At 56.7% G+C, this 56994-nt stretch carries 55 protein-coding genes, 1 tRNA gene, 2 rRNA genes, 1 riboswitch and 1 other annotated feature (1 of these 60 only partly in view); of the genes, 29 read left to right on the top strand and 29 right to left on the bottom strand.

The window, feature by feature from the left end; all coding sequences use genetic code 11:
- The 7 genes from AC01YT_RS02900 to AC01YT_RS02870 form a co-directional block, all read left to right on the top strand.
- Positions 1-124, top strand: partial view of a DMT family transporter gene (locus tag AC01YT_RS02900; RefSeq protein ID WP_476672718.1) — the 3' portion only. The gene continues 833 nt to the left of window position 1, outside the view; the window shows 124 of its 957 coding nt (coding positions 834-957); its start codon lies beyond the left edge, outside the window; its stop codon occupies positions 122-124.
- A 96-nt stretch (positions 125-220) separates the two neighbouring features.
- On the top strand, positions 221-793 hold the full coding sequence (locus tag AC01YT_RS02895) for an RNA polymerase sigma factor (protein ID WP_476672717.1): 573 nt from the start codon (positions 221-223) through the stop codon (positions 791-793).
- A complete protein-coding gene (locus AC01YT_RS02890) occupies positions 790-1425 on the top strand; it encodes an anti-sigma factor family protein (RefSeq protein WP_476672716.1) in 636 nt (211 codons plus the stop codon). Before AC01YT_RS02895 ends, AC01YT_RS02890 begins: the two co-directional genes overlap by 4 nt.
- A gap of 23 nt (positions 1426-1448) precedes the next feature.
- Complete coding sequence (locus tag AC01YT_RS02885) at positions 1449-2531, top strand: DUF7544 domain-containing protein (RefSeq protein WP_476672715.1); 1083 nt, start codon at positions 1449-1451, stop codon at positions 2529-2531.
- A 54-nt stretch (positions 2532-2585) separates the two neighbouring features.
- Positions 2586-3998: an efflux RND transporter periplasmic adaptor subunit gene (locus AC01YT_RS02880; protein ID WP_476672714.1), complete on the top strand. Its 1413-nt coding sequence runs from the start codon at positions 2586-2588 to the stop codon at positions 3996-3998.
- Between the two features lie 2 nt (positions 3999-4000).
- On the top strand, positions 4001-4693 hold the full coding sequence (locus AC01YT_RS02875; protein ID WP_476672713.1) for an ABC transporter ATP-binding protein: 693 nt from the start codon (positions 4001-4003) through the stop codon (positions 4691-4693).
- Positions 4690-5916 (top strand): ABC transporter permease, encoded by a 1227-nt coding sequence (locus AC01YT_RS02870; RefSeq protein ID WP_476672712.1) that lies wholly within the window; start codon positions 4690-4692, stop codon positions 5914-5916. Before AC01YT_RS02875 ends, AC01YT_RS02870 begins: the two co-directional genes overlap by 4 nt.
- A gap of 5 nt (positions 5917-5921) precedes the next feature.
- On the opposite strand, the gene AC01YT_RS02865 is transcribed toward AC01YT_RS02870, so the two are convergent.
- Positions 5922-6605, bottom strand: a complete 684-nt coding sequence (locus AC01YT_RS02865; RefSeq protein ID WP_476672711.1) for a DNA-3-methyladenine glycosylase — start codon at positions 6603-6605, stop codon at positions 5922-5924.
- Positions 6606-6682: 77 nt separating this feature from the next.
- Between AC01YT_RS02865 and guaB the strand changes: the two genes are divergently transcribed.
- From guaB to AC01YT_RS02840, 5 genes are all read left to right on the top strand, one after another.
- Positions 6683-8131 carry an IMP dehydrogenase gene (gene guaB / locus AC01YT_RS02860; RefSeq protein WP_476672710.1) on the top strand — a complete coding sequence of 483 codons (1449 nt, stop codon included), beginning with the start codon at positions 6683-6685 and terminating at the stop codon, positions 8129-8131.
- Positions 8132-8144: 13 nt separating this feature from the next.
- Positions 8145-9068 carry a Gmad2 immunoglobulin-like domain-containing protein gene (locus AC01YT_RS02855; protein ID WP_476672709.1) on the top strand — a complete coding sequence of 308 codons (924 nt, stop codon included), beginning with the start codon at positions 8145-8147 and terminating at the stop codon, positions 9066-9068.
- 48 nt (positions 9069-9116) lie between these two features.
- Positions 9117-10334 carry a thiolase family protein gene (locus tag AC01YT_RS02850; RefSeq protein ID WP_476672708.1) on the top strand — a complete coding sequence of 406 codons (1218 nt, stop codon included), beginning with the start codon at positions 9117-9119 and terminating at the stop codon, positions 10332-10334.
- A gap of 3 nt (positions 10335-10337) precedes the next feature.
- Complete coding sequence (locus tag AC01YT_RS02845) at positions 10338-11342, top strand: NAD-dependent epimerase/dehydratase family protein (RefSeq protein WP_476672707.1); 1005 nt, start codon at positions 10338-10340, stop codon at positions 11340-11342.
- 602 nt (positions 11343-11944) lie between these two features.
- Positions 11945-12484, top strand: coding sequence for a response regulator transcription factor (locus AC01YT_RS02840; RefSeq protein WP_476672706.1), 540 nt, complete (start codon positions 11945-11947; stop codon positions 12482-12484).
- Between the two features lie 230 nt (positions 12485-12714).
- On the opposite strand, the gene AC01YT_RS02835 is transcribed toward AC01YT_RS02840, so the two are convergent.
- From AC01YT_RS02835 to pheS, 4 genes are read right to left on the bottom strand one after another with little or no spacing between them, the layout of a single operon-like run.
- Positions 12715-14127, bottom strand: coding sequence for an extracellular solute-binding protein (locus tag AC01YT_RS02835; RefSeq protein ID WP_476672705.1), 1413 nt, complete (start codon positions 14125-14127; stop codon positions 12715-12717).
- A 3-nt stretch (positions 14128-14130) separates the two neighbouring features.
- The gene (locus tag AC01YT_RS02830; protein ID WP_476672704.1) at positions 14131-14754 is read right to left on the bottom strand and encodes an NUDIX hydrolase; all 624 of its coding nucleotides are present in this window, start codon (positions 14752-14754) and stop codon (positions 14131-14133) included.
- Positions 14755-14763: 9 nt separating this feature from the next.
- Complete coding sequence (gene pheT / locus AC01YT_RS02825; protein WP_476672703.1) at positions 14764-17295, bottom strand: phenylalanine--tRNA ligase subunit beta; 2532 nt, start codon at positions 17293-17295, stop codon at positions 14764-14766.
- Between the two features lie 30 nt (positions 17296-17325).
- Entirely contained in the window at positions 17326-18366 is a 1041-nt protein-coding gene (gene pheS, locus AC01YT_RS02820) for a phenylalanine--tRNA ligase subunit alpha (RefSeq protein ID WP_476672702.1), read from the bottom strand.
- 35 nt (positions 18367-18401) lie between these two features.
- Positions 18402-18684 (bottom strand) — a binding site (T-box leader).
- Positions 18685-18790: 106 nt separating this feature from the next.
- Here pheS and holB point away from each other — a divergent pair.
- From holB to AC01YT_RS02790, 6 genes are all read left to right on the top strand, one after another.
- Positions 18791-19801: a DNA polymerase III subunit delta' gene (gene holB, locus AC01YT_RS02815; protein ID WP_476672701.1), complete on the top strand. Its 1011-nt coding sequence runs from the start codon at positions 18791-18793 to the stop codon at positions 19799-19801.
- Between the two features lie 82 nt (positions 19802-19883).
- Positions 19884-20072, top strand: a complete 189-nt coding sequence (locus AC01YT_RS02810; protein ID WP_315625493.1) for a hypothetical protein — start codon at positions 19884-19886, stop codon at positions 20070-20072.
- A gap of 119 nt (positions 20073-20191) precedes the next feature.
- Positions 20192-20572 carry an ArsR/SmtB family transcription factor gene (locus AC01YT_RS02805; RefSeq protein WP_476672700.1) on the top strand — a complete coding sequence of 127 codons (381 nt, stop codon included), beginning with the start codon at positions 20192-20194 and terminating at the stop codon, positions 20570-20572.
- A 42-nt stretch (positions 20573-20614) separates the two neighbouring features.
- Positions 20615-20863 carry a thioredoxin family protein gene (locus tag AC01YT_RS02800; RefSeq protein ID WP_476672699.1) on the top strand — a complete coding sequence of 83 codons (249 nt, stop codon included), beginning with the start codon at positions 20615-20617 and terminating at the stop codon, positions 20861-20863.
- 84 nt (positions 20864-20947) lie between these two features.
- A complete protein-coding gene (locus AC01YT_RS02795) occupies positions 20948-22264 on the top strand; it encodes a permease (protein WP_476672698.1) in 1317 nt (438 codons plus the stop codon).
- 31 nt (positions 22265-22295) lie between these two features.
- Positions 22296-23033: a sulfite exporter TauE/SafE family protein gene (locus AC01YT_RS02790; RefSeq protein WP_476672697.1), complete on the top strand. Its 738-nt coding sequence runs from the start codon at positions 22296-22298 to the stop codon at positions 23031-23033.
- Here the strand turns inward: AC01YT_RS02790 and AC01YT_RS02785 are convergent.
- Complete coding sequence (locus AC01YT_RS02785; protein ID WP_476672696.1) at positions 23013-23621, bottom strand: DUF3109 family protein; 609 nt, start codon at positions 23619-23621, stop codon at positions 23013-23015. The two genes, AC01YT_RS02790 and AC01YT_RS02785, sit on opposite strands and share 21 nt — an antisense overlap.
- A 42-nt stretch (positions 23622-23663) precedes the next feature.
- Here AC01YT_RS02785 and AC01YT_RS02780 point away from each other — a divergent pair, with 42 nt between their 5' ends.
- From AC01YT_RS02780 to AC01YT_RS02745, 8 genes are all read left to right on the top strand, one after another.
- Positions 23664-24134: an RpiB/LacA/LacB family sugar-phosphate isomerase gene (locus tag AC01YT_RS02780; protein WP_476672695.1), complete on the top strand. Its 471-nt coding sequence runs from the start codon at positions 23664-23666 to the stop codon at positions 24132-24134.
- Between the two features lie 76 nt (positions 24135-24210).
- Positions 24211-25536 (top strand): glucose-1-phosphate adenylyltransferase, encoded by a 1326-nt coding sequence (locus AC01YT_RS02775; protein WP_476672694.1) that lies wholly within the window; start codon positions 24211-24213, stop codon positions 25534-25536.
- Between the two features lie 173 nt (positions 25537-25709).
- A complete protein-coding gene (locus tag AC01YT_RS02770) occupies positions 25710-28556 on the top strand; it encodes a cation-translocating P-type ATPase (RefSeq protein WP_476672693.1) in 2847 nt (948 codons plus the stop codon).
- Positions 28557-28619: 63 nt separating this feature from the next.
- On the top strand, positions 28620-29630 hold the full coding sequence (locus tag AC01YT_RS02765; RefSeq protein ID WP_476672692.1) for a sugar phosphate nucleotidyltransferase: 1011 nt from the start codon (positions 28620-28622) through the stop codon (positions 29628-29630).
- A complete protein-coding gene (locus AC01YT_RS02760; RefSeq protein ID WP_476672691.1) occupies positions 29618-29842 on the top strand; it encodes a hypothetical protein in 225 nt (74 codons plus the stop codon). The genes AC01YT_RS02765 and AC01YT_RS02760 overlap by 13 nt, the downstream gene beginning before the upstream one ends.
- Before the next feature lie 29 nt (positions 29843-29871).
- On the top strand, positions 29872-31071 hold the full coding sequence (locus AC01YT_RS02755) for a pyridoxal phosphate-dependent aminotransferase (RefSeq protein ID WP_476672690.1): 1200 nt from the start codon (positions 29872-29874) through the stop codon (positions 31069-31071).
- An 83-nt stretch (positions 31072-31154) separates the two neighbouring features.
- Entirely contained in the window at positions 31155-32564 is a 1410-nt protein-coding gene (icd, locus tag AC01YT_RS02750) for an NADP-dependent isocitrate dehydrogenase (protein ID WP_476672689.1), read from the top strand.
- 166 nt (positions 32565-32730) lie between these two features.
- On the top strand, positions 32731-32991 hold the full coding sequence (locus tag AC01YT_RS02745; protein ID WP_054520204.1) for a stage V sporulation protein S: 261 nt from the start codon (positions 32731-32733) through the stop codon (positions 32989-32991).
- Between the two features lie 30 nt (positions 32992-33021).
- Here AC01YT_RS02745 and AC01YT_RS02740 read toward each other — a convergent pair whose 3' ends face one another.
- The 7 genes from AC01YT_RS02740 to AC01YT_RS02710 all read right to left on the bottom strand — a co-directional run bounded on the left by AC01YT_RS02740 (position 33022) and on the right by AC01YT_RS02710 (position 39445).
- Positions 33022-33672, bottom strand: coding sequence for a deoxynucleoside kinase (locus tag AC01YT_RS02740; protein ID WP_476672688.1), 651 nt, complete (start codon positions 33670-33672; stop codon positions 33022-33024).
- Positions 33669-34427, bottom strand: a complete 759-nt coding sequence (locus AC01YT_RS02735) for a DsbA family protein (protein ID WP_476672687.1) — start codon at positions 34425-34427, stop codon at positions 33669-33671. The genes AC01YT_RS02740 and AC01YT_RS02735 overlap by 4 nt, the downstream gene beginning before the upstream one ends.
- Entirely contained in the window at positions 34420-35535 is a 1116-nt protein-coding gene (locus AC01YT_RS02730; protein ID WP_476672686.1) for a response regulator, read from the bottom strand. The genes AC01YT_RS02735 and AC01YT_RS02730 overlap by 8 nt, the downstream gene beginning before the upstream one ends.
- Positions 35536-35623: 88 nt before the next feature.
- Positions 35624-36556, bottom strand: coding sequence for an ABC transporter ATP-binding protein (locus AC01YT_RS02725; RefSeq protein ID WP_476672685.1), 933 nt, complete (start codon positions 36554-36556; stop codon positions 35624-35626).
- Positions 36553-37383, bottom strand: coding sequence for an ABC transporter substrate-binding protein (locus AC01YT_RS02720; protein WP_476672684.1), 831 nt, complete (start codon positions 37381-37383; stop codon positions 36553-36555). Before AC01YT_RS02720 ends, AC01YT_RS02725 begins: the two co-directional genes overlap by 4 nt.
- A 1-nt stretch (position 37384) precedes the next feature.
- A complete protein-coding gene (locus tag AC01YT_RS02715) occupies positions 37385-38389 on the bottom strand; it encodes a FecCD family ABC transporter permease (RefSeq protein WP_476672683.1) in 1005 nt (334 codons plus the stop codon).
- A 54-nt stretch (positions 38390-38443) separates the two neighbouring features.
- Positions 38444-39445: an ABC transporter substrate-binding protein gene (locus AC01YT_RS02710; protein WP_476672682.1), complete on the bottom strand. Its 1002-nt coding sequence runs from the start codon at positions 39443-39445 to the stop codon at positions 38444-38446.
- A 230-nt stretch (positions 39446-39675) separates the two neighbouring features.
- Positions 39676-39818, bottom strand: a riboswitch (cobalamin riboswitch).
- Between the two features lie 92 nt (positions 39819-39910).
- Between AC01YT_RS02710 and AC01YT_RS02705 the strand changes: the two genes are divergently transcribed.
- The 3 genes from AC01YT_RS02705 to AC01YT_RS02695 all read left to right on the top strand — a co-directional run bounded on the left by AC01YT_RS02705 (position 39911) and on the right by AC01YT_RS02695 (position 42309).
- A tRNA-Pro gene (locus AC01YT_RS02705) sits at positions 39911-39988 on the top strand.
- Positions 39989-40291: 303 nt separating this feature from the next.
- Positions 40292-41464: an NBR1-Ig-like domain-containing protein gene (locus AC01YT_RS02700; protein ID WP_476672681.1), complete on the top strand. Its 1173-nt coding sequence runs from the start codon at positions 40292-40294 to the stop codon at positions 41462-41464.
- 74 nt (positions 41465-41538) lie between these two features.
- Positions 41539-42309 carry a hypothetical protein gene (locus tag AC01YT_RS02695; protein ID WP_476672680.1) on the top strand — a complete coding sequence of 257 codons (771 nt, stop codon included), beginning with the start codon at positions 41539-41541 and terminating at the stop codon, positions 42307-42309.
- Between the two features lie 72 nt (positions 42310-42381).
- Here the strand turns inward: AC01YT_RS02695 and folP are convergent, their stop codons facing one another.
- The 16 genes from folP to AC01YT_RS02615 form a co-directional block, all read right to left on the bottom strand.
- Positions 42382-43257, bottom strand: a complete 876-nt coding sequence (folP, locus tag AC01YT_RS02690; protein WP_476672679.1) for a dihydropteroate synthase — start codon at positions 43255-43257, stop codon at positions 42382-42384.
- A 24-nt stretch (positions 43258-43281) separates the two neighbouring features.
- The gene (folK, locus tag AC01YT_RS02685) at positions 43282-43818 is read right to left on the bottom strand and encodes a 2-amino-4-hydroxy-6-hydroxymethyldihydropteridine diphosphokinase (protein ID WP_476672678.1); all 537 of its coding nucleotides are present in this window, start codon (positions 43816-43818) and stop codon (positions 43282-43284) included.
- 7 nt (positions 43819-43825) lie between these two features.
- Entirely contained in the window at positions 43826-44407 is a 582-nt protein-coding gene (locus AC01YT_RS02680) for a hypothetical protein (protein WP_476672677.1), read from the bottom strand.
- A gap of 57 nt (positions 44408-44464) precedes the next feature.
- Positions 44465-45502 carry a homoserine dehydrogenase gene (locus tag AC01YT_RS02675; protein ID WP_476672676.1) on the bottom strand — a complete coding sequence of 346 codons (1038 nt, stop codon included), beginning with the start codon at positions 45500-45502 and terminating at the stop codon, positions 44465-44467.
- 75 nt (positions 45503-45577) lie between these two features.
- On the bottom strand, positions 45578-46312 hold the full coding sequence (locus tag AC01YT_RS02670; RefSeq protein ID WP_476672675.1) for an SCO1664 family protein: 735 nt from the start codon (positions 46310-46312) through the stop codon (positions 45578-45580).
- Positions 46313-46343: 31 nt separating this feature from the next.
- A complete protein-coding gene (locus tag AC01YT_RS02665; protein WP_476672674.1) occupies positions 46344-46871 on the bottom strand; it encodes a DUF3090 domain-containing protein in 528 nt (175 codons plus the stop codon).
- 110 nt (positions 46872-46981) lie between these two features.
- Complete coding sequence (gene murI, locus AC01YT_RS02660) at positions 46982-47839, bottom strand: glutamate racemase (RefSeq protein ID WP_476672673.1); 858 nt, start codon at positions 47837-47839, stop codon at positions 46982-46984.
- A complete protein-coding gene (locus AC01YT_RS02655; RefSeq protein ID WP_476672672.1) occupies positions 47823-48533 on the bottom strand; it encodes a gamma-glutamyl-gamma-aminobutyrate hydrolase family protein in 711 nt (236 codons plus the stop codon). The genes murI and AC01YT_RS02655 overlap by 17 nt, the downstream gene beginning before the upstream one ends.
- Before the next feature lie 29 nt (positions 48534-48562).
- Positions 48563-49030, bottom strand: coding sequence for a bacterioferritin (gene bfr / locus AC01YT_RS02650; RefSeq protein WP_476672671.1), 468 nt, complete (start codon positions 49028-49030; stop codon positions 48563-48565).
- A gap of 109 nt (positions 49031-49139) precedes the next feature.
- Entirely contained in the window at positions 49140-50105 is a 966-nt protein-coding gene (locus AC01YT_RS02645) for a glycosyltransferase family 2 protein (RefSeq protein WP_476672670.1), read from the bottom strand.
- A 2-nt stretch (positions 50106-50107) separates the two neighbouring features.
- Entirely contained in the window at positions 50108-51772 is a 1665-nt protein-coding gene (locus AC01YT_RS02640; RefSeq protein WP_476672669.1) for a capsular polysaccharide export protein, LipB/KpsS family, read from the bottom strand.
- Positions 51773-51775: 3 nt separating this feature from the next.
- The gene (locus tag AC01YT_RS02635) at positions 51776-52654 is read right to left on the bottom strand and encodes an N-acetylneuraminate synthase family protein (protein ID WP_476672668.1); all 879 of its coding nucleotides are present in this window, start codon (positions 52652-52654) and stop codon (positions 51776-51778) included.
- Positions 52655-52812: 158 nt separating this feature from the next.
- On the bottom strand, positions 52813-54741 hold the full coding sequence (locus tag AC01YT_RS02630) for a formate--tetrahydrofolate ligase (RefSeq protein WP_476672667.1): 1929 nt from the start codon (positions 54739-54741) through the stop codon (positions 52813-52815).
- Positions 54742-54850: 109 nt separating this feature from the next.
- Positions 54851-56026, bottom strand: a complete 1176-nt coding sequence (locus tag AC01YT_RS02625) for a DUF362 domain-containing protein (protein ID WP_476672666.1) — start codon at positions 56024-56026, stop codon at positions 54851-54853.
- Between the two features lie 85 nt (positions 56027-56111).
- A 5S ribosomal RNA gene (rrf, locus tag AC01YT_RS02620) occupies positions 56112-56228 on the bottom strand.
- Positions 56229-56320: 92 nt separating this feature from the next.
- Positions 56321-56994: ribosomal RNA gene (locus tag AC01YT_RS02615) — 23S ribosomal RNA — on the bottom strand; the annotation flags it as partial.

The following is a 56994-nucleotide window of genomic DNA, read 5'->3' as shown; positions in this document are numbered from 1 at the left end:
ACTTAACTTAACCCAAATCCTGGGCGGAATCGTGGTGCTGAGCGGAATCTATCTGGTCAATCTGAGCACACCAGCGCCAAGAAACCTACCAGGCGAACGGCAACTGACCTCGGTATCGAGTTGAAACAAGCACGATAGAAAATAGCGCCCTGCCCCGAATAAAACCAGGGTAATATTCGTTAATACTGTGAATGAACTCTACAAGCCGAAAGGATCAGGCGTGGAGAGTGCTTTATTAGTCACATCCGAGGCAGAACTGGTGCAGCAGGCCCAGCGCGGCGATCGAAGCGCTTTTGCCGAACTGGTGCATCGCTATCAACTTGGTGTAATTGGTGTCGTGTACCGCCTGTGCGGTGACCCTTACCTGGCCGAGGATGCCGCCCAAGAAGCCTTTGTGCGCGCCTGGCTGAACCTTAACACTTACCGCCCCCTCATGCCCTGGCGCAACTGGCTCTACCGCATCGCCGTCAATGCTGCTCTGGATATGCTACGCCGCGAGCGCCCCACCCTTGCACTGGATGATGCCTCACCTCTTCACGGCGACTCACCCGACCCGCACGCCGCCTTGGAGCAGAAAGAACGCGAAGACCTGGTGCGCCGGGCGATTCTAACCCTTCCGCCAGCCACCCGCGCCGTGCTGGTGCTGCGCGAATATGGCGGGCTTTCTTACCGTGAAATTGCCGAAGCGCTCGATATTCCGCTTGGCACGGTGATGTCGCGTCTCAGCGCCGCCCGTCAACACCTACGTGAGCAATTGACGCCCTGGCTCACCCCACAGGAGGTCAACTCATGAGCGATCACGTCACCCATTTATTAGACGCCTATCTGGATGGTGAACTGCGCCCGGCCGAACGCCAACGCGTGGCGCAACACCTGGCCGTTTGCGCCGCCTGCCATAGTGATCTGCTGGCCCGCCAAACTCTCAGCTCTTGGATTCGCAGCCTGCCGGAGGATCTCCCACTCACACCCGGTGAGCGCTTCACTGCACAAGTAATGCTCCGCCTCCCACCACGCCGAACTGTGACTGCGCAACCTGCTAACGCGCTGGTCTGGAGCGCACCTCTGGTGCTGCTGATCCTATGGTCGGCACTGCAAGTCGTATGGGGAGTGATCACGTGGCTCCGGTTAGGCGCCCAAAGTGGCTTGCTTGCCAACGGAGCACCGGACATGCTCACCACGGGCACCCGTAGTCTATGGCTAACATTGCTCACATTGCTGGGAAGCGCCGCACCATCCCCCAGCCTGCAGGCGATATTGCAGTGGCTACAGCAGGCCGACCGCTGGCTCGGGGAATGGCTGGGGGTGTTGATCTGGCAGGCGCAAATCGCATTATTGTACTTGATCTGGTTGGTGCTCTGGGGATGGCAACAGTTTTGGGTCCCCACCTCAACTCCAGAAAGAACCAACGTCATGAAGTCGGCATAGCTTATATCTCAAGGAGATTAACCATGATGATTGACCCCTTAAAAATCCTCAAACGTTCCTGGCACATCCTTTGGCATTACCGTGCCCTCTGGCTCTTTGGTCTGATTCTGGCGCTGACGGCCTCCGGCGGGGGTGGGATGGGAAATGTTAATAACCTTTTCTCCTACCGTATGGAAGGGAATGAGGGTGCGCCCAGCGGCGTGTTTGAACGCTGGTTGGAAGAATTCTTCCGTCCCCTAGCACAGGTACCAGAGCACCAACTCCTGCCCACCTTGATCGGCTTGGTGATCGTCCTGATCTGCATCTTCGGAATCGTAGGGATCATGTTGGTCATTGCGCATTACGTGAGTCAGGTTGCCCTCATCCGCCTGGTGGACGATTACGAGACACAAGGTATTCGAGCCTCGTTTCGCCAAGGATGGCGTCTGGGCTGGTCGCGTAAAGCCTGGCAACTCTTTCTCATTGACCTTTTGCTCGGCCTTCCCATCGTCATCCTGGTGCTATTGATCATCCCACTCATCGGTTTGTTCATCGTCGGTGCCTCGGCGCAGACCCCGGCCATCACCGCCCCAGCCGTGATCATCGGAATTGGGTTGGCACTGCTGTGGTTCGTAGTGCTGATCCTGGTCAGTATCCTCGTCGGCATCGTCGGTGAGATTGCCCGCCGCGCCTGTGTGTTGCAGGAGATGGGCGTCATTGAAGCCTTGCGTCATGCCCTAAGTTTACTCCGTCGTCAATGGAAAAACGCTGGCCTGATGTGGCTGGTGGTGTTGGGGATCGGAATCGGCTGGGGTGTTGCAACGTTGATTCTCTTCTTCCTGCTTATTCCACTTTACCTCTTTATGATCATCCCCGCCCTGGTCATCGTCGGCCTTCCCGGCCTGGTGATCTTCGGCTTGGCCTCACTCTTCCTGGCACAGCCGCTAGCCGTCCTGACCGCACTGATCTTGGTATTGCCGCCGTTCTTCTTGATCGTCTTTTCCCCTCTGGTGCTCTTAGGCGCTTGGGAACAGGTCTTCCTCTCTAGCCTGTGGACCCTGACCTACCGCGAGATTATGGCGCTCGAAAACACCAACCTTGCAAATGATCTCACCCAAGCGGGTTAAGTGTGGTAATAATTAGAACAAACCTAGCTTAATAGAGCACAGGGGAGCACACCGATGAAACGCAAATGGATCCTTTATCTGGTTGTCGCCATTTTGGTCATTGCCGCTTTTCTGGGCTTCCGTGCCTGGCAATCGGCTCGTGCCGCGCTCAACACGAGCTTTCAGACTGAGCCCCTTCAGCGCGGTAGTTTGACTGCCACGGTCGGCGCCACAGGCACGGTTCGGGCGAATCAGACTGCCATATTGGCCTGGCAAACCAGCGGCCAGATTGGCAAGATCACAGTCACCATGGGAGATGCGGTCAAAGCCGGGCAAGTGCTGGCCGAACTTGAGAAGTCCTCGCTGGCCCAGAATATCATTTTGGCCGAGGCCGATTTGGTCACCGCCAAGCGCAACCTAGATAACCTGCTGAATTCTGATTTAGCCCGTGCCCAGGCCCAACTGGCCCTGGTGCAGGCCCAGAAGAAACTGGAGGATGCCCAAAAGCGCCGCCAGAGCAAGGATTACGCCCGCGCCAGCCAGGCGACCATTGACGAAGCCCGTGCCAATTACATCCTGGCCCAGAACGAATACGAACGACAGAAGGAGATATACGAGGGTGTGGCTGGCCTCCCCGAGGATGACCCGCGCCGCGCCCTGGCCCTTTCCAACCTGGCCAACGCCCAACGCGCACGAGATCGCGCCCTGGCTAACCTGAACTACCTGTTGGGGAAACCGGATGATCTGGAAATTGCCGAGGCGGATGCCAACGTTGCCCTGGCGGAGGCCCAGCTCAAAGATGCCCAACGCGAGTGGGAGCGGCTCAAGAACGGCCCTGATCCACTGGATGTCCAAGCCGCTCAAGCCCGCATTGCTGCCCTCGAAGCCACCCTCAAACTGGCGCGCTTGGAAGCGCCCTTCAACGGCACCGTAACCGAGGTGCGCTCCAAAGTTGGGGATCAGGTGACGCCGGGTACCATTTCTTTCCGCATTGACGACCTCAGCCGCTTGCTGGTGGATGTGCAAGTGCCCGAAGTAGATATCAATCGCGTCCAAGTCGGTCAATCGGCCCGGCTCACGTTTGACGCCATCCCGGGCAAGGAATATATGGGCAAAGTGGTAGAAGTTGGTCGAGTGGGTACACCGGTCGGCGGTGTGGTCAACTTCACCGTCACCTTAGAACTAAGCGACGCCGATGAACAGGTCAAACCCGGCATGACCGCTGCCGTCACCATCCTGGTGCAACAACTGGAAGATGTCCTGTTGGTGCCCAATCGCGCTGTGCGCTTGCGTGAAGGTCAACGGGTTGTCTATGTCCTGCGCAACGGCCTACCCGAGGCGGTCACCATTCGCCTGGGTGCCACCTCCGAGACTTATAGCCAGGTATTGGAAGGTGACCTACGCGAAGGAGACCTGGTCATCTTAAACCCGCCTGCACAAATCACCTCGCTTACCGGGGGGCGTCCGCCCTTTGCGGGAGGTCGGTAGGTATGACAGAAGCCAACGATTGGGTCATTGAAGCCCGTGACCTGACCAAGGTTTACAAGATGGGGCAAGTTGAGGTACATGCCCTGCGCGGGGTCAGCGTGCGCATCCGCCGCGGTGAGGTTGTCGCCATCATGGGGCCGTCCGGTTCGGGTAAGTCCACGTTGATGAACATCCTGGGCTGTCTCGATAAACCCACCAGCGGAACCTATATTCTGGATGGTGAGGACGTCTCCCGGCTCAAGGATGACGACCTGGCGCACATTCGCAACCGCAAAGTGGGATTTGTCTTTCAGAATTTCAACCTGCTACCACGTGCAACGGCCCTGGCTAACGTGGAGTTGCCTTTGCGTTACGCCAGCTACAATGGTGATCGCCGTGAACGCGCACGGCAGGCGCTGGAAGCCGTGGGGCTGGGTGACCGTCTGTACCATCGCCCGACCGAACTATCTGGCGGACAGCAGCAACGGGTCGCCATCGCGCGAGCGCTGGTCAACAACCCAGCCATTATCCTGGCAGATGAACCCACCGGTAACCTGGATTCCAAATCCGGCAAAGAGATTCTGGAATTGATTCTGCGCCTGAATCGCGATTTTGGCACCACGGTGATTATTGTGACTCACGATCCCACCGTAGCCCAACATACCCAACGCATTATCCGGATTCAGGATGGCCTCGTCGTGGAGGATGGCCTATGAACTTAGGACAAGCCATTTTAGAAGCCCTGGAAAGCCTTAGCGCCAACAAACTCCGCTCGGGGTTGACCATCCTGGGTATTGTGATCGGTGTGGCAGCGGTGATCGCCATGTTAGCCGTGGGTACCGGCGCGCAAGATGTGATCACCGGCTCGATCAGTGGTCTGGGGAGCAACCTGCTTTTCATCTTCCCTGGCAACTTTACCGAGCAAGTGCGTAATCCCCAACCCCTAACGCTCGCCGACGCTCAGGCCCTGGCGGACCCGTTCCAGGCGCCTTCGCTGACCGCAGTCGCACCGGTGCTCAGTGCAACCCGTGAAGTCAGTTATGGGAGCGAGCGCACCAACGTGCAAATCTCCGGTGTAACCCCGAATTACGCCGCCGTGCGCAACTACACCCTGCTGGAAGGCGAGTTTATCAGCGAAGAACACCTGCTGGGGCAAGCCTCAGTTGCTGTGATCGGCCCTGAGGTAGCCGATCGTCTTTTCGGGCGGCGCGAAGGCTTGATCGGTGAGGTCATCCGCATTGAGGGACAACCCTTCCGCATTATCGGCGTGACGGCGCCCAAGGGCGGGAGCAGTTTTGGCAGCCAAGATGATATTGTGCTCATCCCCCTCAGCACCGCCCAGGCACGCATCATTCGCCGCGACCGCAACCGCGTGGACTTGATCTTGGCGCAGGTCAGCAGCCCGGAATTGGTGCCCCAAGCCATTGAAGAGGTTTCTCAGGTTCTGCGCACCCGCCACCGGACCGAACTAGGATTAGATGACTTCACCGTCTTCTCCCAGCAGGACTTCGTTTCCACTGCCCAAACTATTACCGGCGTACTGACCATTTTCCTGGGGGGCATTGCCGCTATCTCCCTGCTGGTAGGTGGAATCGGGATCATGAACATCATGCTGGTCTCGGTAACTGAGCGCACACGGGAGATTGGCCTACGCAAGGCCATCGGCGCCCGCAAACGCGATATTTTGATCCAGTTCCTCACCGAATCATCCTTGCTCAGCCTCTTCGGTGGAATAATTGGGATCGGCTTCGGATGGTTAATTGCCTTTGTGGTTGGGCAGATTGCCGCAGCCAACAATACCCCACTCAATCCCAAAGTGGGCCTTGACGCCATCTTGCTGGCCACGCTGTTCTCAACCGCCGTGGGGTTATTTTTTGGCCTTTACCCCGCTAACCGCGCCGCCAACCTGGAGCCCGTGGAAGCCCTACGCTACGAATGAGTATCCTACCCTCTCGAGGAATGCCCGGGAAAATCACCGCCCCCAGGCTTTTTTGACCCCGCCTTAGGCCTAAGGAATGCGGGAATATCCCAGGCTGCATAAGCCTCTGCCGGCAAGTGGGCGATAAACCGCCAGGGCATTGAACGCCAGGGCTCAGGGGCATAGTCAATGCCCACTCGCGCGCCCACCTGTATCCAATCCTCCGGGACATTAAAGCCAGGTTCAATCACCAACGGGCTATTGACGGCGGTGAGATCACACCCGTTCAGACGACCATCGATCTGGAGGGCCTGACAGACTTTGGCTGGCCCATTCGTCCATTCTGCTGGTGGGCGCCCAGCACGGTTCTGCGCAATTTGCTCCAGGCCTTCGCAGGGTAGGATCGCACGGATCAACACTGCCGCGGGTTGACCCTCCGGTCCCACCACCGCGTTTAAACACCAGTGCCTACCATAGGTGAAGTACACATAAGCCCGTCCAGGCAGCCCGAACATGACGGCATTACGGGGCGTACGCCCACGGCTGGCATGACAGGCCTTATCCTCTTCGCCATCATAGGCTTCGGTTTCGACAATGTAACCGGCCAGGCGTCGCCCATCTTCCAAGCGGCGCACCAGGCGCTGGCCCAATAGCGCCCTGGCTACGCGCGTAACGGGATCTAAGTAAAATTCAGAGGATAAAGGGCGCATTTTTTTTCGGCCTCTTTGGGGTTGATATAGGTGGACGTATTATAATGAAAATGCCAGAAAATGCTTGTGAGGATCGTATGAATCTGCGGCCTGACCCCGGTTTGACCTTCGATGACGTTCTGCTGGTGCCCAAATATTCCGATATTCGCAGCCGCAAAGATGTGGACACCAGCACCTGGCTGGCACCAGGGATTCGTCTCCACATCCCTATCCTATCCGCCAATATGGACACGGTCACTGAGTCCAATATGGCCATCGCAATGGCACAAGAAGGTGGTTTGGGGGTGTTGCACCGCTTTATGAGCATTGAACGCATGGTTGAAATGGTACGGAGAGTCAAGCGCGCCGAGAGCATGGTGGTGCTTACCCCGCTGACCATCCTCCCGTCTGCCACAATCGCTGAAGCTCGCCGCATCATGGCTGAGGAAGAAATTGGCGGATTGGTCGTCGTGGATGAGGCTCAACATCTTTTAGGCCTGGTAACTACACGCGATGTTTTGCTTGCTCCCGACGCCAATGCGCCGGTCAGCACCGTCATGACCCCACGCGAGCGCCTGATCGTAGCTGGCGAAAACGAATCACTGGAGGCGGCGCGGGAAAAACTGTATACTCACCGCATTGAAAAACTTCCCCTAGTGGATGCTGAGGATCGTCTGGCGGGTTTAATCACGGTCCAAGATATCGTTAAAATTCAACAGCACCCTCATGCCACCAAGGACGCCTTGGGGCGGCTACGGGTGGGGGTGGCCATCGGGGTAAAACCGGAAGAGATTGACCGCGCCGCTGCCTGTGTGGAGGCTGGTGCAGACATCCTGGTGCTGGATATTGCGCACGGCCATTCTGAAAATGCCCTGCGCATGGTTCGTGCGCTGAAACAGAAATTTCCCGCCATTCCCCTTATTGCTGGCAATGTCGCTACCCCCGAAGGTGTGCGCGATCTGGTCAAGGCCGGTGCTGATGCGGTGAAGGTCGGAGTCGGCGCAGGCTCAATTTGCACGACCCGTATTGTGACCGGATGCGGCGTGCCACAACTGACCGCCGTCGCGGAGTGCGCTGCTGAAGGACAGCGCCTGCATGTTCCGATCATTGCTGACGGCGGCATGCGCACCTCCGGGGATGTGACCAAGGCCCTGGCCGCTGGTGCCAGTGCGGTGATGTTGGGTAATATGCTTGCTGGCACCGAAGAGAGTCCAGGCCCTGAAGTCGTACGCCAGGGACGCCGCTACAAGGTGGTGCGCGGTATGGCTTCACTCACCGCCAATGTGGAACGCCGCCGCCTAGAACATCACGACGATGACCTGAATGAAGAGGAATGGAGCGAGGTTGTCCCAGAAGGTGTAGAAGCGCTGGTGCCTTATCGCGGTAAGGTCAAGGACATCCTGCATCAGATTGTAGGCGGATTGCGCTCCGGGATGAGTTATGTCGGTGCGCATAACCTGCCTGAATTATGGGAACGTGCCGAATTCATCCGCATTACCCCCGCCGGGAAAGCCGAATCCGGCGCGCATGATGTGGAGTTGATCTAAAAAAGGAACCGCTATGACCTTCTTGCGCCGTCTGCTGCTCATATGTTGGGTTATTGGTATGACCGCCTGCCTGCCACAGGTCATCCCACCCACGCCCACGCCGCCACCTTCCACCCCCACTCCAACCTCTACCCCTCCTTATGCCCCTCTGAGCGCCATCGATGTGCTAAACGCCGAATATCTATTGCTCGATTTCGGTGGCAACCTGCGCACCATCCGCCTAAGCGATGGCGCTTATCAATCCGGTAATGATCCAACGCAGCCTGATTTTTGGTCGGTGCGCCTGGGTGAGATGATGGCATTTGGCGACCTGAATGGCGACGGCCTGGGAGATGCTGTGGCTACCATCGCCGAGAACTACGGTGGAACCGGCGTCTTTGTCAACCTGGTTGCGCTTCTGAATGAAAATGGCTTGCCGCGTCATGTGGCTTCGTACTTTATTGATGACCGCCCCATTCTCAATTCGTTAATCGTTCAGGAAGAGGTTGTCCATCTGGCAGCCACGATTCACGGCCCGAATGACCCCGGTTGCTGTCCGACCCAACCGGTGACCCGTGACCTTCGCCTGGTGAACAACAACCTGATGCTGATTCGTGCCACCTCGCAAACGCCGGGCGGTCAAGAACGGCAGATTGATTTGGAGGAACCCACCGATAACTCGACCCTGAGCACAAAGACCTTACACTTGCGTGGTCGAGTAAGCATTGCGCCGTTTGAAAACACCCTGCGCTATCGCCTCACCACCGCTCAGGGTACCACCCTGTTGGTCGGGCCGCTCATGGTCGAAGCGCCTGATCCAGGTGCACCGGGCACATTCGAGACCACGCTGGATCTGCAAAATCTGCCCGGCGGTTTATACTATTTAGAGATTGCCGACCTGAGCGCTGCCGACGGCAGCATTCTGGCCCTGACCATGGTGCGTCTCAACCTTCCGTAAAAAATCATCCCATTTTAATTAAATCAACGCCCTGTGGAGGATGACTTTATGCCTGTTCCTGTCATTGTGGATGCGATTCGCACCCCCATCGGCAACCTAGGGGGCGCCCTGGCTCCCGTGCGTCCAGATGATCTGGCCGCGCTAGTTATTCGCACCCTGGTTGACCGCAACCACCTCGATCCCACCATGATTGAAGAGGTCTATTTTGGCTGTGCCAATCAGGCTGGCGAAGATAACCGCAACGTCGCCCGCATGGCAGCACTCCTGGCCGGCCTGCCGGTTGAAGTAGCGGGGGTGACCTTCAACCGCTTATGCGCCTCCGGCCTGACCGCCGTTAACATGGCCGCCCGTGCTATCCGTGTGGGCGAAGGTGAAGTATTTATCGCCGGTGGCGTCGAAAGCATGTCCCGTGCCCCTTATTCCATCCCTAAGGCCGAGAAACCCTTTCCCTACGGCAACCTGACAGCGTGGGATACTGCGCTGGGTTGGCGCTACCCCCACCCGCGCATGATCGAGATGTACGGTATCGAATCTATGGGCGAAACGGCAGAAAACATCGCCGAGATGACCGGAATCACCCGCGAGGAACAAGATCGCTTCGCCCTGTGTAGTCACCAGCGTGCCATCGCCGCCATGGATTCGGGACGTTTTGCCGAAGAGATCATCCCGGTGCCCGTGCCACAACCCAAAGGCGAGCCAATTCTAGTCACCATGGATGAACGTCCGCGTCGCAACACCTCACTAGAGGCGCTAGCACGGCTAAAACCGGCCTTCCGTCCCGGCGGGACGGTGACCGCCGGCAATTCCTCGGGGATGAACGACGGCGCCGCCGCCTTGCTGGTCATGAGCGAGGAGCGTGCCCGTGCTTTGGGATTGCGCCCGCTGGTGCGCATCCTTGCCAGTGCCGCTGCCGGCGTCGTGCCGCGTCTGATGGGATTGGGACCGATCCCGGCCACACGTAAGGTTTTAGAACGGGCTGGACTGCGCCTGGACCAGATCGGCTTAATCGAGATCAACGAGGCGTTCGCCGTACAAACCCTGGCCGTGATCCGTGAATTGGGATTAAACGAAGACATTGTCAATGTCAATGGGGGTGCAATTGCCCTGGGCCACCCACTGGGATGCTCCGGCGCGCGCATCCTGACCACCTTGATCCACGAAATGCGTCGCCGCGCGCCGCAAATGCCCCGTCCATTCTACGGTCTGGCGACCCTATGTGTGGGGGTTGGTCAGGGTGAAGCCACCCTGGTGGAGTGGGTGGACTGAGGTATGTTGATCCTGGTCACTGGTGCCAGTGGGTTTATAGGCAGTCATCTATGCCGCGCCCTGATCGCACAGGGGCACCGCGTGCGCGCTTTCCACCGCCCCACCAGTTCCTTGCGGGCTCTGACCGATCTGCCAGTCGAACACGCACTGGGTGACCTAACACGGCCCGAGACCCTGGAAACGGCATTAGAAGGGGTGGACGTTGTTTTTCATGCCGCCGCTCTTCTGGGTGAGCGGGCTACCCCGGCTCAGCATTATGCTGTAACCGTCGAAGGCACCCGCGCCTTGCTCACCGCAGCATTGCGCGCCGGAGTACAGCGGGTAGTCCATACCAGTTCCGCTGTTGTGCTGGGCATTCCACCTCTGCCCGGTGACACCAACATCCCCTATATCATGGATGAAACCCACACCTGGAATTACCCCCCGGAACGGTGGCCCTACGCATATGCCAAATACTTGGCCGAACTGGAAGTGCAGCGGGCGGTGGCATTGGGGTTGGATGCAGTGATCGTCAACCCCACCCTGGTCATTGGGGCTGGCGATCACTACCGGCGGACGCGCTCGATCGTCGTTCAGGTGGCGAAGCGGCGCCTGCCGTTCATCACCGCCGGTGGGCTGAACGCCGTGCACATTAAGGACGTGGTACAGGGACATCTGCTAGCCCTGGAACGAGGACAATGCGGCGAACGCTACATTCTGGGTGGCGAAAACCTCACCCTGAGCGCCTTGGCGGAAAAGATCGCCGCGGTGTGCGGGGTACCTGGGCCGGGTCCGGAATGGCCAGCGGGGCTGGTGCGCGCCCTCAGCCGACCGCTTTCCTTGCTTGAGGCCTATCTGAACCTGCCAGTAGATGCGCGCATCCTGGCCCTGGCCGGGTATTATTTCTACTATACGCACGCTAAAGCCCAGGCACACCTGGGCTACACCCCGCAGCATACCGTAGAGGATGCCATCTGCGAGGCTTGGACATGGTTTAGTGGGGAGACACAATCACCGGTTTCGGCTTGAGCCGTTAATGGCACCGGGTGATCTCGGTAATCCCGGGCTTCATCTGAAAACAGATATTAGCATTTGCTTGGATCGGAGTAACACTCACGTTACTAATAACATTCAGCACAGTGTTCTTGATATCCAAGCAACCATGGCCGTTGGTCGTTATCTTTGGAATCTTGGTATGGTCGAGTCTAGCCATGTATCTAACAACTAAACGCGGGTGGGGAAAAGGGCTTCCCTTGCTGATCCTCATCTTTAGCCTCTTTGGAACTTTGCCTATCACCAACTCCATTGATGACGGCTTCTCATGAGATACCTTTGGACAATCTTCGCATCCTTCTGGAAAAACTTATCCAAACCAGACAATGGCTTAGCCAATGATGCATGAAATTACCTTCGCCAGCCCCCGACTTTTAGTCACTTATATGCGTGCTAGAAATGGACTAAGAGTTGTTCTTTGTTATGGGTTTTCCGAAAAAAACTGTCGTGATAACGCAACAATTAGTAATGCGTTCCACACCCAAGTTGCCAAAACAGCCATCACCAAACATCTAAGAGGGGGTAAACCTAAGCATGTATTGCCATTAAGCACTGTGGTCCGGGCATAACAAGAGCTCATGGAACAGTATCCTGATCCAAAGTTTAGCAACCGCGAAATTGAAGTCGTGACGTTACTGCTCCAGGGAAAAAGCAACAAAGAAATTGCCCACACTCTGGGTGTCTCAAATCGTACCATTGAAGCCCACTTGAGTTCAATATATGCCAAGCTGGCCGTAACCTCTCGTACCGAAGCGGTCATCAAACTAACTCAAATAGGATGGAGCAGTGCCACAGACAAAACACTGTCTGAAGAAGCTAACAAGGCCCCTGCGCTCGACAACCGAACCACGCAAGTTAATGATACACTTGCAAAACTGTTACGATCTTCTGCCGGAAAGTGGGCGGTGATAACACTCTTAACAACTTTAGGACTTATTTGGATCTTCACAAAACAAAATTGGCTTCTAGTACCTGTGCTGGGCTTCATGGCGTGGATTGGTCTGGGGACCACCTCAGTTTGGGGAAAAATTGATATCGCTTTTAATTTTTATACTGGGATTTTCTCTGCTATGTATCTCCCCCGCTGGGTTGATTTCTCCAATTCCTTTAGCATATGATAACGCCGTTCTGGATCTACTCCAAAAGATCTTCCATGCCACATCGGGGCAATAAGGCTCCACATCCCTACTACATTGACAACGCAATAACAAACTCTTGTGATAAGGCAATCGAGTTTGGAGTTCAGTACTGGATCATTTAATCCGTTGACGGTTAACCATACCGATCATCAAAGCAGAGCCACAAGGGTAGATTGAGTTTAAGCGGGATTATTTATTGTGTTCCAACCTCACCACCCCCCGGCCACATCCGCCAAGGTCGCATCCAGTTCGGCCAGGATATCCGGCAAGGCCGTGCGCGGGGTGGTGCCCTGCAAGGCCTGCGCAAAGGCATCCTGCACTACCCATTGTGCCTGCCGCCAGGTCGGTACATTCGGTGGAATCTGGGCGATGGGAATAAACATCAGTGCTTCCCCCCATTGAGGATTTCCAGCACGATAGTCCTCAAGGCGCGCCAGCGTTGACGGCCCCATCGGGTAAGCCCCGCTGGCGCGTACCAGCGCAGCCTGCGGCTCCGGCTCTTGCAGCCAACGGATGAACAGCCAGGTCGCTAGTTCTTGCGTGGGTGTACTGCGCAAGACGCCATAGGAAAGACCGCTCACCAGCACCAACGGCTTGCTCTTTCCCGGATATGGGCGTACCGTCCACACATCCTGGTTACTGCTGCGCTGCATCACCTTGCGCTGAGCCATCAGATCCAGTATCTCCCCACTGTAAAAGAGTGCCCGCCGTTGGGCAAAGTAATCGTAAGGCGCGGGTTCACGTCCCATCCAGGCACATCCCTCGTCCACCAAATCACGTAAAAAAGTCCAAGCCTCCAGCGCGTCCGGTTGGTTGAAATGCCACCCCCCGCCAGTTGGGTCAAATTCCTCCCGCAGGCCAAACGCACGCAGCCAAGCCAAGACGGTAAGCGGATCGGTTGCCACCAGCCAGCCGCCGGTGCCATCGTTGGTACGGTCGGCATCGCGGCGATTAGCCGCTGCCGCCGCGCAGACCTGGGTACGCCATTCCTCCAGAGTTTGGGGTGGGGCGCGAAAGCCCAATTCTGCCGCCCAGGTCAGGTTGTAGAAAAGCACCGTGGCGCTGCGCAGCGCCGGCAAGCCGATTTGCCACCCATTCACCTGATCACTTTGCCAGAAAACCAGCGGGATCTCGGCTCGGCGTGCCTCGCTCAAACCCCACTCACCGTCATTCAGCCACTCGTTGAGCGGGCGCATGCGTCCATCGCGCGCGTGCCAGGTCAGCAGAGTTGCCGGTGGCGCCACTACGCCCTGAGCCACTAAACCATCAGGGTGTCCTTGCTCCACCCAATCGGCCAGTACCATACTGCTGCCCGCTGAGGTGACCCTCACTCCAATCCCCCAGGGATTCTCGCGGTTGAACCGGGCGGTCAAATCACTGAGGGCGATGTCTAAAGCCCCTACCCAGGGATGCCAGAGATTAATGGTAACCCCTCGTAGGGACTCGGCAGACCGGGCTGCAGTTTCGGTGGGTCGTTCAGGTGATGGTGTAGCGGGCTGGGTTGGGGTAGATGAGGGAGGCAAGTTCGGGGTCGTCTCGGGTCGCGGTGCCACCTGGCAAGCCACGAATAGCCACAGCAGCCCTACGATGATCCCGCGTTTCAAACGATCAAGCAGATGCATGGCTCAATCGAAGTCAGCAGGCCATTCGGGATGGCGATAATGCTCAAACATGCGCTGAATCTCGTCTGGGGTCGTGCGCGCCAACGAGAGCGGCGGGATGGCATCTGCGGCAAAAAATCCCACGCCATCCGTCTCCAGACTAGTTTGGGGTTCACCCCCCAGTAACTCACACCGCATGAAAATCTTATAGAGGTGGAAGAGATAAGGTGGATGGCCGTGACAGTTGCGATCATATAGCGCTAATAATTTGACCGCGCGCACGCGGTAGCCCGATTCCTCCCACACCTCACGTTCAACCGCCTGACTGGGAGGCTCCCCTACATCTACCCACCCGCCGGGCAAGGTCCACCCGCCATCCACACGTTCCTTGACCAGAAGTAACCGCCCCTGGGCATCAAAGACCACCCCGCGGATATCCACTTTAGGGGTGGCATAACCGGCCTCGCGCATCAGCACCTCGGCAACGACATCGGCGCCTACATCACTATGGGCAGCGATGATCTCAGCCGCTATCGCTTGCAAGGCACGGTAGCGCTCGGCGTCGTAAGGATTAGGGGTATAGGCCAGGCCAGATTGGGCCAGCGCCTGCAGGCGCTGTGCCCATTCCAGCCATTTGGGTTGAGTCATAAGCCTCCGCTAACTGCGCAAACGCGCACCCAGAGTTTGCTCCAGGCGGCGGATAATCTTTTGCCGAATTTGCGCGGCCTCAGCATCAGTGAGGGTGTGATCCGGCGCCTGATAGGTCAAATTATACGCCAGGCTCTTCTTCCCGGCCCCAATTTGCTCACCCCGGAAGACATCGAACAATTGCACCCGCGTCAGCCATTTGCCGCCAGCCTGGCGGATCACGGCCTCGACCTGAGCCGCCGGTATGCTCTCATCCACCACCACGGCGATGTCCTCGATCACCGGCGGATAAACCGGCACCGCGCTCACCTCAAAGCGCTGCGGCACCAGGGCTAGTAACACCTGCGCATCCAATTCGGCCACCAGCACCGGCGCCGGGCCAAAGTCATAGCGTTCCTTGACCAACGGATGCACCTCGCCCAAATAGCCCAGTTCCTGATCGCCACTAAAGAGGCGGGCACACTTACCTGGATGCAGGTTGGGTTTCTGTCCTGGTTCCACCCGCCATTGAGGTAGGTGCAACGCTTCAGCCAGGGCTTCAAGAATCCCTTTGAGATCAAAGAAATCCGCCATAGGGGGATCCGCGCGATCCCAGGCCGGCAGGTGACGCATTCCGCTCAATACGATGGCCAGGCGCATCGGTTCGGCAGGCAAATCCTGCCCTTCCTGAGGCAGGAAGATCGGCCCAATTTCAAAAAACGCCAGGCGATCGATCAGGCGGGCATTGCGTTCAGCAATTTCTAACACCCCGGCCAGCAAACTACGACGCATGACACTGCGTTCCGGTGCAATCGGATTGGTAAGGCGGACGTACTCCGGTGGTGTATAGTCGCCTTCCGCTGGCGCCAGCCAGCGCGCTTCGCGCTCCGGCGAGGTCAAACGATAGGTCACGACCTCTTGCAATCCCAACCCGACCAACACATCGCGCAGGGCTTCCTCGGCATCCAGCAAGGGCTGGTTACGCTGCCGCGGTAGGGGATCGGCGGGTAATGTCTCCGGCAAGCGATCGTACCCGTAAAGGCGGGCAATCTCCTCGATCAAATCCGCCTTACCGATGACCCCTTCGCTGATATCCAAGCGGTGCGGGGGCACTTTGGCGATGATCGTGTCCCCTTCCAAACGGCAGGTGAACTCCAGACGCTGTAAAAGATCTGCAACCGCTGCAGCGGAGAGTGGGATTCCTAACCAACGTCGCACCTCGCCCTCACTCAGCCGGATCTCCGGATCCACATGGGGCTTGGGATAGGCGTCAATCAAACCTTCAGCCACCCATCCGCCGCTCCAGGCCGCCATATAAGCCAGGCAGACCTGCACTGCTTGCGGCGCTAACGCCGGGTGCACCCCGCGTGCAAAGCGATAGCCTGCCTCGGAGTTAATGCGCAACGTGGAAGCGGTACGGCGGACGTTTATCGGGTTCCAAGTCGCGCCTTCAAGCAATACGTTACGCGTGCTTTCGGTGACCTCGCTCTCCAAGCCGCCCATAATGCCGGCCAAAGAGAGTGGGCCGGCGGTATCGGTGACCAGGATCATAAAGGGTTCTAATTCGCGTTCTACACCATCCAAGGTCGTCAGACGCTCACCCTCGCGCGCTGCCCGGGTGATAATCGTCGGGGATTGACCGCCAGCACGCGCCTTAAGCACGTCATAATCGAAGGCATGCAACGGTTCGCCCAGCATCAACATGACGTAGTTGGTCGCATCCACCACGCTGTTGATCGGGCGCATCCCGGCCAGGCGCAACCGGCGCTGCACCCAATACGGACTGGGGCGCGGGGTTACTCCTTCGATCAGGCCCAACACAAAACGCGGATTTAAGTCCGGGTCGGTAATCTCAATGGCCGCGCGCCCGTCAATGGGAGCACCGGTCTCGAAAGGAGGTAAGGCGGGCTGGCGGAGCGGTTTTCCGGTTAGCGCCGCCAACTCACGTGCCACCCCTAGGATACTGGCTGCACGGATCATATTGGGCAGAATGGCGATTTCCAACACCGCATCGCCCATGTAATCCACCAGCGGCACACCGACCGGGGCATCGTCATCCAGAATGATGATTCCCTCGTGTTCTTCCGAAATGCCTAATTCCTTCTCCGAACACACCATGGAGAAAGATTCAACACCGCGAATTTTGGTGCGCTTGAGCGTGGTCAGGACAAATCCCGGCTGGTGTCCATCGTAAAGACGCGCCCCTTCGCGGGCATAGGCCACTTTAAGCGGCTCGGGAAGCGGCCCTTGTCCTTTGTAAGGGAATAAATTGGGCGCACCGGTCAGTACGGTCAAGGTCTCGCGCCCATCAAAGAGACGGCACAGAACCAACCGATCCGCATTGGGGTGGGGCATAACCTCTTCAATCTGCGCCACCACAATTTTATCGGGATCCCAGGAAAGGCCCTCGATCTTAAACTCGTGGGTCCCTTCGGGCATCGGCAGGCCCACCAGGCGAATTTCCTCTACTTCCAGCCCCGCCATGGTCAAGCGGTAGGCCAGTTCGGGCAAGGGAAGATCAATATCCACAAATTCCTTCAACCATGAAAGCGGTACTTTCATCTTACCTCCATGTGTTCAACGCGTCTTGGCCTAGAATTGACTCAGAAAACGGACATCGTTTGCCCAGAAGTAGCGGATATCTTCAATGCGATGGAGCAGCATGGTGATGCGCTCCACCCCCATGCCAGCCGCAAAGCCGCTGAATTCCTCGGGATCGTAACCGCCATTGCGTAGCACGGTTGGATGCACCATACCACAGCCCAAGATCTCCAACCAGCCGGAACCTTTGCATACTGTACAGCCCTTGCCGCCGCAGACAAAACACTCCACATCCATCTCTGCACTGGGTTCGGTGAAGGGAAAGTAGGAAGGACGCAAGCGAGTACGGGCCTGTTCGCCAAAGAGGCGGCGGGCAAAGGTGTTCAGTGTGCCTTTCAGATCACTGAAGGTGATATTGTGCCCGACTGCTAAAACTTCCACCTGGTTAAACTGAATCTCCGAGCGAGCGCTGATTTGCTCATAGCGGTAGCACATACCCGGCAAGATGACCCGAATGGGCTCCGGCGCCCGCTCGCGCATGACGTGAATCTGCCCCGGCGAGGTATGAGTACGCAACAACACACCGGGGGTCGTGGTATAAAACGTATCCCATAAATCCCGCGCCGGGTGGTGTGCCGGCATATTCAGGAGTTCAAAATTGTAGGCATCGGTCTCCACCTCGCGGCTGCGATAGACCTGAAAACCCATCTCGGCAAAGATGTGCACAATGCGCCGCAAGGTGCGGGTAGTGGGATGCAAACCGCCTAATTCGGGACGGCGCCCGGGCAGGGTGACATCCAGGCGCTCGCTTTCCAAGGCCCGATGCAGGGCTTCAGCGCGCAAAGCCGCTTGACGCTCTTCGAACGCGGCTTCCAGGGCTTGTTTGACCTGGTTGGCGCGCTGACCTACTTGGGGGCGCACATCTTTGGGTAGTTGCCCCAAGCGCGAAAAGACCTGCATCAACGGCGCATTGCGTCCCAAGTAGGCAACCCGCCAAGCCTGCAAAGCGACTTCGTCTGCGACATTCCGCAAATCTTCCAGTGCTTTGGCCTGCAAGACCTCTAACTCTTGAATTTCGGGAACTTCACCCATCGTGCAACCTCCACGAAATAAAAAATCCCGTCCCGGCCAGGGACGGGGTTTCAGCCCGCGGTACCACCCTGATTGGCTGTGTCTCCACAGCCCACTCGACCAACAGCCATCCATAACACAGCGATTGGCGTGCCCGCTAACGGGGGCCAGGCGGCTCAGACTACTTACCTGCGCGGTTTTAGGCTGGCGTAAGGCAGGTTTCCCCTGAGCAGCTCGGGAGGGAACTTCGACCGGGTTCCGGCGAGTTGGGGTTACAGCCTATGCCCCAACCTCTCTGGCGCCTTCCGCCGACCTACTTTCCTCCGTCAGCGCCATTGTGCTATGTTTAGAAGTATAGCACAAACCTGGCTTTATTATCGGCAAAAGCAGGGGGTTGTCAAGGGCGTTGCCATAATTCCCTGCTTGGGCTAAAATCCTAAGCACCATGGGTTGGGAGATTTGGGGTCACACCGGGGCAGTCAATCTGCTCCAGGGGCATCTAAAACAGGGGCGCGTCCGTCACGCTTATCTTTTCTGTGGTCCGCAGGGCGTAGGACGGCGTACCCTGGCTCTGCGCTTCGCCCAAGCCCTTAACTGCCCCCAACCCATCGCTCCAGGAGAACCCTGCGGCACCTGCCGCACCTGCCGCCAGATCGCCCAAATGAGCCATCCCGATTTACTCCTGGCGCAAGTGGAAAGCGGTAGCACCCTGAAAGTGGATCAGGTGCGTGCCTTGCAGCATGATCTACAATTAGCGCCTTACGAAAGCCGCTACCGCGTGGCGCTTTTGTTAAACATGGAGCGCGCCACGATTAGTGCCCAAAATGCCCTGTTGAAGACCCTGGAAGAACCTCCCGGCCAAGCCGTCTTACTACTCACCGCCGATACACCCGAAAGCCTGCTCCCCACCATCGTCTCACGCTGTGAAGTGTTACGCTTACGTCCTCTCCCCCTTGCGGATCTCGCCCTCATCCTAGAACAAGAACGTGGGCTTCCTCCCGATTGGGCACGCGAACTGGCTCACCTTTCCGGGGGGTGCCCGGGCGTGGCGCTTCACTATGACTCTGAACCCGAGCGTTACCAGGAACACCAGCACTGGCTTCAAGAGGCTCTCTATTTACTCGGACAGAAACGGGTGGAACGCTTTCAATATATTGAGAATCTGAGTAAAGACCGGGATCAATTCCGGGCTGTGCTTCGGGCCTGGATCACTCTCTGGCGCGACCTTTTGCTCTGCACCACGAATGCTGATGTCCCCCTGACCAACCTGGCATTTGAATCTACCCTCCGCGCTCTGGCCCGCTCTTTGGATTCGCGGCAGGTCACCCGCTGTCTGGCCGCTCTGGAACAAGGGATGTCCTATTTGGATGCGAATCTCAATGCCCGCTTGCTGGGGGAAATTCTCCTTTTGGGCTGGCCCTACTTAAACCCGGAACTGACCAACGCTTCGGGATAAAATCACCCCCCCAAGATTCACCTGAGTCATGCTATAATTACGACAATTATAGTCATATTATCTTCCTACAAGGAGTGGCCCCATGTACCCCGAAGCCGAATTTGATGCCTGTGGTTGCGGTGGGCAGTGCGGTTGCAGTAGCGAGCACGGCTCGATGATCGCCCTGACCCGTGAGGAATACATTCAGCGCCTGGAAGCCTATCTACGGGAACTGCGAGCCGAGATCGAGGCAGTGGAGCGTGAATTGGCCGAACTTCGTCAGGTAGCCTAGCTCTTCTCTGATCCCCTTCAGTCCGCGCCATAAAAAGAGGATGCGGGTCATAAATCACCATGTATCCATGATAAACGGCGCTTGACAAAGCGCCGTTTGGGTTTAAAATTGCATTCGTTATGTTGAATATAGAGGACGGCAATACCTTAACTGAGATTTACAACCCACTGGCAGAGGTTTTTCGCGCACTCGCACACCCGGCCCGCCTGGCTATTTTAGACCTGCTGCGTGAGGGAGAAGCCTGTGTTTGCCATATTGAGACAATGTTGGGATTGCGGCAGGCATATGTCTCGCAACAACTTATGCTCTTGCGCCAAAGTGGGCTGGTAAGCATGCGACGCCAGGGGTGGAATGTCTTTTATCGCGTCAGTGATTCGCGTATCTTCGAGGTGCTGGAGCAAGCGCGTTCGCTGCTGCCCGCTCCCCTGCCCGCCCTTCCTCGAACCGAAACGCTCCAATGCACCTGTCCAAGGTGTCGCGTCGGGTCTAAACCGGCCTGAGATGCACCTTTTCCATTCCATTATGGCTCACGGAGGACCTCAATGCTGGACATCAAAGTGCTTGGCCCCGGTTGCACCAACTGCAAACGCCTGGAAGCCCTGACCCGTGCCGTTGTGGCTGAATTGGGCTTGCAGGCCAATATCGAAAAAGTTGAGGATTTTGACGCCATCTTGAATTACCCCATTTTGGCAACCCCGGCCCTGGTCATCAACGGGCGAGTGGTGTGCTCTGGCCGTGTCCCATCTCGGGCTGAGATTGCTAAATGGCTAACCGTAACCGTAAGCGTGTAAGGCTCCTTCCTGCGGGCTAATTCGCCCGCTTTTATTTAGCGAATTAGTATTCTAATTTTTGAATAATACATCGAGAGGTTACAGATGGACTGGTTTTCAACCCTACAATCTTTGCTCTGGTCAGGGTGGGTCAGCTTGCTGGACTACCTGGCTGCCCACGTGCTCTTATGCCTTTTGCCAGCCTTTATCATCGCCGGTTACATGAGTGCAATGATCCCTAAAGAAGCCATCACCCGTTATTTAGGCCCAAAAGCGCCTAAGTGGATCAGTTACCCCGCCGCCGCCTTCGGTGGATTCATTCTGGCCGTTTGCTCCTGCACCATTCTGCCGCTTTTTGCCGGCATTTGGAAGCGCGGTGCCGGGCTCGGCCCAGCGGTAACGTTCCTGTTCGTCGGGCCTGCCATCAACATCCTTGCCCTGACCTACACGGGAGCGGCCATCGGTTTCGATATCGCCCTCGCTCGTTTGATTCTGTCCATTTTCTTTGGCATCGTCATCGGTCTGCTGATGGCCTGGATTTTTCGCCGCGAGGAATCAGCCATTGCTGCCAATGCCGATCTCTTTGCCACGGAGGCTAAGGTCCGACCTGCGGTATGGGTGACCTTTGGGCTCCTGATTGCTATCCTGATCGCCGGCACCTTGCAAATCCCCGCTCTGACCAATGTCTATGTCACGTTACACCTGCCCTGGCAAATACCCTCAGGCCTCCTTACTGCTCTCACTCAAGCCAATTTGACTCTACAAGGTGCCACGCTGATCGGCTTGCTTGTGATCATCGCTTTTCTAGCCTGGAAAGGATTTGAATCCATTTTCGATGGCATTTCAGGCTGGACGGTCGCCGCGGTGATTGCCATTGCCATGACCATCTTGCTGGCGGCACCGCTGACCCAAAGCGGTAGCCTGATCATCGGCCTCAACGGACGCTTCTTTGCCATCTTCATCCTCCTTGTTACCACGGGTTGGGTGGCGGCACGCGCTTTCGATCAGGACGATTTGATCAACTGGATTGCCGAAACCTGGAAATTTGTCAAGCAAATCTTTCCCTTATTGATCGTGGGCGTCTTCCTCGCCGGAATAGCGAAGGGTCTGATCCCTGAGGCTTGGGTGCGCGCTGTGGCCGGACAAAATACCCTCTGGGCAAACCTGGCCGGTGTACTCTTCGGCGTCTTCATGTACTTCCCCACCCTGGTAGAAGTGCCGGTAGCGCGCATGTTCCTGGATTTAGGCATGGCACGCGGGCCGTTGTTGGCCTACCTGTTGGCAGATCCTGAACTTTCACTGCAATCCATCTTGGTGCTAAACGGTGTTATGGGCCGCAAAAAAACCGCCACCTATGTCACCCTGGTCGCGATTTTGAGCACCCTGGCTGGATATCTCTTCGGCGCCTTCCTGGCCCATTAGGACTAAAACCATAACCCTGGAGGAATATTAAATGAGCCAATTCGTGATCATCCTGGGCATATTAATGCTTTCGTTCCTCTCGGGAATGCTGGGCCTGGGCGTAGCCTTTGCAGCCATCCCCTTCCTGGGGCTCTTCTTCAACGATCTGGTACATCAAATCCAGCCCCTGAGTCTGTTGCTCAACGGCCTGACGGCTTCGTTTGCCGCCGCTGGTTTCGCGCGCAGCAAACTCATTGACTGGCCCAAAGCCCTAACCTTGAGCCTGATAACGACCGCCTCCGCCCCGATTGGCGGATATCTGGCGCGCTTTATTCCTCAGTTTTACCTGTGGGCCATTTACGTGGGCGCTGTTTCCTTCCTGGCTTACCGGCTGTTTCGCCCTGTTCAGGGCAGCAGCGGTGGCGCCCCCAATATAAGGCTTGCCTATGCCCTGGCCATCCCCATATCCATTCTGAGCGGATTGTTAGGAGTGGGACCGGGATTCTTACTCATGCCCACCTTGATCCTAGTGGGATTGGATAGCAAGCAGGCCGCTGGCGTCAATGCCATCGCCGTCATCCCACCCTCGTTCTCGGCGCTCATCCCACGCTTGAACGGTGCTCAATGGTCTCCCGAATTGGCCATTCCTTTGCTAATTGCCGGTGGAGTGGGAGCATTCCTGGGCGCACGAGTGACCAGTCTTTATGTCCCCAGCCACCGTTTGCGCCAGATTTTCGCCGTAATGATCGTTTTGGTAACTCTCTACAAGTTATATACGCTCATGGCTTGATTTCTGAGGGGGGTGAGCGGAAACAGATCGCTCGCGCAGGGCCTGATAGGCCGCATCCCCGAGCAGATAGCGCAACTCCTCGGCGAATAAATCCAGGAGGGGTTGCGCTTTTTCGGCCCAGCGCAAACAACTGGCCGCCTCTTCCGCCAGGAGCGCTGCCTCGTCTAAAGTAATACGCCCCTCTTCATCCAGGTCCAATGGGTGTAAGATGCAATAAAACGGCTTGAAACGCCAGGGGTGATAGCCGGCCGCCTCCCCAGCGACCTGGAGGGCACATTTATAATCCGAGCGTAAAAAGACACAAGCGCTGCCGGCGTAGTGGGTTGGATCGGGATAAACTCGCGTATGCACCACCCGCCCACTGGGGACAAAAGGATCCTCTTCGCAGCGGCCATCTACCCAGCGCACAGGATCACGGCGCTCTATTGGCAAATAAGGTAAGATTAAATTAACATGGGCTAAAATGTCGCGCCATTCGGCCTCATCCAGCCACACTCCATAGGCGCAACAAGCTGCCTGACATTGAGGCCAGCCACAACGCTGAAGGGGCTCACTCATCAAAAGCCGTGGGGTAATCTGTTTGATCATGGCATTCATTTTATCGTATTATGAGAGAAACAGGAGGTTGCGATGAAACTAGCTGTGGGCGCCGATGAACGCACCTACGTTGTAGAAGAAGTGCTCAAATATCTTGAAGCCGAGGGGCACCAGGTCACGTACTACGGCCCTGCCGTAGGCGAAAGTTACACCACCCCCGAGACCTATTGGCCGGCTGTGGCGCGCCGCGTCGCTGAGGCGGTGGTCAAAGGCGAGGCCAATGAGGGCATCCTATTCTGCTGGACTGGCACCGGGGTTAGCATTGCCGCCAACAAAGTCCGCGGCATTCGGGCTGCGCTGTGCGTGGATGCTGAAACCGCCCGCGGCGCCCGCCTGTGGAACAACGCCAACGTGCTTTGCCTCTCTTTGCGCTTGACATCGTGGCCGGTTGCCAAAGAGATCCTAACCACTTGGTTCCAAACCCGTTATCAGCCTAACCCCACTGATGACACCTGTCTGGCACAAATTGCGGAATTGGAGAGGACATCCACCTTATCGCTATAAATTTTCTATTGTATTGGTGCGTGCATTGGGGCAAAAAAATCTGTAAAATAGGTTAAACGTGTGAAAAGGAGGCCCCATGCCAACATTAGATGAGGTATTAGCCGTCATTTTAGGAGGTGGTCGAGGGACGCGCCTTTTCCCTCTGACGCTTTTACGGTCTAAACCCGCGGTGCCAATCGCCGGAAAGTACCGCCTGATTGACATCCCCATCAGTAACTGCATCAACTCCGGTATCTTTCGCATTGCCGTGCTGACGCAGTACAACTCGGTCTCCTTACACCGCCACATTACCAATACCTATCAATTCGACAATTTTCACCGTGGCTGGGTGCAGATTTGGGCCGCCGAGCAGACCCTTTCCAGCAGCGATTGGTATCAAGGCACCGCCGATGCCGTACGTAAGCAACTCTTCGAAATTCGCGCCACCCGTGCCCGCTACGTGCTCATCCTGGCCGGCGATCATCTCTACCGCATGAACTACGCCCCGATGTTCCGCCAGCACCTGGAAAGCGGTGCCGAGATCACCGTTGCGGTGAAGCCCGTTCCCACGTCCGAAGCCCCTCGCTTTGGCATTCTCAAGCGCGATCTCACCGGGCGCATCGTCCGCTTCGCCGAAAAGCCCAAGGATCCTGAGTTGCTGGCCGAAATGGTCAGTCGCGATGACCCCGAACGCCCTTACATCGGTTCGATGGGGATTTACCTCTTCAACATTGAAACCCTGATTAAACTTCTAGAAGAACATCCCGAATTTGATGACTTCGGTGGCGAGGTTATTCCCTACGCCATCAATTATCATCACGTATATTCCTACGATTTTGATGGCTATTGGGAAGATATTGGAACCATCCGTTCGTTTTACGAGACCAACCTCGCCCTGACCGATCCGAATCCACCCTTCAATTTCTTCGATCCCGAGTTTCCCATTTACTCGCACCCCCGCTTCCTGCCCGGCTCCACCATTGAGCGCAGCGTCTTGGAAAACGTTCTGCTCGCCGAAGGGTGCTGTATCCGCAATGCCGAGATTCGCCGCTCGGTGATCGGGCTACGCAGCCGCATCCGCAATGGTGCGCGCATCGAGAACACGGTGCTAATGGGCGCTGATTATTACGAAAAAGTGGGTTGCGAAGATTACGATGAGACCATGCTGAGCACGGTACCGATTGGCATTGGGCCGGGTTGCGAGATTTCCGGCGCCATCATTGATAAAAATGCTCGCATTGGCCGTGGCGTGATCATCCGCCCCTTCCCGCGCGGCACCGACCTGGATGGCAACGGATGGGTAGTGCGCGATGGCATTGTGGTCATCCCCAAAGACGGGATCATTCAGCCTGGCACGTACATTGGCCCGGAGTTGAAGCCTCCGGAACCTAAGGCACAGGTAGTGGAAACGGAAAAAATTTAGCCCGTACCAGGGCCCAAAACTACTCTCATTTCTGATACGACCCGAGGGGGCGGGGAATTTATGCTTCATTTAGCAGAGAGGGGTAGAATTAAGCAGGGACTGCCTGGGCGGGATTTTTATCCCCTCACCGGGATAACTTATGTCCCTTTCACGTCATTTTAGGGAGATGTTGCATGACAGTTCCGATCGCCAAAACCGCCGAAACGCCCTCCGCAACCCTACCGCCTTCGGATTTGAATATCGCCTGGCATGCCCTCAACGCTCATGAGACCGTCCGACGCCTGCGCACACCTTTAGAAACCGGTCTGACCAGCGAAGAAGCCAAGCGTCGTCTGGCGCAATTTGGACCAAACCAACTGGTTGAGCCCAAGCGTCGCACCTTCCTGCAAATGGTGATCGGGCAATTAAATAATTTCGTGGTCATCTTGCTCATTGTGGCAGCCATCATATCCGGCGCTATCAGTCTTTCTCAAGGTGAACCATTGGTGGATTCCGCTGCTATTATCGCTATTGTCGTCTTGAACGCTGTGCTCGGCGTTATCCAAGAAAGTCGCGCGGAGCAGGCCCTGGCTGCCTTACGGCAGTTAGCAGCCCCCGAAGCCCAGGTACTGCGGGATGGACGGCGCCAAACCATCCCCGCGCGGGACCTGGTGCCCGGCGATATCGTCTTTTTAGAGGCTGGCAACTACGTCCCGGCCGACCTGCGCTTGCTCGAGGCTGTCAACCTACGCATCGAAGAAGCCGCTCTGACCGGTGAGTCGGTGGCAGTTGAGAAAGACGCGACCAGCCTGCTCCAAGAGGATGCGCCCCTTGGTGACCGCAAGAATACGGCGTTTATGGGCACTTTGGTGGTCTATGGCCGCGGACGCGGGGTGGTGGTCAGTACCGGCATGCGCACGCAACTGGGTATGATTGCCACCATGCTTCAAACTATGGAAGAAGAAGAGACGCCCCTCCAGCGGAAACTTGACCAACTAGGTAAAACCCTGGGCATCGCCGCCCTAGTCATTTGTGGGCTGGTTTTCCTCACTGGCATCCTGCAAGGCGGGAATATTTTGGAGATGTTCATGGTTGCCGTTAGTCTGGCCATTGCTGCCGTGCCCGAGGGTCTACCCGCCATTGTCACCATCAGCCTGGCATTAGGCATGCGCGAGATGATTCGCCGCCATGCCCTGATCCGCCGCCTCTCGTCAGTTGAAACCCTGGGTTCGGCTACGGTGATCTGTTCGGACAAGACCGGCACCCTCACCCAAAACGCTATGACCGTCAGGCGTTTGTGGGTAGACGGCACGTTCATTGATGTGAGCGGACATGGCTATAGCCCCCAAGGTGAATTCAGCATCCATGGACAGCCGTTGGATTTTAACCAATACCCCGCAGTTCTCACCGCACTGTGGATCGGCGCGCTCAATAACGACGCCGTTCTCGAAGTGAACACCAACAACGGTGAAAATGCCTACCGCATCGTGGGGGATCCTACCGAAGGGGCATTGTTGGTCGCGGCGGCTAAAGCCGGCGCGCTCCCCGAACAACTGCAAATGGCCTATCCCCGCAAAGAAGAGGTGCCCTTTGATTCGGTGCGCAAACGCATGGTCACCGTTCACGCCGTGCGCGCCCCCCGCCCTGAGGACGCCTCACCGTTCAGCACTGAAGTGGCACCCGATCTGCACGTCGTCACCGTCAAGGGCGCACCAGATGAGGTACTCCGTCTGTGCCGCTATTATCAGGATCGTTACGATCAACCTCAACAGCTCGATGACACTGCTCGCCAGCGCATTCTGGCCGCCAACGATGCCATGACCCGTGAGGCGCTACGAGTCCTGGGCGTCGCCTACCGTGTCATTCCGGCGCTCCCGGAGCAAGCGGATCCTGAAGCCCTGGAACGCGACCTTGTCTTTGTAGGCTTAATCGGCATGATAGATCCGGCCCGCCCCGAGGTGATCCCTGCGTTGCAAAAAGCCGCCCGTGCCGGCATCCGTACCATCATGATTACCGGCGATTACCCGAACACCGCACGCGCCATTGCCGAAACGATTGGGCTGTTACGGCCTCAGCATCAGGTCTTAACCGGTGCTCAGTTGGATGCCATGGATGACGCTATGCTGCAGCGCGAAGTTCAGCGCACCGATGTTTTTGCCCGCGTTTCGCCCCAACATAAATTGCGCATCGTAGAAGCCCTCAAAGCCAACGGCGAGATCGTAGCCATGACCGGGGATGGCGTCAATGACGCCCCCGCCATCAAACGCGCCGATATCGGCATTGCTATGGGCATCACCGGCACCGATGTGGCGAAAGAGACCGCAGACATGGTGTTGACTGATGATAACTACGCCAGCATTGTTGCCGCCGTCGAGCAAGGGCGCATCATTTACAGCAATATTCGCAAGTTCGTCTATTACCTGATCTCATGTAACCTCGCGGAAATCTTTATTATCTTTCTTCCCACCGCCTTCGGGCGCTGGCTCTTTCCAGCCCTAGGGCGCGTCCTCTCGCCCCTTTTGCCGATCCAGTTGCTCTGGCTAAATTTGATCACCGATGGCGCGCCGGCATTGGCCTTAGGCACCGAAAAAGGCGACCCCGATATTATGCAGCACCCGCCACGTCCACCCAAGGAACCCATTATCAACCGGTTCATGCAAATTGGCGTGGCCGTGCAAACCGTAGCCATCACGGTGGCTACCCTCATCGCCTTCAGTCTGGGCTTGCGTGAGGATACCACCCTGGCCGGCACACTGGCCTTCGTCACCCTTTCCAGTTCTGAATTGCTACGGGCTTACACCGCGCGCTCCGAACGTTATCCCCTGCTCAAAATCGGTTTGTTCAGCAATCGCTGGATGAATCTGGCCGTGCTCAGTTCGCTGGCTTTGTTGCTCATGGTCGTGTATGTGCCGTTCTTCAACCCCATCTTCGCCACCGTCCCGCTCTCATGGGCGCAGTGGAAACTCATCCTGCCCTTGATCTTCCTGCCCGCGGTAGTGGCCGAGATGACCAAGGTTGTGTTAAGCGCGCGTAAGGCGTAGTCTGGGTTAGCAATGATACAATTATTAGTGAGAGACTCAATCCATCATCCTATGGAGGCAGGTTTGACGCACACCCTCACCATCGCGATCCCTATGGCCGGCTGGGGCACGCGCATGCGCCCCCATACCTGGAGCAAGCCCAAACCCCTACTCCCTCTGGCAGGTAAAACCGTTTTAGATTACGTCTTGGCACAGTTCAACAGTGTGCCCGCCTCTTTCAAAATCGAATATGTTTTCATTGTCGGGCCCGGGCAGCAAACCGCCATCGAAGCCCACATGCAACAGCACCATCCTGACCTCACCGTACACTACGTGGTACAAGAGGTCATGCGTGGACAATCAGATGCGCTCCATCTGGCACGAGAGTATCTGCACGGCCCCATGCTCATGGCATTTTCAGACACGCTGATCGAAACCGACCTCTCATTCCTCGCCCACACCGACGTGGACGGTATTGCCTGGGTCAAACCGGTGCCAGATCCGCGGCGCTTTGGGGTCGCCGAGGTAAACGCTGAGGGCTGGGTAACCCGCCTGATTGAAAAGCCTCAAGACCTTTCTAACAACCTGGTGGTGGTGGGTTTTTATTATTTCCGCAGTGGCGAAGCCCTAGTGGCAGCTATTGAAGAGCAGATACAACGCGGGTTAGCATTGCGCGGTGAGTACTTTCTGGCCGATGCCATCAACATCCTACTCGAACGCGGCGCCCGCTTCCGCACCCAAAAGGTGGACATCTGGCTGGATGCCGGGATCCCAGATGCCCTTTTAGAAACCAACCGATACTTGCTTGAACACGGGCACGATAACAGCGCCGAAGCTATCCAGCGCGCCGGTGTCGCTGTGATACCACCGGTTTACGTCCACCCCGAAGCCCAATTGAACCATGTTGTGATCGGACCGCACGTGTCTGTCGGACGGGGCTGCGTCTTGGAATCCTGCGTGATTAGTGATAGTGTGCTGGATGAAGAATCTCACGTCCGTAATACGGTGCTAACAGGTTCTCTGTTAGGGCGGCGGGTGCGCTTCGAGGGAACGCCCTACCGCCTGAATCTGGGAGATGACGCATGGGTGAAATGAACCCCGATCCGGTCGAATGCCACTCCGGATATGAGTACGCCGAACGCCCGCTGGCGATTCATTGGGAGGGAGAGCGCCTTGAAATCGAGGCCATTGAAGACCGGTGGCGCATCCCCGGCGGTAAATGCTTTCGCGTCCGCGTGCGTGATGGACGGCGCTTTGAGTTGTTTTATGGCGAACTTTATGACGAATGGCGGGTTAACCTGTTATAAGATCTTACTGTAAGAAGGAGCCAGAGCCTATGACCTCCACGTCTTCTACCCTCCCCACGGCCTCTACCCGCACCACATACCTCTCGCAACGGGTGGCCAGCCTCAAACCCTCCGGCATTCGGCGTTTTTTTGACATCGCCGCTACCATGAAGGATGTCATCTCCTTGGGCATCGGTGAGCCCGATTTCGACACCCCACCCTCCGTCATCGAAGCCGGCATCCAGGCCCTGCGCAACGGCCAGACCCACTACACATCGAACGCAGGCATCCTCGAACTACGCCAGGCCCTAGCTGCGCACCTGGAACGGCTCTACGGCGTGAGTTATGACCCCCAAACCGAGATCATCATCACCGTGGGTGGTTCAGAGGCTCTCTACCTGGCAGCAACGGCCTTGCTCGACCCCGGTGATGAAGTGATCATCCCTACCCCGTGTTTCGTTTCTTATCAGGCCCAGGTCTATCTGGCTGGCGGGGTACCGATCGAGATCCCCTGCCGTATGGAAGACAACTTTGATGTCAACCCCCAGGCGATTGAAGCCGCCATCACACCCCGTACCAAAGCCATCTTGATCGGCTTTCCCAATAACCCCACCGGCGCCGTGGCTACCCGCGAGCGCCTGTTAGAAATCGCCCGCCTGGCCGAGAAACACGATTTGATTGTGATCTCGGATGAAATCTACGACCGCCTGGTTTACAGCGGGCACCAACATGTGTGCTTCCCCTCCCTGCCGGGGATGAAGGGGCGTTCCTTGCTCTTGGGTGGGTTCTCCAAAGACTACGCCATGACCGGTTGGCGCATCGGCTATGCCTGCGGGCCTCAGCACCTGATGCAGGGGTTGCTGCGCGTGCACCAATACACTGTGATGTCGGCACCAACCATGTCTCAGATTGCTGCCCTCACCGCGCTTTACGATCGTGATGAGGCAGTGCAGATGATGGTTGAGGAATATGACCGCCGCCGCCGTCTAATTGTCAGCGAATTGAATCGGATGGGCTTACCCACCTTTGAACCCAAAGGGGCTTTCTATGCCTTTCCCAAGGTGAGCGTTACCGGTCTGGATGATGAAACCTTTGCCCAGCGTCTGCTCCAGGAAGAGCACGTCGCCGTGGTGCCAGGATCGGCGTTCGGTGCCGGTGGTGAGGGGTTTGTGCGTTGTTCCTACGCCACTGCCTACGAGAAGATCGAGGAAGCCTTGCGCCGAATCGAACGCTTTTTGAAGCGGTTGTAAACCCGGCCTGCGCCAATATTCCCAATCTGACCCCAAAAGGCGTGATATAATCCGCCGATAATCACGGCCTTGGAGGAGACACCATGACCTATCAGTTGATTCAGATTCCCCAGGGTGGGGAGGCGATTCGTTTTACTGAAGGGCGCTTACATGTGCCCGATAATCCAATTATCCCCTATGTTGAAGGGGACGGCACTGGGCGCGATATCTGGCGTGCGGCGGTGCGTGTTTTTGATGCCGCCGTTGCCCGTGCTTACGGAAGCCGCCATAAAATTTACTGGATGGAGGTTTATGCTGGAGAGAAATCGTTCCGCCAGTTCAACACCTGGTTACCGGATGAAACGCTTCGTGCCTTCGAGGAGTTCCGCGTCGGCATTAAAGGCCCTTTGACCACGCCCATCGGTGGGGGCATTCGCTCGCTCAATGTCGCGTTACGTAAAGCCCTGGATCTCTACGTTTGCCTGCGCCCAGTGCGCTATTTTAAGGGCGTGCCCTCACCCGTACGCCAGCCTGAATTAGTGGATATGGTCATTTTCCGCGAGAACACTGAGGATATTTACACCGGGATTGAGTTTCAGCACGGCACACCGGAGTCCGAGCGCTTCAAGGCTTTACTGCGGGAACACTTCCCGGATCAGTTTGCCAAGATCCGCTTTCCGGAAACCGCTGGATTCAGCCTCAAGCCCATCTCGGTGCAGGGCACCGAGCGCCTGGTGCGCGCCGCCATCCGCTGGGCATTAGAGAACCGCCGCCGCAGCGTGACCCTGGTGCACAAAGGCAACATCATGAAATTCACCGAGGGCGCTTTCCGCGATTGGGGCTATGCGTTGGCTAAGCGCGAGTTTCGCCACCAAATCGTCACCGAACGGGAATCATGGATACTGGCTAACCGCGAGCAAAACCCTGACCTAAGCATTGAAGAAAACGCTCGTTTAATCGAACCGGGATACGACATGCTCCCGCCAGAGCAGCAAGCCAAAGTGCGCGCCGAGGTTGAAGACACCCTGGCCACACTCTGGCCCACCCATGGTAACGGGCAGTGGAAACGCCTCTTGCTGGTCAAGGATACGATTGCCGATGTGACCTTCCAGCATGTGCTTACTCGCCCGCGCGACTTTGACGTCCTCGCCACTCCCAACCTCAATGGCGATTATCTCTCCGATGCGTTAGCCGCCCAGGTTGGGGGAATTGGCATCGCTCCTGGCGCGAACATTAATTTTGAGAGTGGGCACGCTATTTTTGAAGCCACCCACGGCACCGCTCCTAAATATGCCGACCTGGATAAGGTTAATCCGGGCTCGGTGATCCTCTCCGGTGAAATGATGTTGCGTTTTCTCGGCTGGCATGAAGCGGCGGATCTGATCATCAAGGGTATGGAAGGCGCCATCGCTGCCCGCACCGTTACCTACGACTTCGCCCGCCTGATGCCTGATGCCACCGAGGTGCGCTGTTCTGAATTTGGGGATGCGATTATCCGCCACATGGACGACTGAATTGACCGCCCCCCGCTCCATAGGTTATCTGCTTTTTGCCCGCTGAAAATTCCTGCGCAATTTGACTTGAATGCACAAATTATTTTCGCTACAATGAAATACACATTAATAATCATACAGGGAGCATGTTGCACGTGGGCTAAACACCGTGGAAAAGGAGCGCGCAATGGACGTCATCAAGGTCAAGGCTAATTCCCGCACCGCAGCCGTAGCAGGAGCCATCGCCGGCGTAGTCCGCGAGCACAAACGGGCCGAGGTGCAGGCCATCGGCGCCGGCGCCGTCAATCAAGCCATCAAAGCATTGGTGCTGGCCAGGGGGTATTTGATGGAGGATGGAATCTCCATCGTATGCATCCCCGAGTTTGTGGATGTGGACATCGAGGGCAAAATCCGCACCGCGATCAAATTGATCGTCGAACCACGCTAAACCCGAGCGCTCCACACAAAGGTGCAGGGGTCAGGCCACTTCTGCGGGGTCAAAACGGACTTCTTCTTTGCCGGTCAGTTTTTCTTGCACCTTTTGCAAGACTAATTCAAAGTGGCGTGGGCGCGCGACATAGTCCAGGTCGTCGGCAGGCACTGTCAGGACCGGACATAGGGTGAACCCTGCCACCCACGCCTCATATAATGCATTGAGTCGTTCCAGGTACATCAAAGGAATTTCGCGCTCGTAGGGACGGCAACGCTGGGCAATGCGCCGCTGGAGTGTCGCCGTTGAGGCCCGCAAGTAGATCATCAGATCCGGCGGGGTCAGGCAATCGCACGCGGCCTGGTAAAGCGCGCGGTAGGTGGCATAATCCCGTTCGCTTAGAGCACCTTGCAGATAAAGGCCCTGGGCAAAGATCTCGGCATCCTCATACAAACTGCGATCCTGCACCGCCGAATTGGGACTGCGCTGGATTTGAAGATGGATGCGCAGGCGGTGCGCCAGAAAGAAGACCTGCGAATGAAACGCCCAGGCCTGCATATCGCGGTAAAAATCGCCCAGATAGGGGTTTTCCACCTCAGGTTCGTAGTACGGTTGCCAACCCAGGCGTTCGCACAATAAACGCACCAGGGTAGATTTGCCCACCCCGATGTTACCCGCCACGATAACATATTTCTTCATTTGCTGAGTTTTCCCGCCAGTTCCAGGTCAATAACTTGTTGGAAAACCTCAAACGGCTGTGCGCCAATGAGGGCAATGCCATTGATAAAGAACGTCGGCGTGGAATTGATCCCCAGGTCAGCGGCATAGGTGTAATCGCCCTCCACCTCGGCCTGATAACGCCGTTCATCCAGACAGGTGGTGAACTGATCGAGGTTCAGATTCAGGCGCTTGGCATATGCTAAATACGTCTCTCGCCCCAATTCCTGCCCACCACTAAAGAGCAAATCGTGAAACTCCCAGAACTTACCCTGTTCGTGGGCGCAATTAGCCGCTTCAGCCGCCGGGGCCGCTTCGGGGTGAATGCTGTAAAGCGGAAAATCGCGGTACACCAGGCGCACCTTGTCGCTATAAGCGGCCTGGATTTTCGGCCAGACCTGCACATGCCAGCGCTGACAATACGGGCATTGAAAATCGCTGAACTCGATAATCGTGATGGGAGCATTTTCCGGTCCCAAGACCGGATCATCATCCACCGGAACGTCGTAACGCGTCACCTGGCGTGGGGCATTGGCTTCAGCCTGCTGCGCCACCAGTTGCGCTTTTAAATCGGCCACCTGGCGCCCCCAAATGCCGTAACCCGTGACTAAACCCAGCAGAAAAACAACTAGACCAAGGCCTAAAATTCCCCACCAGGGCAAAGGTTTACGCGAAATTACCGCCGATGACGTTGCGGGAGATGACGTAGTCTCAAGAGATAAGGGTGAATCATTCATTGTCATTCTCCGTTGATTCCTCGGCTTCAGAATCGGGCACTAAACCCAAACGGCGCGCTTCCTCATAGGTGAGGGCTTCAGGGGTAAGCAAAGAAACCGCTTCGTCTTTCACGGCGGCTTCCCAAAAGGCATCAATCACCTGCGGATCAGCAGGGAGTGACGGTTGTTCCAGGCTTTCCACCAAGGGTTGAAGTTCGGCGGCTTCTACCGGTAGCACCTCTACCGGCACAACTTCAGCGTCCACGCCGGAGGGCAGTGTCAAGGGCGGCTCTGGAGGTGGCGGCGCTGTAGTAACGGTGAGATAACCCACCCCCATCTCATCCAAAATGCGTGCGACCTCTTGCGCCGCTTGGAGCACGGCCTCAAAGACCAACGGCAATCTCACCACACTCTCGTTCGCGGGAACGACCAGCACCAACGCAAACACCCCCACCGGCGCCAAGAGAAGGTCCACCTCGGCGCCTTTGAACGCTGTGACCCCTTGCGGCGGGCCAGGACGAATCAGGCGCGAGACTTTAATCCCAGCGCTGAGCGCCACCATTAAGGGTGGGATCCATTCACTTTCAAAATAAGCCGGCAGCCATTCCCCGGCCTGGGCGACAATGTGCCCTCGATCATCCAGTAAAAAGACCGCATGGGCGTTTAAGGTCTGACGTAGACGCCCCAGGCGCGCTGCCAGCCGGAGTGTTTCCTCCCCTGTACTGGGTGCAGTTTCGGCGGGCGGGGGTGGTGCGGTAGGCATCCTCAACACCTCGGCCACCGCATCCAGAAAGGTGTTTATACTGAGGGGCTTACGCAGAAAACGCACTGCGCCAACTTCTTGTGCGCGCTGCGCCAATCCTTCCTCAGTAAGCGCCGTGATTAAGATGCAGGGCGTTTGAGGAAAGCGTTGATGTAACTTCTTGACCAGGTCAAAACCCGACATCCCCGGCAAGCGAATGTCGGCAATTATCAGGTCAGCACCCTGGCGGGAAACATCCAGCAGGGCTTCCTCGGCCGAAGGTACGACATGAATCTCCAACGCTGGATCAAGGGTCAATAGGGCGCTGCGTAACATGCGCCCTAATTCCAGTGTATCCTCAACAATCAACACCCGCCGCGCGGCCATCGGCTTTTCCCTGATTGGTTTCAGTTGTGGCTATTATACAGGATTTTGCCACCTTTAGTCGGGTCTGAAAGACCTTTTATCCTCTGCTTCAAGCGGGGTACGACGACCGCGAGGATGCTGAGGGGAGCCACTGCTCTGCCCCAAGCCCGGGGGCCGTGGTAATGCCGTCATTGTCCGGTGGGAGTGGAATGAATAAAGGATAACCATCCGGCGCGACCTCGCTCATCACAATGGTGACACCAAACGCCCGGCTCAGCACCTCCGGCTGAAGTACCTCTTGCGGCGTGCCCCATGCCCACAAACGCCCTGCCACCAAAAGCGCCACCCGATCCGCATAACGAACGGCGTGGTTAAGATCATGCAGCACCATCAATACCCCCCGCCGTGGGAACGATGAGGTGGCGCCATTGTCGGCCAAGTGGCGCAGGTGCGCCAGCAGGGTCACCTGATACTGCAAATCCAAGTGGGTGGTAGGTTCATCCAAGAGCAGAAAGGGCGTCTGTTGCGCCAGCGCGCGCGCCAACAGTACCCGTTGCACCTCACCGCCAGAGAGTTCGTCCAGGCGGCGTTCAGCTAAGTGGGTGGCTTCCACTTGTGCTAGGGCTTGGCGGGCTATGCTTTCGTCCTGAGGTGAAATCTGTCCTAGGATATTCAAGTAGGGCGTGCGCCCTAATAACACCGTCTGCCAAACAGTGAAGACGGTGGGTAATTGGCTGATCTGCGGCACCACCGCCAGGTAGCGCGCCCGTTGCGCGGGCGAAGCCCGCCCTAAATCAAAATCACCAATGTGGATTTTGCCATCATCGGGCATGAGCAAGCCGCTGATCGCCCGGATCAATGTAGATTTACCAGCACCATTGGGGCCAATCAGCGCCACAATCTGCCCGCGTTCCAGACTGAGCGAAACATCCTCCAAGACGCGCCGTCCTTGTAAGACGACCGTCACATTTTCAACCGACAATCTGCCAGCCGCCTCCGGGTTAACCGGCACTGACGTTACCTTCCTAACGTTTAGGTTCACGCTATCACCTCCCTTAAGCGCGCCTGCAGCCATGCCGTGGTCTCTAACAGTGAAGGACCATCGTGAATCAGGTTCTGCCCGCGCTGTACCGTTGAGACGATCACCCGCAGATCAGGAAGCATCTTATCCCACCCGCGCTCGCACTTCAACGGCTCTGCATCTACCGGATATTCCGGTTCGGAGAAGAGCACCCACACCTGCGGCCGCGCCGCCACCACCGCAGTTAGATCCAACGGCAGGTAAGCCGCCGCACGATTGCTAAAAATATTATGCCCTCCAGCCGTCTCAAGCGCATCATGGATAAACGTCAACGCACCGGGCGTGCGCGGGTGTGGTCCAAACCAGAGTTCAGCATAAACCCGTGGACGAGGTTGAGGCACACGCGCGGTTACCTCTGCCCAACCCGTCTGCCAGCGCGCCACCAATGTACGCGCCGCCTGGACGTCGTCCAATAAGCCGCCCAGCGCAATCACATTCTCCCATATGCCATAGATGCTATTAGGCAGTGGTAGTACAAACACGGGCCATCCCTGGCGCACAAGATTTTGTGCCAAAGGGCGCTGCACCCCCGTGGTCAGCAAAATGAGGTCCGGCTGTAACTCGTGCAAAAGAGATTCATCTACATGTAGATAATCACCCACGACCGGCACACTCAAGTTGGGCACATAACGCCCACAATAAGCGGATACCCCAACCACCCGCTCACCGCACCCCATAGCAAACAATGCCTCCGTCCATCCCGAAACCAGGCTCACCACCCGCTGTGGGGGGTAGCGAAACTCTACCCTCTGCCCTAACGCATCACAGAACAAACGGCGCTTTGTCATCTTAACCGATCCCTTGGGTTTTGCTACGTCGCAAGAGCCAAAGGAAGAACGGCGCACCCGCCAGAGCCGTAATGACCCCTACCGGCAGTTCCTGCGGTGCAAGCAACACCCGCGCCAACACATCCGCCAGCAGTAATGCCGCTGCCCCACCCAAGATACTGTGCGGGATCAACGCCCTATAATCCGGGCCAAAAAGCAGACGCATAACATGAGGAACAATGAGTCCAATAAAACCGATGATCCCGGCAAAGGCGACCGCGGCGGCAGTGCTGAGAGCAGCTGCCAGCAAGATGACCATGCGCACACGCGCCACGTTCAAACCCAACTGCTGCGCCTGCTCATCCCCAAACTGCAAGACGTTCAACGCATGCCCGCTGATCATTAACCCGCCTAACCCGGTCAGAAGGTAAGGCAACATGACACCTACGGCCTGCCATCCCCCTAAGGCAGCGCCCCCCAGCAACCAGGCCAGCGCACGCCGCAGTTCACCCGTAGAGCGCAACATCAGAAACGACGTTAAAGCCGAGGCAAAGGATGAAACCGCCACCCCGGCCAGGATCAGATTCGCCATCGGCAACGCCTGCCCACTACGTGCTAGAGCCATCACCACCAGCACCGTGATCATCGCAGCGAGGAAAGCCGCCGCCGGTACAGCCATCAAACCCCAAAACGAATAGGGCCAGCGCAAACTCATGGCCAGCACCGCCCCCAAACCAGCCCCCGAAGCCACCCCGATCAGATAGGGATCGGCAAGAGGGTTGCGGAAAAGCCCTTGATAAGCGGCACCACTTCCACCCAGGGCAGCGCCGGTCAACGCAATCAACACCGTGCGCGGCAGGCGAATGTCCCACAAGATTGTTTGATGCGCGGGATTCGCCGCTTGGCCAAACAATGCCCGCCAGATTTCCCCCAACGGGATGCTCACGGCGCCAATGTGCACGCTCAGCACTAGCGCCGCACCCAGGGCAAGGATTAGGATGATCCAAGAAGGGGTCTTCTTCATCATTGGCAAAATTGCGGCCCTATCCTGATCCCACCATCAGGATAGGGCCAAAAGGACTTATTTGAAGATTTCAGGGTGTAAGATTTTAGCCAGGTTCTCCAGCGCATCCACCAGACGCGGGCCAGGCCGACTGATGGTGTCGTCATCAAAGGGGATGACCCGCCCTTCTTTGACCGCACGCAGGCTGCCCCATCCGGGACGTTGGGCTACGCTTTCCGGCGTGGTGCCCCATTTGGCATCCCCCAGCAGGATAATATCAGGATCCGCCGCCACAATTTGCTCCAGGCTCATCTGCGCCCAAGCGCTATCGAGCTCAGCAGCGATATTCATGCCTCCAGCGCGGGCTATCAGCGCATCATGGAATGAGCCAGGACCAGCCGTCCAGGGTTTGGCCGGGTCTTGAGAAGCATCCAGTTCATAAAAGACCGTCGGCTTCCGGTTGATGGTGGCAACCCTAGCATCCACCGCCGCCACCCGCGCTTTAAGGCTCTCGATCAGGGCGGTGGCCTCTGCCTCCCTCCCAATCAGCCGTCCGACCACCTCAAGATTGGCATATAGGTCTTCCAGCCCGACCGGGTTAGGTACCAGGAAGACTGTCAAGCCAGCATCTTCGATCGCCTTGACCTGTTCAGGGGATTGAATCCCAGCGGCCAGCACCAGGTCTGGCTGGAGAGCCACCAGTTGTTCTAGGTTGAGCGTCTCCCAAGTGGAACCAATATCGGGCACCGTGGTAACTTCAGGGGGAAAATCCGAAAATGAATCGCGCGCGATCACCTGACCCGCAGCGCCTAAAGCAAACAAAATCTCGGTATTCGAAGGCGCCAGCGAGATGATGCGCTGAGCTGGGGCGTCCAGCATCACCACCCGCCCCAAGCCATCCGTGGCGGAGATTTGGGCAGGGGTGGAGGTGGCAACAACCGTAGGTACCAACGTTGCTGTTGGCAGGTCTATCCGAGCTTCAGTCACAGTTGGCGTCACCACAGGCGTGGCCGAAACACAGGCTGTCAGCATCAGAATTGAGAATAGAGTCAGAGCTAGAAAACGGGATAATGGTTTCATTGCTGGTATCTCCACAAAAAGGGAACTTTTGAAGTGAAAGAATAACTTGCAGGGCTTGAAGCAAAGCCCAGTACACATGGCCAAAAGGCCAGTCGGGTGGATTCAAATTCGCGTCATCATCGTTTCATCCGCGGCTCCAGCATTCAAAACACGACCTCCCTGTCGGGATGACAGGGAGGTGAGAAACCAAGGCTGCCAGAGCGTCGTTCCCACCTCCTTTCCACGAGAGGTTGGCGAACCCCTACCAGGCGGGCGACCTGGCTTGGAGGACCTTAGCCCTCCTCACAGTTGCGGGACAGCACCGGACTTGCACCGGTTTCGCCTTTAAGCCGCTCCATCCGGGGAGACAGGCACCCGGCAGGTATTATGAGGTTGTCAAACTGAGATGATTGTAAGCGCGGGCGATGTTCTTGTCAAGAAAAGGATTGCCAAAACGGCTCTTCCCGACTATAATAACGCATGTCTCGGGGCGTGGCGCAGCCCGGCTAGCGCGCTTGCATGGGGTGCAAGAGGTCCTGGGTTCAAATCCCAGCGCCCCGACCAATAAAACCTGATCCTATTTCCCTTCATCACGGCTCGCACAAGAGCCGTTTTTTAATCTTCGACATAAAGATTACTATCCCCTGACATTGAACAGACAACCGGCATTAAGGGGATAATTGAGCATATTCCCTAAATCCATAACCTGCTATAATCACTTTAGCGGGGTTGTATCGCGTGTCATAACTCCCTACCCTTAACATGTGTTTGCCCTCTTAAGGAACTTTCCGGAGGGATTTGACGTCATTATTTGGATGGATGCCCTGGATTTATCCCACTTGATTTCTTTAAGGTAGGAGGAGAAGTATGAGGAAAATATCCCCTTGGGTCACAATGATTACGCTCGTCCTGGCGTTACTCATCGCCGGGTGTTTCCCCCTAGGACCGCGTCCCAGCGGCAACCAAGCCGCTACTTACGCCGCCCAAACCGTGGAAGCGCGCTTGACCGAAATGGCTTTGCAGACCCTGATCGCCCAATTAACCGTCACACCGGCCATCCCCAGCCCCATCCCTACCGCTACACCGCCCCCCCAAGAGACCACGGCCACAACCTTGCCCCCCACTGCTGCACCAACCGCTCTGCCGACCCCGGCGCCGGCAACGCCGACCGCCACACCCATTCCCTGTAACTGGGCCAAGTTCATCAAAGATGTTACCGTGCCCGACGGCACGGAGTTCCGCCCTGGCGAGAGTTTCACTAAGACTTGGCGCCTGCAAAATATTGGTTCCTGCACCTGGACGGCCGATTATGCCCTGGTGTTCGTCAACGGTAACGCCATGGATGGACCCGCTTCTCAGAAGTTGAACACTACCGTTCGCCCAGGCGAAACCGTGGATATCTCGGTTAATCTGAAAGCCCCCACCAATCCCGGCGATTACACCGGTAATTGGAAACTACGCAGCGCCGACGGGGTGGTCTTCGGCTTGGGACGCAATGCCGATCAGTCCTTCTGGGTCAAAATCAAGGTGAAGCAACCCTCTCAGGTTGCATACGACCTGGCGGCGAACTATTGTGCTGCTGAATGGCGCACCTCAACTGGCGTACTAACCTGCCCTTCGAGCGGGATTGACACCACCAACGGCTCGATCACCATTAACAACGCGCCTAAACTGGAAGGTGGCCGCCAAGAAGATGAACCGGCGATCATTTCCGTTCCCTCCTCAGGGGATGGCGGCTTCATCAGTGGTAAATTCCCGGTCTTCAAGATCGCCAAAGGCGACCGCTTTAAGGCCATCATCGGCTGCTTGGACGGTGCTCCGAACTGCAACGTCATGTTCCAGTTGAACTACATTGCCGATGGCGGCACTGAGCAAAATCTGGGCTCGTGGAACCAAACCTCAGATGGAAAGTGGGAGTCCCTTGATATTGACCTGAGTAGTCTGGACGGCAAGTCGGTACAGTTCATCCTCAAGGTGCTCAATAACGGGAACTCCCAAGATGATCTGGCCTTCTGGCTGGCGCCGCGCGTTGTGCGCTAAACCTTTCACCCGGCCCTCCCAACCAGATGAGGGCCAGGACTTTCAACCAAGGGCCAAAAGCCCAGGAGTAAAAAATGAAATCCTTGTTCTCTTCTCAAACCCGCCTGCGTCTTCCTAGGGCTAGCCTTTGGTTTGACCTAATGCTCATCGTTGTGCTTGCCCTTCCTTTGCTACTTCCAACCGGGTTGGTGCAAGCCTATACCGGTTATCCCACCTTGGATGTCGTCTCGGTAAAGCCGGATGAATCGGTCACCATTAAAGTGGTCAATCTACCCCCCAATCAAACCTTCACTGTGCGCATGAGCAAAATCGGCACCCGTGCTATCGGGGGCATTGAGGTCGGACAGTTCACGTCGGGTAGTGGCGGTACTCAAACTCTTACGTTCAATATCCCCGCTGCGCTCAGAGGATTGCGCCAGATTTCCATCCGCATGGACAGTAAGCCCGGTGGGTACTTTGCCTACAACTGGTTCTACAACACCGCTACCGCAACCCCAGGGCCCACGGCCACCCCTGGCTCTACCCCCACCCCAAAACCCACTCCAAGCGGGTATACCGGCATCCCCACCTTCACCATCCTGAGCGTGGTCGCGGACGAAAAAGTCACCATCCGCACCCATAACTTTCCCGCCAACCAGTCCTTCACCGTACGCATGGGCAAGTACGGCACCAAGGGTATTGGCGGCATTGTTGTCAGGAGCAGTGAGTCGGGCAAAGGTGGCGTGCTGGAATTCACCTACACTATCCCGGCGGAATTGAAGGGTCAAAGTCGCATCGCCATCCGCATGGATAGTCCCGCCGGCTATTATGCCTTTAACTGGTTTTGGAACAATACCTACCCCTAGACCCCTTCCCTAAACAAAACCAGGGGCAGTCGCAAGGACTGCCCCTTTTCTCTATATCTATTATAGTGAACACTAGGACAAACGTGCCCGCAAAATAGCCTCAGTCATGCGCACCGCCCGCACCCCGGCCTCAACGTCATGCACGCGCACAATATCTGCCCCTCGTTCCACCCCCATTACCACCGCTGCCAGGGTGCCTTCCAGGCGCTGGTCCGGGGGCAAATTAAGCGTATAACCGATAAAGGACTTGCGCGAAGGCCCTAAAAGGATCGGATAGCCCAACGCCTTAAAAGCCTCCAAGCGCTGAATTAGAACCAAGTTTTGCTCCACGGTCTTCCCAAACCCAATCCCCGGGTCGAGAATAATATGTTCGCGGGGCACGCCGGCGGCTTGGGCTATCCCGACACTGATCAGCAGTTCGCGCTTGATATCCTCGATCAGATCCTCATAGGCAATCCCCACATACCGCCCGCCCAGGCGCTCACGCAGTTCAGCGTGCTGAGGTTGACTGCGATTGTGCATCAGGATCACCACCGCCCCATATCGTGCCACCACCTCAGCCATACGCTCATCGGCGCGTAACCCCCAGACATCGTTGATCCAATGCGCCCCCAGGCGCAAAGCAGCTTCGGCCACCTCGGCCTTATAAGTATCCACCGAGAGAATAACATCCCAGTCCTGCTTGCTCAAAGACTCGATGACTGGCAAGACCCGCGTCATCTCTTCTTCGCCGCTGACCGGTGCCGCCCCCGGTCGTGTGCTCTCACCCCCGATATCCAGAATATCCGCGCCAGCCCGAACGAAGCGTTCGGCTTGCACCAGGGCCCGATCCACTACTTCCCCCTCACTCAGTAATCCATCCCCGGAGAAACTATCCGGGGTCACGTTAATAATACCCATGACATACGTGCGCTCGCCCCAGCGGGGTAAAGGCGTTGTTCGAGTCATTCCTTACCTCCATTCTCTTCAATCTCATCCAACCTGCGGCCATACCGCAGTCGCCTCAGCCCATATTTCAATTTCCCGACAATCCACCCGCGCGCGTAACGCTTCAAACGTTTCATTAAGTAACGGATGGTGCCCTTGGGGATAGAGATCACATAGCGGCACCAGCACAAACGCCCGTTCTGCCATGCGCGGGTGGGGCACAGTCAATTCCGGTAAATTGATTACCATGTCTCCATAAAGCAAAATATCCAGGTCAATCAAGCGCGGTCCATAACGCACCCCGGGTTGGCGCCCCAATTGGCGTTCCAGCGTTTTGAGATAGTGTAACAAAGGCAGAGGTTCCAGCTGCGTGCGGGCTTCAACCACCATGTTCAAAAAACGCGGCTGTTCGGTGATGCCCCAAGGCGGTGTTTCATACACTGCAGAAGCCCGCAACGGCTGGACCTCCGGCAGCAAGGCCGCCAATGCCTGACGCAAATTTGCCAAGCGGTCACCTAGGTTCGTGCCCAGTGCCAGATATACGGTTACCCAGGTTGCTCCATGGTTCGCCTCTGTGCGCATGGTCACCTCAAACCGGCGAGATAACCAGGCCAATCAGATCGGATTGTACCTCGCTGACCAACACAACCTTTTCTACCTCCCTGCGGGTAATGTGTTCAGCCCACGCGTTTAATAGAGCGGGCAAAGGCTTGTTCGGCCAGGAGATGGCGGTATAAGCCCACCCAGCAGGCAAGGGGAAAGGAGGTGTCTCCGGCATATCTAACCCTTTCACTGAACCGCTGCCCTCGCCGTCCAGGCCATGTTGGCTCAGCCAGTCATTCCACATGTCAGATGACATCATCTCCCGTGGAAAGGGTATCAGGGGCTCCAAGCGCGCCTGCGGCAAGCGGTTGTAACGCCCCACACCTGCCGCACTCGCCAAAACACTCCAGGCCACCCCTTCATTCACCGGCTCCGCCAATAAAAGCCACTCCCGTTCATGATAACGCAGCCCTGTTACCCGGTCCTGCAGCCAACGTAAGGCGCTGGGCGCAGAAAAAGGGGGCCAGGTGTAGGTTAAACCGGGCATGTCAGGGAAAGTATGCCCCGCTAGTACATGGCTCTCTTCGACCCAGCGGGGCTGAAGGCCGCTGGCCAGCAAAGCCGACATCACCCCTCCCTCGACTGCAAGCCCACCAGCGACCCAATACGCTTCACCCATCTCCAGTTATTGATTTCGTAGTGCGTTGATCAAATCCGCCAATAACCCGTAAGCCGTCGTCTCCGGCCCAGGATTACTCTCTACAATCCCCAATCCGGGCAGGACATCAAGCTGAAACTCAACGTAGGAACTGGTACCGCTGATGGCATACAGCGGAGAATCGGCGGAGACACGCTCTGGACGCACTCGCGCTTCCAACAACAGATCACCCTGGCGGCGTGCCGTGCACACCAGCTTCCAGCGCTCACCCGCTGCCCGCGCTTCAGCTACTTGCTCCCGGGTTAACTCTCGAATTCCCTGCCGCTCCACCTCTTGGGGTTTGAGCGGAATGCCCATTAGCACCGTCACCAGCGCCGCAACCTTGATCGCCGCATCCCAACCGTCAATATCGGCACTGGGATCGGTCTCGGCAATGCCAATCGCCTGCGCCTGGCGCACTGCCTCTTCAAATGTGCGTCCCTGCTCCATCTCACCCAAGATGAAGTTGGTGGTGGAATTGAGGATACCCCGAAAGCCCTGCAGGTTCACCGCTGGTAATGGGCCGCGGAAGAGCGAGAAAATTGGCGCTCCATCCATGACGGCCGCTTCAAAGAGAAAGCGCTTACCGCGGCTGACAGCCATTTCGGTTAACTCTTTATAGGCATGAACAACTGGGCCTTTGTTCGCGGTAATGGCGTGCATGCCTTTTTGCAACGCCGCCTTAATGTGGTCTATTGCCGGCTGGCCGGTGAGGTGATTAACGGGCGAAGTTTCAATCATCACTTCCGCCGAACTCGCGTATAGAAAGTCCAGCGTGTTTTGGGGTACTGGCTGGGCTGAAAGAACGTTTAGAGATTGACCGCGTTCGCTCAATTCCAGCGCATGATTAAGGTTAATCCCGCCGGGATTGATGGCCGCGCCGTGTCGCCCGGTCACAATCCCGGTCACGATCACCTGCCAGCCAAACTGCTTGAGCAGTTCCGGCTGTTTGCGTAAAAGCAAGCGGGCAAAAGCCCTCCCCACATTACCAAAACCGACCATGGCCAGGGTTACCTGTCGCGTCATCGCTCGTTCCTCCGCTTGTCTGTGATCATCGTGAATGTCATGCATGTTGTACCACAAACCCCCAGAATGTCAAACCTAAACCGGTGGCCAGGGGTAATAACGTCGCCCAGTCGGAGGGCGAGGGAAACAACCTCCGTGAAGCAAGCGCTGTGCCCGCCGTAAGAGGGCTTGGATTTCGGCGGCGCTTAAGAGGGCCTCCAGCGTTGCAACCCACGGCGCAGAACGTCTTTCCAAAGTGCTAACAAAACGCTCAATGTCGTCCGCATACGGCGGTGGAATAGGCTCCCCGGCGAAATCCCACACGACCGTGCGCAATTTATCTTCTACGTGAAAACAAATTCCATGATCTATCAACCACAAATGATGATCATGGTCAAACAGAATATGTCCTCCCTTACGATCGGCATTGTTGACCAGGATATCGAACAGCGCCACCGGGCGCAGACGCTGACGATCCTCAGGGGTAAAGGTGAAGTAGTGATACTCCGGGTCGTGGGCAATGAAAAATTGCAGCGAGCCTTTCCCCAACGGCCCTTTGCGCCGATAAACTGTGGGTGGCACCAACTCCCAACCCAGCGCTTGGCTTATCACATAAGCCGCCACTTCACGCAGGGCTAAAGTGCCAGGGGGAAAATCCCACAAGGGTTGTTCGCCCCGGGTAGGCTTGTAAACCGCTGGGATGTCCTCATCCTGATAACGTACCTGCACCAAAAACGTATCATTGGAGCCGAACAGCATCTCCCCTCGTAGCGTGATCTCCCCATGCTCCAACGCCTGGATGATCCGCGCCTCATTGTTTGTGCCACCCATTCGCTTACCAGCTCAGTTCACACCCTCAGGATCAATGTTTGTGCCCATTACGACGGGGGCAAAAATGGCCCTCGGGATCCATCGGCTCCCCGCACTGGGGACAAATCGGTCGCCCACGATTAACCACCTCTAAACCCCACGCCGCAAGCGCCAATAACTGGGAACGCGTGCACCAAAAGCGCACCACTGAAGTTTCCTCTTCCCCGCCTTCATCAGCGACCAGTTCATAAGCCACCAGGCAGACTAAGTCGCGATCGGGGTCATAAGCCAACCCCATCTCACCCACGCGGAAGAGCGGATCCACCGGTGGCTGTATGTGCATGGCCACTTCCTGGTAAAGCGGTGACGCTGGTGGCAAACCGGGATAGCGCTGGCTCAGTTCCTCTAAGAACTGCGTCACACCCAGGGCCAAAGTTTGCAACTGCACTTTTTCGATGAGCAAGGTCACCGATTGTGCCCCTTGCCAGGCCTGGAGGTAGAAAACGCGCTGGCCGGGCTTACCAATGGCATCGGCGGTGATGTGCGTTACCGGATCTAGGTCAATTTCCGTCCGTGGCATAGGATAAGTTCAGCCTCCTCGGTCTTATTTTAACCGACCTCAGGCGACCAGGGGTGCTTTTGCCCATGGCTTAACTGCAATTCAGGGTATCCAACCGCTCAGACTCAAGTTTACGAGGTTAATATAGCAGCTGATGACTTCAATTTAACCTCTCCCCCGCTCCAAACCACTTTTTCAACCGTCACTTCACGTTCACCCATCAGCCGCTGCACCTGCGCCCGAAGCCGTTCCACCTCGCCACTGGTAAAAAACCGCACCCTGCCCACACGGCCCGATGGCATCAACCAGCCCCGTTGGTTCAACACGCGTTGGGTTTGATGGGCCACTGCTGGGGCCGGATCAATCACCCGCACCTCTGCCCCGGCAATTTTTTGAATCAAGGGGATCACAAAAGGATAATGAGTGCACCCCAGCACCACCGTATCAATGCCCTCTGCCAGCATGGGCCGGAGTGCCCGTTCCAGGATCTGGCGCGGCGCCTCGCCATCTAAATCGCCGGCTTCAATGGCCTCCACCAGACCCGGGCAGGTATCTTGATACAAGCGTACATGGCTGGCAAAGCGTTCCACTACTGAGGCATACAGTGCGCCCTGAAACGTCGCCGGGGTAGCCAGCACGCCCACGCGCCCGGTCTGCGTCTGCTCTGCTGCGGGTTTGACCGCCGGTTCCATCCCCACAAACGGCACGTCGGGATACATCGTGCGTAAATGGTATAACGCGGCTGCTGAGGCCGTGTTGCACGCCACCACAATCACCCGTGCCCCATAGCGGAGCAAAAATCGGGTAATTCCTTCAGCAAATCCACGCACTTCTTCCAGAGCCCGCGGACCATACGGGACATGAGCCTGATCCGCCAGGTAGATGACAGGATGTTGAGGCAATAGCGCACGGATCGCACGCAAAACCGAAAGACCGCCCACACCCGAATCAAAGATCCCAATAGTTACCGTTTCAGCCGTTGTATCCACCTTGTGCTACCTGTATTAAGGCTTCAAATAATGCTAGATGCGGTGAGGAATCCAGGCGCCGTTCCGGATGCCATTGCACCCCCAACCCAAAGGGATGTCCGGGCACTTCCACCGCTTCAATCAGTCCATCCGGCGCCCACCCGACCGCCTTTAAACCCGGCGCCAGTCGCTCAATCCCTTGGTGATGATAGGAATTGACCTGAAGTTCGGCGGTGCTTACCACGCTGGCCAGCCGACTGGAGGGATCAATCCGCACAGGATGCCCAACTTCCTCTGAGCGGTGCGCCACCTGAGTGCCCAATTGATCGGGCAGGTCGGTATAAAGTGTGCCCCCTAGCGCCACGTTGATCACCTGAATCCCACGGCAAATCCCCAAGAAGGGCCACCCGTTTTCCACTGCCATACGCACCAGGGCAATCTCGGTAGCATCACGGCAGGCATCCACGCCATACACGCTGGGGTGAGGTTGTCCACCATAGAGGGCAGGATCTACATCCGCACCTCCGGTAAGCAGTAAACCATCCAAGCGTTGACGCACCCGATGTACCGCTTCATCGTCGCGGAGGGCGGGAAGCAATACCCCAATGCCCCCGGCCCGTTCCACGGCGGTTATATAGGTCTCGCTAATCGCGAATAAACCCTCATCGTCCTTGAACTTGCGCCCTAACGTGATACCGATAAGAGGTTTTGGCATTCAGGCTTTACCTCTAAATCCGACGCAGATCAGTCGGTCTGTTCGACTAGATAGTTTTGCAACCCCATGTGGCTGATCTGATCCAATTGAGCCTCGATCCAGTCAGCATGGTCTTCTTCGTCTTGCAAGATGCTCTCCAGCAGAGCGCATGTGCCGTGATCGCCTTCATCAACCGCCAGCCGGATGGCGGCATTATAGGCCTTTATGGCGTCATATTCAGCTTGCAGATCCCCTTTTAGTTGGACTTCAACCTCCTCGCCAATGTGAAGAGGGTTTAACTGGCTCACAATCGGCTTACCTTCCAGGAAGATAATCCTTGCGATCAGTTTCTCGGCATGGTGCATCTCGGTAATGGCGCGCTTTTCGATGGCTTCATGCAATTTCTCATATCCCCAGTTAGCGCACATTTCTGAATGCACCATGTACTGGTTGATGGCGGTCAATTCATCCGCCAGGAGGTGATTGAGGACATCAATGACCTTGGGGCTCCCTTTCATGGCTGACTCCTTTCCCTGAAGATTATAGATTCAAGTGACCTGGCATTACACGATAGCCTGTACTTTCTGTATTATATTATAAGCCTTAGCACCAGCCCCAATGTCCTTTTTATACCTCCCAATCCTCTACTTCGTGGTAGGGAATTGGCGCAACATCGCGCTGCCGCTCTTCCCGACCACTGACCACAATTGGTGTTGATTGCGGGTAATAAAACGTCTGACGCAACGCCCAGGTTAACGGCCCGCTCTGGCGGTAACCCTGATACGTCCCCCAGAATTGCGCCCAGCGGAAGCGCACGACATTCCACCATTCGCGCCGCCACACCCCCTCTCTGTGTGCTACCTGCCAGTCATTCCACACGTTGCTCACCCATAGGCGTACCAGATCCCGTAAACCGAAACGCTCGTGAGGATAAATCTGCTTGAACGCCATCCCTTCTCGTCGGTAGCGGTTATAAATTCCACGCCAGGTCTCGCGATGAACGTGAATCACCTCGGCTTCAGCCACATAACTGATGGCATATCCCTGCGCTTGTGCCCAGCGCGCCCAGGCCAGGTCTTCCAGTGCCGGTAGCGACTCGTCATAAGGGTGCTGTTCCCATAAGGCGCGCCGGATGGCTGCATTGGCGTTGTTACAAAATGGATGCGGCTGGCGCGGAATAGATTGATCCGGATACCAACGGCGAAAAATCTGGTGTTCTGAGAACTTGGTCACCGCATGCCCACGCTGCTTACCATAGGTCAGCGCCACTTGAGCATCCTCAAACGGTTCCAGTAAACGCTCCAACCAATCCGGGTAGACCGGATAGACATGCGCACTAGCCATCACGATAAAGGGTGCTGTGGCCTCACGAATGCCATAATTTAGCGAACGCCCAAAGGTGAATTCCTGGGGTTGGATGTGGGTAATTTTGACCCCGTAGCGCTTCGCAATGGCTACTGTTGCGTCGGTTGACCCCGAATCCACCAGTATCACCTCAACGTCGCGCAGAGTCTGATGATGGATACCCTCCAAGAGACGACCAATATGTTGCGCCTCGTTATACGCCCGAATCACCACCGCACAAACCGGCATGGTTATCCCTCAGATGTAAGGGGTAGTGAATGTGCGAGTGCACCCTCCGCTGGCTCTAAGACAAAAGGATTGCCGCGGGTAATACCTTCCACAATAACGCGTAAGGTCGGCGATGCTTGAGGTAACAGCGCCTGCCAATCAAACGGCTTCAAACGCACGAACCCCGGCCAAATGCCATCCTCTTCGAGATAATCCTCAAATGGCAACGAAGTCATAAAGAGTTGGTAGTAAAGGAAGCGCCGCGCCTCACGAACGAACTCGGGAGGGACTTCGATGCGTTCTGCGTTCAAAAAAGCCTCCGCCTGGCGCAGATAGTCTTCAGCGTTGAGAGGAAAGAACACCGTGGGGTACTGTGTGTAACGGGCACGCCCCGCACACAGCACCGGCACGCCCATAATCGAGGCTTCTAGGCCGATAGACGAGTTATAGACCATCACAAACTTGGAGCGCTGAATGAGTTCATACGAACTGAGATACTCGCGTGGTCCGACAAAAACCACATTGGGCAGATTTTTCACCCCGTGTTGCTCCACCCACGCCGCCACCGTCTCACGACTTTCTTTGCCCGGGCGCAACTCATCTGGATGGGCGCGGATGACAAACAGGGTTTCCGGGTGGGCGCGTATCAGATCTAAAAGGGCGTTCAGCCAGGCAAACATATCTGGGAACAGGGTGTTGGCATGCGGTTGGCTGGTATCAAAAATGACGTTGGTGAAGACCGGCACCACTTGACGGAAAGCACTCAAACGCTGCTGCCAGGTTTCATCCAAGCCACGCATCTCCGGCCAGAAGCGAATACCCGCCATGGTAAACTGTCCCTGAAAGCGCTGCGAGAGATAGGCATCCAGGCACGCTTCTTGCTCCGCTGATAGGGTAAACTCCGTTGGAATCTGAATCGGATAAGCAGTGGCTTCCCCTTCCGTAAAGAAGGCCGAGAACGGGCGCAATCCTACTTCATGGGTGATGACACGAATACCCCGCTGCCGCGCTACCCAGCGCGCCGTTGCCTCGGGGTAAAACTGACCGTTAAAGACCACAACCGCCAGCGGCTGCACCTGCTCCAGAAGGGCGGCGAACTGCTTTCCTACGCTCCACGCCGAAAGGATATACTGGCGGTACAGATAACGCGTCGGTTCATCATCCATCAGGGTGTGGCGCCGTAAAATCCAGCGCATTGCCGGTAGCACCAGCGCCCCTAACGGCATCCCTTCATAAACAAAATCCATCAACGCGTTCAGGGTCAATCCTTGCAGAGCCGCACCCAGTTTTGGCTCTTCCTGATAGATTAAAGGAGCGACCTGGGCACGCGCATACACTGCCCGCGACTGGGCTAAGCAAGAGGCACACGGCGGGAAACGGGTAGGATCATCACGATTTGTCCCTAACACACACGGTCGTAGCCCTTGGTGGCAAACAAAATGCACCACGGGTGTCCCGGAGAGACGCAAGGCCCAGGCGGTCAGTAGTGAGAAGGCCGCGTTCAAGCTCAACCCGACCAAGCGCGTGGAGGCATTAAAGAGGATAACCGGCGGTGTGTGGGCATCCACCGGGGCGCGGGCGGCCACTTGCCGCGCCAGCCAGCGGAGTTGAAGATTATTCTGCCAGCGACGCGCTCGGTGCCTTATGGTATTTTGTAAGCGCGCGAGGGACAAAGGGGAAAATGGCACGCTTCAGACTCCAAACCGACGCAGTTTGCGCAGAGAGGGCAACTCGCTTTCGTAAACGCGCTTTACCCCATCCCCCAGGGCTTGCTCGGTCACTCGGATATACTTCACCAGGCGCTCAAAGCCACCGGGCTCCACCGAAGCCGCCTGATCACTCCCCCACATTGCCCGATCCAGCGTGATGTGGCGTTCGATCAAGCATGCACCAAGAGCAACGGCCACCACTGAAGGTATCAAACCCACCTCATGGCCGGAGTAGCCAATGGGGATATCGGGATATTCGCGTTTTAGAGTCTGGATCATGCGTAAATTGAGTTCTTCGGGCGGGCAGGGATACGTGCTGGTAGTATGGCAGATCAGCAGATTGTCAGGATCCAGCAATTTAACGGCCTCACGGATTTGCTCAAAGGTGGACATACCAGTCGAGAGGATGATCGGGCGTCCAGTCGAGCGCACCTTGCGCAGCAGGTTGTGGTCGGTGAGTGCGGCGGACGGGATTTTATACGCCACCGGGCTGAAAGCTTCCAAAAAGTCCACCGAAGGCTCGTCCCAGACCGAGGCGAACCAGGTAATGCCCAATTCACGGGCGTGGGCGTCAATCTCGCGGTACTCGGCCTCACCAAATTCCATCTTGCGGCGGTAATCCAGGTAGGTGATATACCCCCAGGGGGTTTCCCGCATGACATTTTGTTGGTCAGGTGGAACACACAATTCAGGGGTGCGCTTCTGAAATTTCACCGCGTCCACCCCGGCCCGGTAGGCCGCATTCATCAGACGCTTGGCGATCTCAATGTCGCCGTTATGATTGATCCCAATTTCGGCTACGATGTAGGTTGGATAACCATCCCCCACCCATTGCTCGCCGATTTTAATCGCCTTCGCCATGATCTCTCCTTAAAAATATGATTTCAAAATTCAGGCAGGGCAGAATCATACCCTTCCCAGGGGTTATCGTCAATGCCTGCTGAACGTAAACCCGGCAAAGATCAAAGCGCCTGCTCCGGGTGGAACAGGCGCCAATTCGTTGCTTCAACACCAAGGGTTTAGAACAACCCCACCACGCGCCCGGTCTCAAAATCAAGGTCAATATCGTAAAAAGCGGGGCGAGTGGGCAAGCCAGGCATGGTGCTGATCGTGCCCAGCAGTGGGTAAAGGAAACCCGCCCCCACCGACGCGCGAATATCGCGCACCGGGATGCGAAAGCCTTTGGGCACACCCTTGAGGTTGGGGTCATGGCTCAGGCTGAGGTGGGTCTTGGCCATGCAGATGGGCAACTTGTCAAAGCCCAGCCGCGTGTACTCTTCGATCTTGGCCTCAGCTTCGGGCAGGTAATCCACACCATCGGCGCCATAGACCTCACGGGCAATGATTTCAATTTTTTCCTTGATCGGTATATCCAGCGGATAGAGGAAGCGGAACTGTGAGGGTTTCTCTGCTGCCTTGACCACGGCCTCGGCCAGTTCCACAGCACCTTCGCCGCCGAGTTCCCAATGGCGGCACACCACCGCGGCTTCGGCACCACCTTCTTCCACTGCCACCTTACGAATGAGTTCCAACTCCGCCGGGGTATCGGTGGCAAAAGCATTGATAGCCACCACCACTGGCACACCGAATTTACGCGCGATGCCAATGTGTGCCAGCAGGTTGCCCAGACCGGCGCGGAGCAAATCCAGATTCTCTTCGGTGTAGGCGTGATCCAGCGGTTTGCCAGCCACCACTTTAGGTCCACCGCCATGCATCTTGAGCGCCCGCACTGTAGCGACCATCACCACCGCGTTCGGCACCAGGCCGGAATAGCGGCACTTGATATCGAAGAACTTCTCCATTCCCATGTCGGAACCGAAGCCGGACTCGGTTACCACGTAGTCGGCCAATTTGAGCGCAATCATATCAGCGATGATGCTGCTGTTGCCGTGGGCGATGTTGGCAAACGGTCCAGCATGGACAAAGACCGGTGTGCCTTCCAGCGTTTGCATCAAGGTCGGTTTGATGGCGTCTTTCATCAGAACGGTCATCGCGCCGGCAACACCCAAATCATCGGCATCAATTGGCTCACCCCGGCGGTTGGTACCAATCACTACGCGCCCAATGCGGCGGCGCATATCGGCTAGATCTGTGGTGAGGGCCAGGATCGCCATTAATTCGCTGGCCACGGTAATATCGAAGCCGGTTTTGCGCTCCATGCCCTTTTCTTCGGGGCCCTGGCCAATGGTAATCGCCCGCAGAAAACGATCACTGGTATCAATGACCCGCCGCCAAGTAATCGAATCGGGGTCAATATCCAGGCGTACAAAACGGCTACGCTCTTCAGGGGTCATCTCATCCGGATCGGTTTTATCAATGCCTAGCTTGCGCAGCCGATTCCACATATTGCGGGCGAAGTGGCGCTTGCCGTTCTTATCTTTGGGGAAGAGACGCTCAAAAAGTTGCTCATCGGTGGCGCTGGCTTCGTGCAGGATGCGCGCATCAATGGCAGCGGCAAGCAAGTTGTTGGCCGCTGTAATGGCGTGGATATCGCCGGTCAGGTGCAGGTTGAAATCTTCCATGGGAATGACCTGGCTGTAGCCGCCACCGGCAGCCCCACCTTTGATCCCAAAGGTTGGCCCCTGACTAGGCTGGCGTAGGCAGGTGACCACACTATAGCCCAGGTGCGCCCCCAGGGCCTGGCTCAAGCCAACCGTTGTGGTAGTCTTGCCCTCGCCCAGAGGGGTCGGCGTAATTGCGGTTACATCAATATACTTGCCGTTCGGGACATCCTTGAGTCGTTCGAGCACCTCCAGTCGCACCTTGGCCTTGTAGGGGCCGTAGAGTTCAATTTCCTCGGGGAGTAACCCCAACTCCTCGGCCACCTGAGTGATGGGTTTCAGATCGGCTTCCTGAGCGATTTCAAAATCAGGTGGAACGGGACTGCGCCGCTTCAGCGGGGTAGGCTGGAAGGGGCGGCGCTTAGTAAGGCCGGATTTTTGTGACATGGCTGCCTTCTCCTGGGGAAATAATTAGGGCTCTGATAATATTATCCTCCAGGATGAGACGAAAATCAAGGAAACAGGGTAATTTGTCAGACATATTTATGAGGAATGTCTATTGTCCTGAAGCCGAAACATAAGGAAGTGGCGCGCGGACAAAGGTCTCCACCGGCAGCACATCCACCAGTTCATACTGCCGCGTTCCTACCCCTAATGCCTCAGCATACTGGGTGACCAAATAGGGGTTTTTATATGGCCCATGCAGCCAGGCCAGTGGGTGTCCTTCGCGGGTGTGCACTTCCATCGAGGTCGGCACATTCTCTTCAATCAGCGGGGTTCGGGCCGTTGCATCCAGCACCGCCTGATCCACCGCCACTAAATCCTCTGAGCCAAAAATACCAGCATCAGGCAGAATGGGCATACCGGTGAAGCCGAAACAGTCGCACACCGGTGTCATGTGCGTGGCCAGGACAATATGCACTGCCTTCCCTGGCGCAAAGGTGGACATCACAATCGAGGCGCTAATGGCACAGGCTTCCTGAAACGAGGCAAAGTTGACCGGATCAATCTTCAGGCTTCCCGGCGGCGCCACTTGCAAACAGCGTCCGCACTGATTGCAGTTATCCACGTGAAGATGAAGATAATCTGGGCGCTCTTTATCCTGCACCAATGCGCCATGAGGGCAGGATTCGATGATCTTCTGACGCAAGGCTGGATCGGGGCATTTTTCGGGGAACCAGTATGGGTCAAAGTGACAGACGTCGTGCATGGCACTACGCGTTTCGGCTACCATACAGCCCAATGCCAGATTCTTGATTGCCCCACCGTAGCCGCATGAAGGATGTCCTTTGGCATGCGCCAGGTTGATCAGGAAGGTCGCTTCCTCAATCAAGCCAGCCACTTTCCACTCACGAATATTTTTGTACGGGCGGGTATGGGCGTAATAATAGCGTTCCTGCGGTCCTGCGGCGGGATAGATGGGACACCCCACGACCTCAGGGGTGTACCCACGGGTTTCAGCTCCGGTTACATCCCACGAGACATCGGCAATGAATGGCTTACCTCCACCTTCCTTAACGGCTTGAACCACACGGCGCACGAAGACCGGATGCACGGTGGAGTAACCAACGTTGTTGCCGGTATGCATTTTGATCACTACCAGTTCATCCTTAACCCGATCTCGCAGGTGTAAACGTTCCATGATCAGATCGAGTTTAGCGGGTAGCGTTTCGCGCCAATCTAGGCGCGCCTGGCGGGGGGAACCGAAATAGACCGTCGCTCGATTCATCATACACCTCAGTCATGGGGGATAATAAATAAATTATAGCGGGGGTTAAGAAAAAAGCCCTGGAAAAGGGCTTTAAACCAAAAAAGTCTCTTGGCAACGACCTACTCTCCCAGGGGGTCGCCCCCCAAGTACCATCGGCGCTGACGGGCTTAACGACCGGGTTCGGGATGTGACCGGGTGTACCACCGTCGCTCAAGTCACCAAGAGACTTTTTGGTCAATTTTAAAGGTTCAGTGAATAGTGTGAATGGGCCTTGGTAAGACCCAACCGGTCAAAGAGACCTGAGTTCTCCGCACCACGTCGGAAGCCCTCGGCCATTAGTACGGCTAAGCTCAACGCATTGCTGCGCTTACACTTGCCGCCTATCAAGCAGGTAGTCTACCTGCGGCCTTACTCCCTTGACGGGATTACAGGGATCTCATCTTGGGGCGAGCTTCCCGCTTAGATGCTTTCAGCGGTTATCCCTGCCAGACATGGCTACCCAGCGATGCCGTTGGCACGACAGCTGGCACACCAGAGGTCTGTCCACCCCGGTCCTCTCGTACTAGGGGCAGCTCCCCTCAAATCCCTTGCGCCCACAGCGGATAGAGACCGACCTGTCTCACGACGGTCTGAACCCAGCTCGCGTACCGCTTTAACGGGCGAACAGCCCGACCCTTGGGACCTTGTCCAGCCCCAGGATGCGACGAGCCGACATCGAGGTGCCGAGCGAGGCCGTCGATGTGAACTCTTGGGCCTCACCAGCCTGTTATCCCCGGGGTAGCTTTTATCCGGTAAGCCACGGCCCTTCCACTCGGTACCGTGGGATCACTAAGCCCGACTTTCGTCTCTGCTCGACGCGTTGGTCTTGCAGTCAAGCTCCCTTCTGCCTTTACACTCTACGGCTGGTTTCCATTCAGCCTGAGGGAACCTTTGGGCGCCTCCGTTACCTTTTAGGAGGCGACCGCCCCAGTCAAACTGCCCACCTGGCA

It is taken from the genome of Thermanaerothrix sp. (assembly GCF_056331585.1).
This window is presented reverse-complemented; position numbering and strand designations above follow the sequence as displayed.

What these genes read in the sequence shown, in the direction of transcription:
- AC01YT_RS02890 (WP_476672716.1), top strand. Translation starts at nt 790, where the DNA reads ATGAGCGATCACGTCACCCATTTATTAGACGCCTATCTGGATGGTGAA.
- AC01YT_RS02885 (WP_476672715.1), top strand. Translation starts at nt 1,449, where the DNA reads ATGATGATTGACCCCTTAAAAATCCTCAAACGTTCCTGGCACATCCTT.
- AC01YT_RS02880 (WP_476672714.1), top strand. Translation starts at nt 2,586, where the DNA reads ATGAAACGCAAATGGATCCTTTATCTGGTTGTCGCCATTTTGGTCATT.
- AC01YT_RS02875 (WP_476672713.1), top strand. Translation starts at nt 4,001, where the DNA reads ATGACAGAAGCCAACGATTGGGTCATTGAAGCCCGTGACCTGACCAAG.
- AC01YT_RS02870 (WP_476672712.1), top strand. Translation starts at nt 4,690, where the DNA reads ATGAACTTAGGACAAGCCATTTTAGAAGCCCTGGAAAGCCTTAGCGCC.
- AC01YT_RS02865 (WP_476672711.1), bottom strand. Translation starts at nt 6,605, where the DNA reads ATGCGCCCTTTATCCTCTGAATTTTACTTAGATCCCGTTACGCGCGTA.
- guaB (WP_476672710.1), top strand. Translation starts at nt 6,683, where the DNA reads ATGAATCTGCGGCCTGACCCCGGTTTGACCTTCGATGACGTTCTGCTG.
- AC01YT_RS02855 (WP_476672709.1), top strand. Translation starts at nt 8,145, where the DNA reads ATGACCTTCTTGCGCCGTCTGCTGCTCATATGTTGGGTTATTGGTATG.
- AC01YT_RS02850 (WP_476672708.1), top strand. Translation starts at nt 9,117, where the DNA reads ATGCCTGTTCCTGTCATTGTGGATGCGATTCGCACCCCCATCGGCAAC.
- AC01YT_RS02845 (WP_476672707.1), top strand. Translation starts at nt 10,338, where the DNA reads ATGTTGATCCTGGTCACTGGTGCCAGTGGGTTTATAGGCAGTCATCTA.
- AC01YT_RS02840 (WP_476672706.1), top strand. Translation starts at nt 11,945, where the DNA reads ATGGAACAGTATCCTGATCCAAAGTTTAGCAACCGCGAAATTGAAGTC.
- AC01YT_RS02835 (WP_476672705.1), bottom strand. Translation starts at nt 14,127, where the DNA reads ATGCATCTGCTTGATCGTTTGAAACGCGGGATCATCGTAGGGCTGCTG.
- AC01YT_RS02830 (WP_476672704.1), bottom strand. Translation starts at nt 14,754, where the DNA reads ATGACTCAACCCAAATGGCTGGAATGGGCACAGCGCCTGCAGGCGCTG.
- pheT (WP_476672703.1), bottom strand. Translation starts at nt 17,295, where the DNA reads ATGAAAGTACCGCTTTCATGGTTGAAGGAATTTGTGGATATTGATCTT.
- pheS (WP_476672702.1), bottom strand. Translation starts at nt 18,366, where the DNA reads ATGGGTGAAGTTCCCGAAATTCAAGAGTTAGAGGTCTTGCAGGCCAAA.
- holB (WP_476672701.1), top strand. Translation starts at nt 18,791, where the DNA reads ATGGGTTGGGAGATTTGGGGTCACACCGGGGCAGTCAATCTGCTCCAG.
- AC01YT_RS02810 (WP_315625493.1), top strand. Translation starts at nt 19,884, where the DNA reads ATGTACCCCGAAGCCGAATTTGATGCCTGTGGTTGCGGTGGGCAGTGC.
- AC01YT_RS02805 (WP_476672700.1), top strand. Translation starts at nt 20,192, where the DNA reads ATGTTGAATATAGAGGACGGCAATACCTTAACTGAGATTTACAACCCA.
- AC01YT_RS02800 (WP_476672699.1), top strand. Translation starts at nt 20,615, where the DNA reads ATGCTGGACATCAAAGTGCTTGGCCCCGGTTGCACCAACTGCAAACGC.
- AC01YT_RS02795 (WP_476672698.1), top strand. Translation starts at nt 20,948, where the DNA reads ATGGACTGGTTTTCAACCCTACAATCTTTGCTCTGGTCAGGGTGGGTC.
- AC01YT_RS02790 (WP_476672697.1), top strand. Translation starts at nt 22,296, where the DNA reads ATGAGCCAATTCGTGATCATCCTGGGCATATTAATGCTTTCGTTCCTC.
- AC01YT_RS02785 (WP_476672696.1), bottom strand. Translation starts at nt 23,621, where the DNA reads ATGATCAAACAGATTACCCCACGGCTTTTGATGAGTGAGCCCCTTCAG.
- AC01YT_RS02780 (WP_476672695.1), top strand. Translation starts at nt 23,664, where the DNA reads ATGAAACTAGCTGTGGGCGCCGATGAACGCACCTACGTTGTAGAAGAA.
- AC01YT_RS02775 (WP_476672694.1), top strand. Translation starts at nt 24,211, where the DNA reads ATGCCAACATTAGATGAGGTATTAGCCGTCATTTTAGGAGGTGGTCGA.
- AC01YT_RS02770 (WP_476672693.1), top strand. Translation starts at nt 25,710, where the DNA reads ATGACAGTTCCGATCGCCAAAACCGCCGAAACGCCCTCCGCAACCCTA.
- AC01YT_RS02760 (WP_476672691.1), top strand. Translation starts at nt 29,618, where the DNA reads ATGGGTGAAATGAACCCCGATCCGGTCGAATGCCACTCCGGATATGAG.
- AC01YT_RS02755 (WP_476672690.1), top strand. Translation starts at nt 29,872, where the DNA reads ATGACCTCCACGTCTTCTACCCTCCCCACGGCCTCTACCCGCACCACA.
- icd (WP_476672689.1), top strand. Translation starts at nt 31,155, where the DNA reads ATGACCTATCAGTTGATTCAGATTCCCCAGGGTGGGGAGGCGATTCGT.
- AC01YT_RS02745 (WP_054520204.1), top strand. Translation starts at nt 32,731, where the DNA reads ATGGACGTCATCAAGGTCAAGGCTAATTCCCGCACCGCAGCCGTAGCA.
- AC01YT_RS02740 (WP_476672688.1), bottom strand. Translation starts at nt 33,672, where the DNA reads ATGAAGAAATATGTTATCGTGGCGGGTAACATCGGGGTGGGCAAATCT.
- AC01YT_RS02735 (WP_476672687.1), bottom strand. Translation starts at nt 34,427, where the DNA reads ATGAATGATTCACCCTTATCTCTTGAGACTACGTCATCTCCCGCAACG.
- AC01YT_RS02730 (WP_476672686.1), bottom strand. Translation starts at nt 35,535, where the DNA reads ATGGCCGCGCGGCGGGTGTTGATTGTTGAGGATACACTGGAATTAGGG.
- AC01YT_RS02720 (WP_476672684.1), bottom strand. Translation starts at nt 37,383, where the DNA reads ATGACAAAGCGCCGTTTGTTCTGTGATGCGTTAGGGCAGAGGGTAGAG.
- AC01YT_RS02715 (WP_476672683.1), bottom strand. Translation starts at nt 38,389, where the DNA reads ATGATGAAGAAGACCCCTTCTTGGATCATCCTAATCCTTGCCCTGGGT.
- AC01YT_RS02710 (WP_476672682.1), bottom strand. Translation starts at nt 39,445, where the DNA reads ATGAAACCATTATCCCGTTTTCTAGCTCTGACTCTATTCTCAATTCTG.
- AC01YT_RS02700 (WP_476672681.1), top strand. Translation starts at nt 40,292, where the DNA reads ATGAGGAAAATATCCCCTTGGGTCACAATGATTACGCTCGTCCTGGCG.
- AC01YT_RS02695 (WP_476672680.1), top strand. Translation starts at nt 41,539, where the DNA reads ATGAAATCCTTGTTCTCTTCTCAAACCCGCCTGCGTCTTCCTAGGGCT.
- folP (WP_476672679.1), bottom strand. Translation starts at nt 43,257, where the DNA reads ATGACTCGAACAACGCCTTTACCCCGCTGGGGCGAGCGCACGTATGTC.
- folK (WP_476672678.1), bottom strand. Translation starts at nt 43,818, where the DNA reads ATGCGCACAGAGGCGAACCATGGAGCAACCTGGGTAACCGTATATCTG.
- AC01YT_RS02680 (WP_476672677.1), bottom strand. Translation starts at nt 44,407, where the DNA reads ATGTCGGCTTTGCTGGCCAGCGGCCTTCAGCCCCGCTGGGTCGAAGAG.
- AC01YT_RS02675 (WP_476672676.1), bottom strand. Translation starts at nt 45,502, where the DNA reads ATGACGCGACAGGTAACCCTGGCCATGGTCGGTTTTGGTAATGTGGGG.
- AC01YT_RS02670 (WP_476672675.1), bottom strand. Translation starts at nt 46,312, where the DNA reads ATGGGTGGCACAAACAATGAGGCGCGGATCATCCAGGCGTTGGAGCAT.
- AC01YT_RS02665 (WP_476672674.1), bottom strand. Translation starts at nt 46,871, where the DNA reads ATGCCACGGACGGAAATTGACCTAGATCCGGTAACGCACATCACCGCC.
- AC01YT_RS02655 (WP_476672672.1), bottom strand. Translation starts at nt 48,533, where the DNA reads ATGCCAAAACCTCTTATCGGTATCACGTTAGGGCGCAAGTTCAAGGAC.
- bfr (WP_476672671.1), bottom strand. Translation starts at nt 49,030, where the DNA reads ATGAAAGGGAGCCCCAAGGTCATTGATGTCCTCAATCACCTCCTGGCG.
- AC01YT_RS02645 (WP_476672670.1), bottom strand. Translation starts at nt 50,105, where the DNA reads ATGCCGGTTTGTGCGGTGGTGATTCGGGCGTATAACGAGGCGCAACAT.
- AC01YT_RS02635 (WP_476672668.1), bottom strand. Translation starts at nt 52,654, where the DNA reads ATGGCGAAGGCGATTAAAATCGGCGAGCAATGGGTGGGGGATGGTTAT.
- AC01YT_RS02630 (WP_476672667.1), bottom strand. Translation starts at nt 54,741, where the DNA reads ATGTCACAAAAATCCGGCCTTACTAAGCGCCGCCCCTTCCAGCCTACC.
- AC01YT_RS02625 (WP_476672666.1), bottom strand. Translation starts at nt 56,026, where the DNA reads ATGATGAATCGAGCGACGGTCTATTTCGGTTCCCCCCGCCAGGCGCGC.